The organism is uncultured Agrobacterium sp., assembly GCA_913777615.1.
In the GTDB taxonomy this organism is placed as follows: Bacteria; Pseudomonadota; Alphaproteobacteria; order Rhizobiales; family Rhizobiaceae; genus Agrobacterium.
This window is the reverse complement of record CAJYTK010000022.1, coordinates 56012-112319: the sequence shown is the minus strand read 5'-3', so window position 1 is coordinate 112319 and position 56308 is coordinate 56012. Positions and strand designations below refer to the sequence as shown.

The 56308-nt window shown below is 57.5% G+C and carries 53 protein-coding genes, 2 tRNA genes, 1 pseudogene and 1 riboswitch (1 of these 57 only partly in view); of the genes and pseudogenes, 35 read left to right on the top strand and 21 right to left on the bottom strand.

Annotated features, from left to right (window positions below):
• Positions 1-110: 110 nt before the first annotated feature.
• From QZ862_RS20020 to QZ862_RS19995, 6 genes are all read left to right on the top strand, one after another.
• The gene (locus tag QZ862_RS20020; protein WP_296101525.1) at positions 111-1442 is read left to right on the top strand and encodes an alpha/beta hydrolase; all 1332 of its coding nucleotides are present in this window, start codon (positions 111-113) and stop codon (positions 1440-1442) included.
• A gap of 67 nt (positions 1443-1509) precedes the next feature.
• Positions 1510-2562 carry a 4-hydroxyproline epimerase gene (locus QZ862_RS20015; protein WP_296101524.1) on the top strand — a complete coding sequence of 351 codons (1053 nt, stop codon included), beginning with the start codon at positions 1510-1512 and terminating at the stop codon, positions 2560-2562.
• A 135-nt stretch (positions 2563-2697) separates the two neighbouring features.
• Positions 2698-3738, top strand: a complete 1041-nt coding sequence (pyrC, locus tag QZ862_RS20010) for a dihydroorotase (RefSeq protein WP_296101523.1) — start codon at positions 2698-2700, stop codon at positions 3736-3738.
• A 65-nt stretch (positions 3739-3803) separates the two neighbouring features.
• Positions 3804-4502: an orotate phosphoribosyltransferase gene (locus QZ862_RS20005; protein ID WP_296101522.1), complete on the top strand. Its 699-nt coding sequence runs from the start codon at positions 3804-3806 to the stop codon at positions 4500-4502.
• Positions 4503-4587: 85 nt separating this feature from the next.
• Positions 4588-5514 (top strand): carbohydrate kinase, encoded by a 927-nt coding sequence (locus QZ862_RS20000; RefSeq protein ID WP_296101521.1) that lies wholly within the window; start codon positions 4588-4590, stop codon positions 5512-5514.
• A 24-nt stretch (positions 5515-5538) separates the two neighbouring features.
• Complete coding sequence (locus QZ862_RS19995; protein ID WP_296101519.1) at positions 5539-5994, top strand: GNAT family N-acetyltransferase; 456 nt, start codon at positions 5539-5541, stop codon at positions 5992-5994.
• Positions 5995-6017: 23 nt separating this feature from the next.
• On the opposite strand, the gene QZ862_RS19990 is transcribed toward QZ862_RS19995, so the two are convergent.
• Positions 6018-6470 (bottom strand): Lrp/AsnC family transcriptional regulator, encoded by a 453-nt coding sequence (locus tag QZ862_RS19990; protein ID WP_296101518.1) that lies wholly within the window; start codon positions 6468-6470, stop codon positions 6018-6020.
• 117 nt (positions 6471-6587) lie between these two features.
• On the opposite strand from QZ862_RS19990, the gene QZ862_RS19985 reads away from it, so the two are divergent.
• Together QZ862_RS19985 and QZ862_RS19980 are read left to right on the top strand one after the other, a co-directional pair.
• Positions 6588-7556 carry a nucleoside recognition domain-containing protein gene (locus tag QZ862_RS19985; RefSeq protein ID WP_296101517.1) on the top strand — a complete coding sequence of 323 codons (969 nt, stop codon included), beginning with the start codon at positions 6588-6590 and terminating at the stop codon, positions 7554-7556.
• Positions 7557-7697: 141 nt separating this feature from the next.
• Positions 7698-9053, top strand: coding sequence for a dicarboxylate/amino acid:cation symporter (locus QZ862_RS19980; RefSeq protein ID WP_296101516.1), 1356 nt, complete (start codon positions 7698-7700; stop codon positions 9051-9053).
• Between the two features lie 63 nt (positions 9054-9116).
• Here the strand turns inward: QZ862_RS19980 and QZ862_RS19975 are convergent, their stop codons facing one another.
• Positions 9117-10091, bottom strand: coding sequence for an AraC family transcriptional regulator (locus tag QZ862_RS19975; protein WP_296101515.1), 975 nt, complete (start codon positions 10089-10091; stop codon positions 9117-9119).
• 76 nt (positions 10092-10167) lie between these two features.
• On the opposite strand from QZ862_RS19975, the gene QZ862_RS19970 reads away from it, so the two are divergent.
• Positions 10168-11370, top strand: coding sequence for an MFS transporter (locus QZ862_RS19970; protein ID WP_296101514.1), 1203 nt, complete (start codon positions 10168-10170; stop codon positions 11368-11370).
• 71 nt (positions 11371-11441) lie between these two features.
• On the opposite strand, the gene pgi is transcribed toward QZ862_RS19970, so the two are convergent.
• Both pgi and QZ862_RS19960 read right to left on the bottom strand, forming a co-directional pair.
• Complete coding sequence (gene pgi, locus QZ862_RS19965; protein ID WP_296101513.1) at positions 11442-13070, bottom strand: glucose-6-phosphate isomerase; 1629 nt, start codon at positions 13068-13070, stop codon at positions 11442-11444.
• 107 nt (positions 13071-13177) lie between these two features.
• Positions 13178-14881, bottom strand: coding sequence for a long-chain fatty acid--CoA ligase (locus tag QZ862_RS19960; protein WP_296101661.1), 1704 nt, complete (start codon positions 14879-14881; stop codon positions 13178-13180).
• Between the two features lie 268 nt (positions 14882-15149).
• Between QZ862_RS19960 and QZ862_RS19955 the strand changes: the two genes are divergently transcribed.
• The 4 genes from QZ862_RS19955 (at position 15150) to QZ862_RS19940 (ending at position 19829) form a co-directional block, all read left to right on the top strand.
• A complete protein-coding gene (locus QZ862_RS19955; protein WP_296083159.1) occupies positions 15150-16211 on the top strand; it encodes an ABC transporter ATP-binding protein in 1062 nt (353 codons plus the stop codon).
• A gap of 145 nt (positions 16212-16356) precedes the next feature.
• Entirely contained in the window at positions 16357-17382 is a 1026-nt protein-coding gene (locus QZ862_RS19950; protein ID WP_296101511.1) for a Fe(3+) ABC transporter substrate-binding protein, read from the top strand.
• A gap of 208 nt (positions 17383-17590) precedes the next feature.
• Positions 17591-19246, top strand: coding sequence for an iron ABC transporter permease (locus tag QZ862_RS19945; RefSeq protein ID WP_296101660.1), 1656 nt, complete (start codon positions 17591-17593; stop codon positions 19244-19246).
• 190 nt (positions 19247-19436) lie between these two features.
• Complete coding sequence (locus QZ862_RS19940) at positions 19437-19829, top strand: PRC-barrel domain-containing protein (protein WP_296016954.1); 393 nt, start codon at positions 19437-19439, stop codon at positions 19827-19829.
• 91 nt (positions 19830-19920) lie between these two features.
• Here QZ862_RS19940 and QZ862_RS19935 read toward each other — a convergent pair whose 3' ends face one another.
• The 4 genes from QZ862_RS19935 to QZ862_RS19920 all read right to left on the bottom strand — a co-directional run bounded on the left by QZ862_RS19935 (position 19921) and on the right by QZ862_RS19920 (position 23870).
• Complete coding sequence (locus QZ862_RS19935) at positions 19921-20166, bottom strand: DUF982 domain-containing protein (RefSeq protein WP_296101510.1); 246 nt, start codon at positions 20164-20166, stop codon at positions 19921-19923.
• Between the two features lie 294 nt (positions 20167-20460).
• The gene (locus tag QZ862_RS19930) at positions 20461-21675 is read right to left on the bottom strand and encodes a cyclopropane-fatty-acyl-phospholipid synthase family protein (protein WP_296101509.1); all 1215 of its coding nucleotides are present in this window, start codon (positions 21673-21675) and stop codon (positions 20461-20463) included.
• Positions 21676-21678: 3 nt separating this feature from the next.
• Positions 21679-22488, bottom strand: a complete 810-nt coding sequence (locus tag QZ862_RS19925) for a DUF1365 domain-containing protein (protein WP_296075427.1) — start codon at positions 22486-22488, stop codon at positions 21679-21681.
• Entirely contained in the window at positions 22485-23870 is a 1386-nt protein-coding gene (locus tag QZ862_RS19920; RefSeq protein WP_296101508.1) for an NAD(P)/FAD-dependent oxidoreductase, read from the bottom strand. Before QZ862_RS19920 ends, QZ862_RS19925 begins: the two co-directional genes overlap by 4 nt.
• 216 nt (positions 23871-24086) lie before the next feature.
• Between QZ862_RS19920 and QZ862_RS19915 the strand changes: the two genes are divergently transcribed.
• From QZ862_RS19915 to QZ862_RS19905, 3 genes are read left to right on the top strand one after another with little or no spacing between them, the layout of a single operon-like run.
• Positions 24087-24656: a sigma-70 family RNA polymerase sigma factor gene (locus QZ862_RS19915; protein ID WP_296016964.1), complete on the top strand. Its 570-nt coding sequence runs from the start codon at positions 24087-24089 to the stop codon at positions 24654-24656.
• On the top strand, positions 24653-25315 hold the full coding sequence (locus tag QZ862_RS19910) for a ChrR family anti-sigma-E factor (RefSeq protein ID WP_296016966.1): 663 nt from the start codon (positions 24653-24655) through the stop codon (positions 25313-25315). The genes QZ862_RS19915 and QZ862_RS19910 overlap by 4 nt, the downstream gene beginning before the upstream one ends.
• A 27-nt stretch (positions 25316-25342) precedes the next feature.
• Complete coding sequence (locus tag QZ862_RS19905; protein ID WP_296016968.1) at positions 25343-25741, top strand: DUF2177 family protein; 399 nt, start codon at positions 25343-25345, stop codon at positions 25739-25741.
• 51 nt (positions 25742-25792) lie between these two features.
• Here the strand turns inward: QZ862_RS19905 and QZ862_RS19900 are convergent, their stop codons facing one another.
• The gene (locus tag QZ862_RS19900; RefSeq protein WP_112508387.1) at positions 25793-25951 is read right to left on the bottom strand and encodes a YqaE/Pmp3 family membrane protein; all 159 of its coding nucleotides are present in this window, start codon (positions 25949-25951) and stop codon (positions 25793-25795) included.
• A 273-nt stretch (positions 25952-26224) separates the two neighbouring features.
• On the opposite strand from QZ862_RS19900, the gene QZ862_RS19895 reads away from it, so the two are divergent.
• Positions 26225-26392 (top strand): hypothetical protein, encoded by a 168-nt coding sequence (locus QZ862_RS19895; RefSeq protein WP_296075417.1) that lies wholly within the window; start codon positions 26225-26227, stop codon positions 26390-26392.
• 98 nt (positions 26393-26490) lie between these two features.
• Here QZ862_RS19895 and QZ862_RS19890 read toward each other — a convergent pair whose 3' ends face one another.
• The 4 genes from QZ862_RS19890 to QZ862_RS19875 form a co-directional block, all read right to left on the bottom strand.
• Positions 26491-26799 carry a hypothetical protein gene (locus QZ862_RS19890; protein WP_296101507.1) on the bottom strand — a complete coding sequence of 103 codons (309 nt, stop codon included), beginning with the start codon at positions 26797-26799 and terminating at the stop codon, positions 26491-26493.
• 208 nt (positions 26800-27007) lie between these two features.
• Positions 27008-27604: a hypothetical protein gene (locus QZ862_RS19885; protein WP_296101506.1), complete on the bottom strand. Its 597-nt coding sequence runs from the start codon at positions 27602-27604 to the stop codon at positions 27008-27010.
• Between the two features lie 202 nt (positions 27605-27806).
• Positions 27807-27882 (bottom strand) — tRNA-Thr (locus QZ862_RS19880).
• 123 nt (positions 27883-28005) lie between these two features.
• Positions 28006-28965: a nitronate monooxygenase family protein gene (locus tag QZ862_RS19875; protein WP_296101505.1), complete on the bottom strand. Its 960-nt coding sequence runs from the start codon at positions 28963-28965 to the stop codon at positions 28006-28008.
• A gap of 311 nt (positions 28966-29276) precedes the next feature.
• On the opposite strand from QZ862_RS19875, the gene QZ862_RS19870 reads away from it, so the two are divergent.
• Entirely contained in the window at positions 29277-30491 is a 1215-nt protein-coding gene (locus QZ862_RS19870; protein ID WP_296101504.1) for a hypothetical protein, read from the top strand.
• A 393-nt stretch (positions 30492-30884) separates the two neighbouring features.
• Here the strand turns inward: QZ862_RS19870 and ppk2 are convergent, their stop codons facing one another.
• Positions 30885-31766, bottom strand: coding sequence for a polyphosphate kinase 2 (gene ppk2 / locus QZ862_RS19865; protein ID WP_296083181.1), 882 nt, complete (start codon positions 31764-31766; stop codon positions 30885-30887).
• A 215-nt stretch (positions 31767-31981) separates the two neighbouring features.
• Here ppk2 and phoR point away from each other — a divergent pair, with 215 nt between their 5' ends.
• The 7 genes from phoR to phoB all read left to right on the top strand — a co-directional run bounded on the left by phoR (position 31982) and on the right by phoB (position 39974).
• Positions 31982-33256 (top strand): phosphate regulon sensor histidine kinase PhoR, encoded by a 1275-nt coding sequence (gene phoR, locus QZ862_RS19860; protein WP_296101658.1) that lies wholly within the window; start codon positions 31982-31984, stop codon positions 33254-33256.
• A 217-nt stretch (positions 33257-33473) separates the two neighbouring features.
• Positions 33474-34508, top strand: a complete 1035-nt coding sequence (locus tag QZ862_RS19855) for a substrate-binding domain-containing protein (protein WP_296016985.1) — start codon at positions 33474-33476, stop codon at positions 34506-34508.
• Positions 34509-34771: 263 nt separating this feature from the next.
• Entirely contained in the window at positions 34772-36256 is a 1485-nt protein-coding gene (pstC, locus tag QZ862_RS19850; protein ID WP_296016987.1) for a phosphate ABC transporter permease subunit PstC, read from the top strand.
• On the top strand, positions 36253-37575 hold the full coding sequence (gene pstA, locus QZ862_RS19845) for a phosphate ABC transporter permease PstA (RefSeq protein ID WP_296016989.1): 1323 nt from the start codon (positions 36253-36255) through the stop codon (positions 37573-37575). Before pstC ends, pstA begins: the two co-directional genes overlap by 4 nt.
• A 69-nt stretch (positions 37576-37644) precedes the next feature.
• The gene (pstB, locus tag QZ862_RS19840; RefSeq protein ID WP_296016992.1) at positions 37645-38460 is read left to right on the top strand and encodes a phosphate ABC transporter ATP-binding protein PstB; all 816 of its coding nucleotides are present in this window, start codon (positions 37645-37647) and stop codon (positions 38458-38460) included.
• A 91-nt stretch (positions 38461-38551) separates the two neighbouring features.
• On the top strand, positions 38552-39268 hold the full coding sequence (gene phoU / locus QZ862_RS19835; RefSeq protein WP_174062010.1) for a phosphate signaling complex protein PhoU: 717 nt from the start codon (positions 38552-38554) through the stop codon (positions 39266-39268).
• A 22-nt stretch (positions 39269-39290) separates the two neighbouring features.
• On the top strand, positions 39291-39974 hold the full coding sequence (gene phoB / locus QZ862_RS19830) for a phosphate regulon transcriptional regulator PhoB (protein ID WP_027676016.1): 684 nt from the start codon (positions 39291-39293) through the stop codon (positions 39972-39974).
• Between the two features lie 70 nt (positions 39975-40044).
• Here phoB and QZ862_RS19825 read toward each other — a convergent pair whose 3' ends face one another.
• Both QZ862_RS19825 and QZ862_RS19820 read right to left on the bottom strand, forming a co-directional pair.
• A complete protein-coding gene (locus QZ862_RS19825; RefSeq protein ID WP_296101502.1) occupies positions 40045-40521 on the bottom strand; it encodes a hypothetical protein in 477 nt (158 codons plus the stop codon).
• Between the two features lie 127 nt (positions 40522-40648).
• Positions 40649-41188, bottom strand: a complete 540-nt coding sequence (locus QZ862_RS19820) for a GcrA family cell cycle regulator (RefSeq protein ID WP_296035298.1) — start codon at positions 41186-41188, stop codon at positions 40649-40651.
• Between the two features lie 451 nt (positions 41189-41639).
• Between QZ862_RS19820 and QZ862_RS19815 the strand changes: the two genes are divergently transcribed.
• The 3 genes from QZ862_RS19815 (at position 41640) to QZ862_RS19805 (ending at position 45065) form a co-directional block, all read left to right on the top strand.
• Entirely contained in the window at positions 41640-42848 is a 1209-nt protein-coding gene (locus tag QZ862_RS19815) for an aspartate aminotransferase family protein (RefSeq protein WP_296101501.1), read from the top strand.
• A gap of 58 nt (positions 42849-42906) precedes the next feature.
• The gene (gene argF / locus QZ862_RS19810) at positions 42907-43818 is read left to right on the top strand and encodes an ornithine carbamoyltransferase (protein ID WP_296101500.1); all 912 of its coding nucleotides are present in this window, start codon (positions 42907-42909) and stop codon (positions 43816-43818) included.
• Between the two features lie 260 nt (positions 43819-44078).
• Positions 44079-45065 carry an Hsp33 family molecular chaperone gene (locus tag QZ862_RS19805; RefSeq protein ID WP_296075386.1) on the top strand — a complete coding sequence of 329 codons (987 nt, stop codon included), beginning with the start codon at positions 44079-44081 and terminating at the stop codon, positions 45063-45065.
• A gap of 27 nt (positions 45066-45092) precedes the next feature.
• Here the strand turns inward: QZ862_RS19805 and apaG are convergent, their stop codons facing one another.
• Together apaG and QZ862_RS19795 are read right to left on the bottom strand one after the other, a co-directional pair.
• Positions 45093-45485: a Co2+/Mg2+ efflux protein ApaG gene (gene apaG, locus QZ862_RS19800; protein ID WP_296035424.1), complete on the bottom strand. Its 393-nt coding sequence runs from the start codon at positions 45483-45485 to the stop codon at positions 45093-45095.
• 287 nt (positions 45486-45772) lie between these two features.
• Positions 45773-46957: an O-succinylhomoserine sulfhydrylase gene (locus QZ862_RS19795; protein ID WP_296101499.1), complete on the bottom strand. Its 1185-nt coding sequence runs from the start codon at positions 46955-46957 to the stop codon at positions 45773-45775.
• A gap of 42 nt (positions 46958-46999) precedes the next feature.
• Positions 47000-47078, bottom strand: a riboswitch (SAM riboswitch).
• A gap of 74 nt (positions 47079-47152) precedes the next feature.
• On the opposite strand from QZ862_RS19795, the gene QZ862_RS19790 reads away from it, so the two are divergent.
• The 4 genes from QZ862_RS19790 (at position 47153) to QZ862_RS19775 (ending at position 51083) form a co-directional block, all read left to right on the top strand.
• Positions 47153-48250: a 2'-deoxycytidine 5'-triphosphate deaminase gene (locus tag QZ862_RS19790; protein WP_296101498.1), complete on the top strand. Its 1098-nt coding sequence runs from the start codon at positions 47153-47155 to the stop codon at positions 48248-48250.
• A gap of 67 nt (positions 48251-48317) precedes the next feature.
• Positions 48318-48388 (top strand) — tRNA-Gly (locus QZ862_RS19785).
• Positions 48389-48830: 442 nt separating this feature from the next.
• On the top strand, positions 48831-50075 hold the full coding sequence (locus QZ862_RS19780) for an SIR2 family protein (protein WP_296101497.1): 1245 nt from the start codon (positions 48831-48833) through the stop codon (positions 50073-50075).
• A gap of 6 nt (positions 50076-50081) precedes the next feature.
• Entirely contained in the window at positions 50082-51083 is a 1002-nt protein-coding gene (locus QZ862_RS19775) for a hypothetical protein (RefSeq protein WP_296101496.1), read from the top strand.
• Positions 51084-51115: 32 nt separating this feature from the next.
• Here QZ862_RS19775 and QZ862_RS21390 read toward each other — a convergent pair.
• The 3 genes and pseudogenes from QZ862_RS21390 to QZ862_RS21385 all read right to left on the bottom strand — a co-directional run bounded on the left by QZ862_RS21390 (position 51116) and on the right by QZ862_RS21385 (position 52884).
• Positions 51116-52132 (bottom strand): annotated as a pseudogene (locus QZ862_RS21390) (tyrosine-type recombinase/integrase).
• A gap of 210 nt (positions 52133-52342) precedes the next feature.
• A complete protein-coding gene (locus tag QZ862_RS19765; RefSeq protein WP_296101493.1) occupies positions 52343-52681 on the bottom strand; it encodes an HNH endonuclease signature motif containing protein in 339 nt (112 codons plus the stop codon).
• Complete coding sequence (locus QZ862_RS21385) at positions 52678-52884, bottom strand: hypothetical protein (RefSeq protein ID WP_363315955.1); 207 nt, start codon at positions 52882-52884, stop codon at positions 52678-52680. Before QZ862_RS21385 ends, QZ862_RS19765 begins: the two co-directional genes overlap by 4 nt.
• A gap of 98 nt (positions 52885-52982) precedes the next feature.
• Here QZ862_RS21385 and QZ862_RS19760 point away from each other — a divergent pair, with 98 nt between their 5' ends.
• The 3 genes from QZ862_RS19760 to QZ862_RS19750 all read left to right on the top strand — a co-directional run.
• Positions 52983-54920, top strand: a complete 1938-nt coding sequence (locus QZ862_RS19760; protein ID WP_296101492.1) for a hypothetical protein — start codon at positions 52983-52985, stop codon at positions 54918-54920.
• Positions 54921-54937: 17 nt separating this feature from the next.
• Positions 54938-55222, top strand: coding sequence for a hypothetical protein (locus QZ862_RS19755; protein WP_296101491.1), 285 nt, complete (start codon positions 54938-54940; stop codon positions 55220-55222).
• Positions 55223-55445: 223 nt separating this feature from the next.
• Positions 55446-56308 carry the 5' portion of a hypothetical protein gene (locus tag QZ862_RS19750; protein WP_296101490.1) on the top strand. It continues 445 nt past the right edge of the window, so only the first 863 of its 1308 coding nucleotides appear in the window; it begins with the start codon at positions 55446-55448; its stop codon lies off the right edge, out of view.

The window sequence follows — 56308 nt, the reverse complement described above, 5'->3', positions numbered from 1 at the left end:
AGCATGGCTGGCTTAAGTACGATGCTTCTGTAATAACGTCAGTGGTTGATTGCCGGGGCGTGTCATATGGATTGTGAAACAAAGCCTCTGCCTGTTCCTGGAGTGTCGGAATGGCCGCAAGGCTCGTTACCTTTGTCACCATGCTTGCGATTCTGGCCAGTTGCGGCGGGCGTCCCATCGGTGTGATGACGCCAACGGGCCAGGTGGTGCAAGGCACGACGCCGGTCAGCCTGTTAGTGGCAACCACACGTGCCCCGGCTGAAGACAAGGCGGTCCTGTTCGGTGGCGAGCGCGGAACGGGTCTGAAGGTGGATGCGGTGACGGTCTCCATTCCACCAGCTGCCAACCGCAAGGTCGGTCAGGTGCAGTGGCCGAAGAAGCTGCCGCCAGACCCATTGAAAGACTTCACCACGATTTCGGTTGAACCGGTGACCTCGGCTGCCGATACGCGGAGCTGGATCAAGCGACATAGCCCGAAAGACCGGCGTGTTCTGGTCTTCGTCCACGGCTTCAACAATCGCTATGAGGAATCGGTCTACCGTTTTGCCCAGATCGTCCATGACTCCGGAACGGATGTCGTCCCGGTTGTCTTCACCTGGCCCTCGCGCGCCAGCATCTTTGATTACAATTACGACAAGGAAAGCACCAACTACTCGCGTGATGCGCTGGAGGAGATGCTGACGCGCCTTGCCAAGGACAGCTCCGTCAGTGACGTGACCGTCATGGCCCATTCCATGGGGACTTGGCTTGCAGTTGAGGCGCTGCGCCAGATGGCGATCCGCAACGGTCGTGTTTTGCCGAAGATCAACAACGTCATCCTGGCGGCTCCCGATCTCGACGTGGATGTGTTCGGGCGTCAATATGCAAGCCTTGGCAAGGACAAGCCGAAATTCACGCTCTTCGTCTCTCAGGATGACCGGGCGCTCAGCCTATCGCGCCGCATTTCCGGCAATGTCGACCGACTTGGCCAGATCGATCCCGCTGCCGAGCCCTATCGTAGCGAGTTGGAAAAAGCCGGCATCACGGTTCTCGATTTGACCAAGCTGCAATCGGGAGACAGACTGAACCATGGGAAGTTTGCCGAAAGCCCGGAAGTCGTAAAGCTGATTGGTGACCGCTTGATCGCAGGCCAGACCGTGACCGATTCCGATGTCGGTCTGGGTGAAGCCATCGGTGCTGTCGGCATCGGTGCGGCGCAGACGGTTGGCACAGCGGCGAGTGTGGCCATCAGCGCGCCGATTGCCGTCTTCGATCCGCGCACGCGCGAAAATTACGGTCGTCAGGTCGAACGTCTTGGTCGTTCCGTGGAGAACACCGTGGGCTCTGTGGGCGATACCGCCACCAGCGTTGTCGATCCGCAAGTCCTCGATAGCGGAACGCGAAGCCAGACGGACTGCTCGATCCGCGTCAATCGCGACAATGCTGCCTGCCGCGCACGCTGATCTGCCAATATACAAACAGTATTTTATCGGCTATGACGGGGAAAATTCCCTCTCGGAGTAAGGCCCCATGCGCTGGAAACGCACTCTTCAGCTTCTCGATGTTCATTGCGAAGGGGAGATCGGTCGTGTCGCGACGGGCGGCGTGCCGAAAATTCCCGGGGCAACCGTTGCCGAGCAGCTGCTTTGGCTGAACACCGATCCGAAGGGCGAGGAGCTTCGCCGCTTCCTAACGCTCGAGCCCCGCGGCACGCCGATCGGCTCCGTCAATCTGCTGCTGCCGCCCAAGCACCCGGATGCAGATGCCGCCTTCGTCATTCTCCAGCCCGATCAGGCGCATGCAAGCTCCGGCTCCAACTCCATCTGCGCCACCACTGCTCTGCTGGAAAGCGGCATGGTGGAAATGAAGGAGCCGGAAACCATCGTGATGCTGGAAACCGCCGCTGGTCTCGTCAAGGCAACTGCTACATGCCGGGATGGGCGCTGCGAGAAGGTCAAGCTCACCATGGTGCCGTCCTTCGTTCACGAGTTGGACGTGGAGATCGACACGCCGGACTGGGGCCGCATCCGGATGGATATTTCCTATGGCGGCATTTTCTATGCGCTGGTGGATGTTCGCCAGATCGGGCTGACCATCGACAAGGCCAATGCCGCCAAGCTTGTGGCCGCCGGCATGGTGTTAAAGGATATCGTCAACCGCGACATTCCGGTGGTGCATCCGGAAATCCCCGCCATTTTCGGCGTCGCCTATGTGATGTTCCGCGATACGGAAGAGGATGGCACCATTCGCACCTGCACCACCATGTGGCCGGGCCGGGCGGATCGTTCGCCCTGCGGCACGGGCAACTCGGCCAATCTGGCCACGCTTCACGCGCGCGGCAAGGTGAAGGTGGGCGATACCTACACGTCGCGTTCGATTATCGGAACGGAATTCGAAGTCGGCCTTTCGGCCCTTTCGCAGGTGGCGGGAAAGCAAGCGGTCATCCCCACCATCACCGGGCGCGGCTTTACCTTCGGGCTGCACCAGATCGCACTCGACCCGTTCGATCCGCTGGCCGATGGCTTTGCCATGACCGATGTCTGGGGTCCGCAGGCAGGCTCCATCGGTGAGGCGAAAAAGTAGCCCCAAGTCGTCCAACAGCGCTGTCTTCTTCGGCAGAAAGGTGCTAAGCGGGCCCCACCCCATACATTGTTCTTCGCAAGGTCTTCACGCGCAAACTGCGAGATACTTTGCGCCGACCTGCTTGAGAGGCTCACGATGCAGACGATCACCCTTCGCCGCCCGGATGACTGGCACCTGCACCTGCGCGATGGCGCAATGTTGGAAGGCGTGATTGGCGATACCAGCCGCCATTTTGCCCGTGCCATCATCATGCCCAACCTCGTGCCGCCGGTCGTCACCACGGCGGACGCGCGCGCCTACCGCGAGCGCATCGTCAAGGCCATTCCCGCTGGCGATCGCTTCGAGCCGCTTATGACGCTCTATCTCACCGAGCATACCAGCGCCGACGATGTGGAAGAGGGCAGGAAGAGCGGCCTTATCACCGCCGTGAAGCTATACCCCGCAGGTGCCACCACCAATTCGCACGGCGGCGTGCGCGATATGGACAAGGCCATGCCGGTGCTGGAGCGCATGGCGAAAATCGGCCTGCCGCTTTGCGTCCACGGCGAAGTTACAACGCCAGAGGTCGATATCTTCGACCGCGAGAAAGTCTTTATCGATACGGTTCTTGCACCGCTGCGTCAGCGACTGCCGGAACTGAAAGTGACGATGGAGCACGTGACGACGAGGGACGGCGTGGACTATATTCGCGGCGCGGAGAAAAATCTCGCAGGCTCTATCACCACCCATCACCTTATCATCAACCGCAATGCCATTCTGGTCGGCGGTATCAAGCCGCATTACTACTGCCTGCCGGTGGCAAAGCGCGAGGAGCATCGCTTAGCGCTGCGCGCCGCTGCGACCTCCGGCGACGCTCGTTTCTTCCTCGGTACGGACTCCGCCCCACACGTCGATCCGCTGAAGGAGTGCGCCTGCGGCTGCGCGGGAGTCTACTCGTCAATTAATACCATGAGCTGCCTTGCCCATGTGTTCGAGCAGGACAATGCGCTGGAAAAGCTCGAGGCTTTTGCGTCTTTGAATGGCCCCGCCTGGTATGGCCTTTCGCCCAATGACGAAACGATCACCCTGGTGAGGCGCGATGACCCTGTGGCCTTCCCGGCAAAGATCGAGACGGGCGCTGGACCTGTGACGGTCTTCGATCCGATGTTCCCGCTTCATTGGGATGTAGAAAACTGATGTTCGAACTGCCGGTTAATCCGGCAGTTTTTTTATCGATGGCTGACAAAAAGAGGAAGATGCCGATGGCCCAATTCAATTTCACCGATCGCACGGTGGTTGCCGAGCTCGTTGCGAAGATGCTGTGGGAAATCAAGGCCGTCCACTTCAACTCCGAAGCGCCCTATACCTTCGCATCGGGCATGAAGAGCCCAGTCTATATCGATATGCGCAAGCTGATCTCCTATCCGCGCGTTCGCTCGGCGGTGATGGATTTTGCCGCCGCCAAGATCGTCGCCGATGCCGGTTTTGAGAAGTTCGATTGCGTCGCCGGTGGCGAAACGGCGGGCATACCCTTCGCCGCCTTCCTGGCCGAGCGCCTCGGCCTACCGATGATCTATTGCCGTAAGAAGCCAAAAGGCCATGGCCGCAATGCGCAGATCGAAGGCAATATGCCCGAAGGCGCGCGCGTGCTGGTCATCGAGGATCTGACCACGGCAGGCGGATCCATGTTCACCTTCATCGATGCCATTCGTGCCGCTGGCGGCATTGTCGATCACGGCATCGCGCTGTTTTACTACGGCATATTCCCGGAAGCAGAGGCGCGCTTTACCAACGGTCAAGTGAAGCTGCACTACCTCAGCACCTGGCGCAACGTGCTGGAGGCGGCCCGCTCCGAAAAGCTGTTCGACGATAAGACACTGTCGGAGGTCGAAGCTTTTCTTGATAATCCGCTGCCCTGGTCGGCGCGTCACGGCGGCGTCAGCGAATTGCCGCAATCGTAATTTTGGCTGAGCCTTGCCTTGGATATTGACCCGGGCAAGGTGCTGCCGTTAAGCATCTAATCGATTTAGATTTGGAGGAAATCGGATGATCCTGTGTTGTGGCGAAGCCCTGATCGACATGCTGCCGCGTGAATCGACCAAAGACGAGGCGGCTTTCGCCCCTTATGCAGGCGGCGCGGTTTTCAACACCGCCATCGCGCTCGGACGTCTTGGCGTCCCATCCGCTTTCTTCTCCGGTATCGCCGATGACATGATGGGCGAGATCCTGAAGGAGACGTTGCGCGCCAGCAATGTCGATTACAGCCTCTGCGCCTTCTCCAACCGCCCATCCACCATCGCCTTCGTCAAGCTGGTCGACGGCCACGCGACCTATGCCTTCTATGATGAAGGCACGGCAGGCCGCATGCTGTCAGAAAAGGATCTGCCGAATCTGGGTGGCGAATGCGAAGCGATGCATTTCGGCGCGATCAGCCTGATCCCTGAGCCTTGCGGCAGCACCTATGAGGCGCTCCTGGTGCGCGAGCATGAAAAGCGGGTCATCTCGCTCGATCCCAATATCCGTCCGGGCTTCATTCAGGACAAGCAGAAGCACATGGACCGTATCAATCGCATGGCGGCGATGTCGGATATCGTGAAATTCTCGGATGAGGATCTGGCCTGGTTCGGCCTGAAGGGCGATGAAGACACACTCGCCCGCCACTGGCTGCACCACGGCGCAAAGCTCGTCGTCGTTACCCGTGGCGCGGAGGGCGCTGTCGGCTACACCAAGCAGCTGCGCGTCGAAGTGCCGAGCGAACGCGTCGAGGTGGTCGACACCGTGGGTGCCGGCGACACCTTCGATGCCGGCATCCTGGCCTCCCTGAAACTCCAGGGCCTCCTCACCAAACCACAGGTCGCCTCACTCACCGAAGACCAGATTGCCAAGGCTCTGGCGCTCGGCGCCAAGGCTGCGGCGGTGACGGTATCGCGTGCAGGCGCCAATCCGCCATGGGCCAATGAGATCGGTCTTTAGTCTGGGCGTGAAGGGTTGAACACCATGCTGGTTCGGCCCGCTGAGAAGAGCGATGTGCCAGCGTTGCTCGACCTGTACCAGCATCTGTCACCGGGAGATGCATCTCCGGAGTTGGCGGATGCCGAACGAATTTTCGATCAGCTTTCAGCCTATTCCGGCAGCATGATCGCTCTCTGTGAGGTAGACGGCACAATCGCTGGATCATGTGTACTGGTGGTTGTCCCGAACCTCACGAGAGGTGGGCGGCCCTATGCTTTGATTGAGAACGTCGTGACACATCGCGACTTCAGACGGCGAGGCATCGGTCGACAGATTCTTGATTTTGCGGTGAATGCTGCGTGGCAGGCCGGTTGCTACAAAGTCATGCTGATGACAGGTTCGACGAGGCCGGAAACGCATGCCTTCTATCGAAGCGCCGGGTTCGAGCCATCCAAGACAGGCTTTCAGAAGCGACAGCTTGAAGCGAGACGAGAAGCCTGAAGCCAGTTGTTTGATGGATCGCATCAAACCCGGATCGCCGTTTCCTCTTTCGCCGTTTTGATCACCACCATTGTCACGAAGCGCGCCACGTTCGTCTGATCGCGAAATAGCCTGTCGCATAAGGCGTCGAACTCTTCCATGTCGGTGAGACGTAGCATCAGCATCACATCCATGTCGCCGGTAATCGCGTAGGCATGCGTCACCGCGTCCTCGGTCCGGACGAGGTCGAGAAAGCGCCGCATGTGCTGCTCGCCGTGCAGCTTCAACTCCACCGAAACGAGCGCCTTGATGCCGCGCCCGGCCTTTGCCGGACTGAGAATGGCGACGACCCGGTCGATGATGCCTGTCTTATAAAGACGCTGCACCCGCCGCAGACAACTCGATGGCGAAAGTCCCACCTTATCGGCCATCTCCACATTGGTGAGCGAGGCGTCGCGTTGCATGAGGTTGAGAATGCTGCGGTCGATACGGTCCATGACGCGATCATATGAGACCGATGCGAATTTGCAATAAAATTGCAGGAAGACGCAATCGTTGATCAAAAATGCGAAGTGCTTCGGTTTATTGCATTGGCGGTTCCCGAGGAGTTGCCAATGTCATTCTTTCAATCTCTGTTGCTGAAGTCTCGCGAAACGCTGGCAATCTACTGGCTGCTCGTCAAGATCACGGTGCCGATCTCGCTTCTGACAGAAGTGCTGTCGCGACTGGGCGTCGTCGAGGCCGTGGCACCCGCCTTCGGGCCGGTCATGAATGCCGTCGGCCTACAGCCTGAGCTCGGGCTCGCCTGGTTGACCGCGATGCTGGTCGGAATATGGGGTGCCGTGCCGCTACTCTTCACGCTCGTTCCGATGTCGGAACTCAGCACCGCGGATGTCACAGTGTTTTCTGCGCTTGTCCTCTTTGCTCATGGTCTGCCGCTGGAACAGAAGATCATCCAGAAGGCCGGACCCGGCATGGTGGCAACCACAATGCTGCGTATCCTGGGAGGTTTCATTTACGCCTTTATCCTGCATCGCCTCTTCCAGATGACGGGCTGGCTTTCCTCCTCCGTCGCGCCCGCCTGGGTGCCGGGCGCAGCCACGCCTGACTGGTCCATCTATCTCTGGGGGCTGGCGGAAACGATGATCATGATGCTTGTCGTCCTTCTTCTTCTTTCATGGAGCCTTGAGGTCTTGAAGGTTACAGGCGTTCTCGGCGTAATGATGAAAGGCATAGAGCCATTGCTGCGACTGGCAGGCATTAAAGGAGAGGCGGGGCATCTGACAGCCATCGGTCTCTTCCTCGGAATTTCCTATGGCGCTGGTCTTCTGATCCGCGAAGCGCGATCTGGCATCATCGCACCGCGCCAGATATTCCTCTCCTGCGTTTTCATGGGCTTTGCCCACAGCATTATCGAGGACACGCTTTTGATGGTGTCTCTCGGAGCAGATATCTACAGCACCCTGATCGGGCGGGTAATCTTCGCGATCGGCGCAACGGCAGCGCTGGCATTGGTACTGGCGGCGATATCGGACCGGACTTTCTTCTCACGCTTGTTCAGAAGCCAGCCTGAAGGTGTCTAAAGAGGAACAAAATTCTCCCAATCCTCGACGAAGTGAAATCCGATTTGTTGAATTTCTAAGCATGATGCCGAATATAGGAGCAATTCTTTCCCTCGTGCGTTAGATGCCCACGCATCCCTCGCTTTTACGGATTTCAAAAATATGTCTGCTTCACTTTCCGCAAAACGGTCGCAGAAGCCGTTCTATGCGTCTTTCGGTTTCCAGGTTTTCGCCGCCATGGTGGTCGGTCTCGTTCTCGGTTACATCGCCCGGGAAATGGGCCCGACGGCAGCCGGGCCGAACTGGTTGGTGCAGGCGCTCTCCACCATAGGCTCGATCTTCGTGCAGCTGTTGCGCGCGCTCGTGCCGCTTTTGATCTTCACCGCGATTGTCGCCAGCATCGCCAATCTGCGTGAGTTGAACAATGCAGCACGCCTCGTCTGGCAGACGCTGCTTTGGTTCGCCATCACCGCGCTGATTGCTGTGCTCATCGGCATCACGCTCGGCCTCATCATTCAGCCCGGTCTCAACACGGGCGTGGAAGCGACTGCGGCCGCAGCGCCGTCGACTACGGGTTCGTGGCTGGATTTCTTGAAGGGTCTCATCCCTTCCAACATTCTGGGTTTGCAAGCCTCGACCAAAGTCACGCAGACGGGTGCCACCACCGGCCTGAACTTCAACGTTCTGCAAATTCTAGTCATTTCGATTGCGGTCGGCATTGCAGCCCTTCAGGTGGGTGAGAAGGCAGAGGCTTTCCTGTCCTTCAACCGCTCGCTGCTTGCCATCACCCGCAAGATGCTCTGGTGGGTCATCCGTTTGACACCGATCGGCACAATCGGCCTTCTCGGCAACGCGGTTGCGGTCTATGGCTGGGAGGCGCTCGCTTCGCTCGGCTGGTTCTCGGCGGCAATCTACATTGGGCTCGCCATCGTTCTTTTCATTGTCTATCCGGTGATCCTCGCGGCAAACGGTTTGAACCCGGTGCGCTTCTTCGCAGGCGCATGGCCTGCCATCCAGCTCGCCTTCGTGTCTCGTTCCTCCATCGGCACGTTGCCGGTGACGGAGCAGGTGACGGAGCGCAATCTTGGTGTGCCACGTGAATATTCCGCCTTCGCCGTGCCGCTCGGCGCCACGACAAAGATGGATGGCTGCGCTGCGATCTATCCAGCGATTTCGGCCATCTTTGTTGCGCAGTTCTACGGGGTGCCGCTCGGCATTCAGGAATATGTGCTGATCGTCTTCGTTTCCGTGCTCGGCTCGGCAGCAACGGCTGGACTGACGGGTGCAACGGTGATGCTCACGCTGACCCTCTCCACGCTCGGCCTGCCCCTACAAGGCGTCGGACTTCTGCTGGCGGTCGATCCGATCCTGGATATGGGCCGCACGGCGGTGAATGTGGCGGGGCAGGCGCTGATCCCGACCATCGTCGCCAAGCGACAAGGTATTCTCGATCAAGCAGCCTATGATCGTCAGGAAGGGATCGACGCACTCGATCCGGCGGCAACGCCTGCGGAATAGACCCGCTTCCGATCACGCGACAAGCCCGCCCTGCAATACAGCCGGCGGGCTTTGTTTTGAATGTTAGGCGTGGTGACCGATCGAGGAGGAAAGGGCGCTCGGCGGATGGCCGACGATGCGCTTGAAGGCGCGGCTGAAGGCGGCCTGCGAGCCATAGCCAAGCTTCTCCGCTGCCGTTTCGATCGGCATTCTCTCCTTGCCGATCCACTGCATGGCAAGGCGCATGCGCAGTTCGGTGAGGTAGCGCACCGGCGTCATGCCGGTCACCTCCAGAAACCGCTCAGCAAAGACCGAGCGGGACGCGCCCATGACCCCTGCCAGTTCGGCGAGCGTCCAGTCGTGACCAGGTTTGTTATGGATGGCTAGGATCACCCGCCCGAGACGCGGGTCGCGAAGTGCCGCCACCCAGCCGGAAGAATCGCCGCAGCCGCATTCCACCCAGGCTCTTACGATAAAAGCAGCGACCACATCGGCTAGTCGTGCCAGAATCCCGGCGAAGCCAGCGCGGGCTTGACGGGTTTCACGCTCCATGGCTTCAAGCATCGGCAACAGTTCCGGATAGCGCGATGTCAGGGTGTTGACGAACATGACCTCCGGCATCAGTCCTGTGATAGGGTGCATCGCTCCAAGGTCGAACTCCATGCATCCGCTGAAGACCAGCACGCGCTCCTCGGAAGGTACATCAGGTTCGCAGGTCTTGATTCCACTCACGGAGTTGCAGAGCGGCGCGGCATCCAGAGAGCGGATGTTCTGGCACGCAATGTCGGGGTCTGACAGCAGCGAATGAGCGCCCCCGCGCGGCAAAAGCACGGCATCGCCAGCATTCATCATGTGAAACGCGCCTGAAGGAGTACGAAGATACACCGGTCCGCAAGCCACGAAATGAAACTGCGCACGGCCTTCGACTTCACCGAAAGAAAAGCCGAAAGGGGCTGACGCCTCGATGCGACGATAATCAAGCCCCACGAGCCGCATACCCATCAACAACTCGCTGATGAGATCGGGGGCGGTACCACTTCCGGACTTTTGATCAAGCATAGCGGATTTTGTGGCATGGATCGTCCGAAGAGTCCAGCCTATGTTCTGCCATCCTCTCCTCCCAAAGGACAAACAGATGAACCCGACACCTCTTTCCAATCGCGCGACTGATGGTCCCGAAGCGCCCGCCTGGGGCGCCGTCATCTCCATGGCGCTCGGCGTTTTCGGCCTTGTCACCGCAGAGTTTCTGCCGGCGAGCCTTCTCACACCCATCGCCGCAGACCTCGGCATAACCGAGGGGGCCGCCGGTCAGGCGGTTACCGTCACTGCCGTCGTCGGCATGGTGGCAAGTCTGTTGATCACCTCCGTGGCGCGCAACATTGATCGCCGCCACCTGATGATGATTTTCTCCTCATTTCTTGTCATCTCCAACCTGATGGTGGCGGTAGCGCCAGGCTTGGCGATGCTTCTGATCGGGCGGTTACTGCTCGGCGTGGCGCTCGGCGGCTTCTGGGCCATGTCGACGGCCATCGTCATCCGGCTGGTACCTGCGGCAAGCGTACCGCGCGCGCTCTCTATGATCTTCAGCGGCGTGTCTGGCGCGACCATCGTCGCTGCGCCCGTAGGCAGCTATCTCGGTGATCTCGCCGGCTGGCGCTTTGTCTTCGTGCTCACAGCACTCCTGGGAGTTGCCTCCCTCATCGCCCAGTTTTTGACGCTGCCGAAGCTCGCTCCCACCAGTAACGGTACCCTAAAGACGCTCGGTGTCGTCCTCGCAAGACCTGGTATTGCGCTTGGCCTCGTTGCTGCGACGCTGGTGTTTGGCGGTCACTTTGCCTTCTTCACTTATCTGCGTCCCTATCTGGAGGCCGATATTGGTGCCGGTATTGGTATGGTGTCGGCGCTGCTGCTGGGTTTCGGCCTTGCCAATTTCGTTGGCACGCTGGTTGCGGGATTGCTGATCAGCCGTAGCCTGAAACTGTCGCTTGCAGCTCTTCCGCTCCTTATGGCGCTCATGGCGGTGCTTCTTGTCACCACCGTACCTCCTTTACCGGTCGCCGCCGTGCTGGTCGCCCTCTGGGGCTTCCTCTTCGGTGCGGTACCAGTCTCTTGGTCCACCTGGCTTGCCCGCACTATCCCTGATGAAGCTGAAAGTGCGGGTGGTCTTCTCGTCGCCTCCATCCAGTTTGCCATCGGTATGGGTGCCGCAGTCGGAGGGATCATCTTCGATGTGAGTGGCGCCACCAGCGTCTTCGGCACAAGTGGGCTTGTGCTCGCACTGGCAGCCATCGGCATCATGGTCGGCGTCCGGTCAAGACCGGAGCCGCGCCTGGCATAGGCAAAGTCCAATAGATGACATGGAAAAAGCCGGGATCGACGTCCCGGCTTTTTCGTGACCAATGATGTTGTTTAAGCCGACGCCAGTCCCGCCAGCGCTTTGACCAACCCTTGGGTCGAGCTATCGTGATCGGCGGCGCTCTCCTTGCCCTCCACCACGGGCAGCAGGCCGGTTGCCAGTTCCTTGCCGAGTTCCACGCCCCACTGATCGAAGGAATTGATGCGGAAGAGTACGCCTTCGACGAAGACGCGGTGCTCATAGAGCGCAATCAGGCGTCCGAGTGCAAAGGGCGTCAGTTTGTCAAAGACGAAGGTGATCGACGGGCGGTTGCCGGTGAAGACGCGGTGCGGCGCGATGAAGTCGGCCTTCTTGTCGTCCATGCCCTTGGAAGTCAGCTGCGCCTTAGCTTCTACAAGCGTGCGGCCCTTCATCAGCGCTTCCGACTGCGCAAGGCAATTGGCGATCAGCAACTGATGCTGATGGCGCAGTTCCTTTTCGAAGCCATTGGCGGCGATCATGAATTCGGCGGGAATGATGCTCGTGCCCTGATGGATCAGCTGGTAAAAGGCATGCTGGCCATTGGTGCCGGGTTCGCCCCAGACGACCGGGCCGGACTGGCCGTCGACTGGTGTGCCGTCGATCGTCACGCCCTTGCCGTTCGATTCCATATCCAGCTGCTGCAGGTATGCGGGGAAGCGCGACAGGCGCTGATCGTAGGGCAGGATGGCACGTGTCGAATAATTCAGCACGTTGCGATGATAAAAGCCGATGAGGCCGAGGAGCATGGGCAGGTTCTGGCGCAACGGCGCATCTCGGAAATGCTTGTCCATCGCATGCGCGCCGTCGAGGAACTCGCCGAACTTCTCCGGGCCAATGGCGATCATCAGCGGCAGGCCGATGGCGGACCAGATGGAGTAACGACCACCCACCCAGTCCCAAAAACCGAAAATCCGGTCGCTGTCGATGCCGAAAGCAGCGACCTTGTCGAGGGCGGTGGAAACGGCACAGAAGTGGTGCTTGACGGCATCCTCACCCAGCGCATCGGCGATGAACTTGCGAGCGGTCGCCGCATTCGTCATCGTCTCGATGGTGGTGAAGGTCTTGGAGGCGACGATGAAGAGCGAAGTTTCCGGGTCGATCAGCTTCAGCGTGTCGGCAATATGGGCGCCGTCGATGTTGGAAACGAAGTGGGAGCGCGGACCGTCGTGAAAAGGCGAAAGCGCAAGCGTCGCCATCACCGGGCCAAGGTCCGAGCCGCCGATGCCGATATTGATGACATCGGTGATCTTCTTGCCAGTTGCGCCCTTGAGCGAACCTGAACGAATGGCATCGGCAAACTTGCCCATGGCGGCCAGAACGTCATTCACGTCCGGCATCACATCCTTGCCGTCCACCAGCACTGGTGTGTTTGAACGATTGCGCAGAGCCGTGTGCAGCACGGCGCGACCTTCGGTGAAGTTGATCTCCTTGCCGGAGAACATCTCTTCGCGCTTCTCAGCGACGCCGCCTTCTGCGGCAAGCTTTTCCAGGAGCGTTAGAATGTCGTCATTCACAGCGCATTTGGAGTAGTCCATCAGAAGGTCGTCGAAGCGGGCGCTGAACCGTTCGAAGCGCTCACCATCAGCTGCAAAGGCGGCACGGATGTCCGTCGCGTTGGTGCTGGCGGCTGTGGATTTCAGGGTCTCGACGATGGCGTGCATGGAAAGCTCCTCATGCTCCGTGGAAGGATGAGGAAACTATTCTTTTTCATCGGGCCAAATCAAGGCATCATCGGCTAAATCGATTGAATTATTCCGAACGTCGCCAATCAGTTAGCCAGCTTTCTCAGTTCGCGACGCAGGATCTTGCCAACATTGGTCTTCGGCATTTCCGCAATGAACTCTATATGCTTGGGGCGCTTGTAGTTGGTCAGCCCCTCAGCGCAGAAAGCTTTCAGTTCTGCGGCTGTCAAAGCCTCGTCCTTTTTGACCACATAGAGCTTTACCGCTTCGCCGGAATGTTCGTCCGGCACGCCGACAGCGGCGCATTCCTGTACACCCGGATGGGCAGCAGCAACTTCCTCGATTTCGTTCGGATAGACGTTGAAGCCTGAAACCAGGATCATGTCCTTCTTGCGGTCGACGATCTTGGTAAATCCGCGTTCATCCATCACGCCCATATCGCCGGAGCGGAAGAAGCCGTCTGGCGTCATGACTTTGGCGGTTTCATCCGGGCGCTGCCAGTAACCGGCCATCACCTGCGGGCCGCGGATGCAGATTTCACCGACGTCGCCGATCGGCAAGCTGTTGCCGTCATCGTCGCGGATATCGATATCCGTGGAGGGAACAGGAAGACCAATGGTGCCGCTGAAGCCGTTCTGGTCGAGGCAGTTCACTGTCGCAACAGGTGATGTTTCCGAAAGCCCATAGCCTTCGCTGATCGCCGTGCCGGTAATCGAGAACCAACGCTCGGCGACCGGGCGCTGCACAGCCATGCCGCCGCCGAGCACCAGAACCAGCGAGGAAAAGTCCAGCTTGCGGAAATCCTCATTGTTCATCAGCGCATTGAACAGCGTGTTGATGCCGGGGAAGACATGGGCCTTGTAGCCCGACAATTCCTTGACGAAGCCGGGGATATCGCGCGGATTGGCGATGAGCAGATTGTGGCCGCCAAGCGCAATACCCATCAGCGAGTTCACCGTCAGCGCAAAGATATGATAGAGCGGCAATGCGCAGACGAAGTTCAAGACTTCCGGGCGGTTCTTGCGGGCAAAGACCGGCTCCATCCACAGCGCGATCTGCGCCTTGTTAGCCAGAAGATTGGCGTGAGTGAGAACCGCGCCCTTGGAAATGCCAGTTGTGCCGCCGGTATATTGCAGAAAGGCGATATCGTTGCGAGTCAACTCTACAGGCTTTAGGGAGGTGTTTTGCGCCTGTTTCAATACGCTCTTGTAGGTGATGGCCTGGGGAAGGGCAAAGGCGGGAACGAGCTTCTTGACCTTGCGCACCACGAGATTGACGATATGGCCCTTGAAGCCAAGGAGATCGCCCATCGTGGCGACGATCACGTGCTTCACATCGGTCTTAGGCAGCGCCTGCTGAACGACGTGCGCGAAGTTCTCCAGAACGAACAGTGCTTTCGCGCCGGAATCCTTCAACTGATGTTCAAGCTCACGAGGGGTATAGAGTGGGTTGACGTTCACAACTGTCAGACCCGCGCGCAAGATCGCGTAGGTGGCAACGGGGTTCTGCAGAATATTCGGCATCATCACCGCGACACGGTCACCCTTTTGCAGGCCGATGCTTTGCAGCCAGCCCCCAATGGCGCGCGTTTGCTCCTCAAGTTCGCGATAGGTGATGGATTTTCCCATGCTGGAAAAAGCCTTGCGATCTGCAAACTGCGTGCAGCTTCTCTCCAGGAGTTCGGCAAGTGAGGCGTAGCCCAGATCAGGCAGTTCCGCAGGTACGCCCTTCGGATAGGATTCAAGCCAAGGGCGCTGCACAGCACGCGGCTCCTGACGAATCGCACTCATATCGCTCATTGCTTTCCTCCCATGCTGCTTCCAGCAACCGTCCTCGGCATCCTGATCTTTCTGAGGGTCCTCATCCACCAGAAGGTCCGCCGACTTGCGTCGCAAGAGTAGATGACGCTCCCGAGATCATCCACTCACATCAGCGTATTTAACTTTAACGTAAACGTCAACCGTTGCGCGGGATGGATTGCGTGCCCCAAAACTTGCTTTTTGAGTTTAATCCTGATTTGAACAATCAACAAACCGGCAGCGATGATGGATGTTTTGAATGAAAGAGGTTGCAGCGCTACAGTTGAACGGAATCGGCAAGACCTTTGGTGGACTTGCGGTTCTCGCTGGCATCGATCTTTCAGTTTCCAAGGGAGAGATCATCTGCCTCGTGGGCCGCTCCGGTTGCGGGAAGTCAACGCTGCTTCGCATTATCGCCGGGGTCGAAACGCCCGATGCGGGGACTGTGCGGATGAACGGAACAGAGATCGCTGGTCCTGCCGTTTTCGTCGAGCCGGAGAAGCGCCGCATCGGTTTCGTATTTCAGGATTATGCGCTCTTTCCACATCTGACTGTCGAGCAGAATGTCGTCTTCGGGCTGAAGGGTTGGGCGCGGCAGGAAGCGCGCGCGCGCACTGCGGAAATGCTTGAGCACGTCCGGCTTTCCCACCTCGCGGATCGCTATCCGCACACCCTGTCCGGAGGCGAGCAGCAACGCGTGGCTCTCGCTCGCGCCTTGGCTCCCAAGCCAGACATTCTGCTGATGGACGAGCCATTTTCCAACCTCGATCGCGGCCTGCGCGACAGCGTGCGTGAAGAAACGATCGATCTCCTGCGCGCGCTTCGGACAACCGCAATCATGGTTACGCATGACCCGGAGGAGGCTCTGTCGGCCGGAGACAGGGTCGTCCTGATGCAGTCGGGCCACATTGTGCAGTCAGGAACCGGTTACGATCTGCATGATCGCCCCACCAGCCGTTATGCGGCAGATTTCTTCTGTGCTTTCAACAAGGTGGAGGGCAAGGTCAGGAACGGCCACGTGGAAACGCCGATCGGCAATTTTGCCCATGGAGGGACGCTTGAGGAAGGGGCCGCGGCCTTGGTCTATATTCGTCCGGGAGAAATAGAACTTGATCCTGCCAGTGGCCCAACCGCCGGCACATCGTTGCGTGGTGAAGTGTCCGGTCGCATGTTCATGGGCGAGATCGAGCAATTGTCTGTCAGCGTTGCAGGTCTGTCTGCCGATCTTCGGGTCCGCAGCATGAAGCGGACGCCGATCGATGTGAAAGACGTGCATCTCTCGATTGACCCCGGGCGCGTACTGATATTTACCAAAGGTTGAATTATCTGAAAAACACCTTCGAATTACGCCCATTTTCAACTCGAGGTGATTGTTTTGCTCAGTTTGGCACTCGAAATAACTTGATTTTAATTGTCATGTATGGTCAATCCCATTCCGACATCATTGGAGTCTGAAGGGGATTAATATGACCTATTTCAATACCAAAAAGATTGCACTGCTGGCGGGCGTAGCCGGAGCGGTTTTCGCGGGCGCTGCCAACGCAGCAGAGATCAACATCTACACCACGCGCGAGCCGGCGCTGGTTCAGCCATTGCTGGATGCCTTCACCAAGGAGAGCGGCGTGAAGGTCAATACCGTGTTCATGAAGGACGGTCTGGCGGAACGCGTCTTGAGCGAAGGCGCAAGCTCTCCAGCTGATATCCTGATGACCGTCGATGCCGGCAACCTCGTCGATCTCGTGGAAAAGGGCGTAACCCAGCCGGTCGAATCGGACGTGCTGACGAAGTCCGTCCCGGCCGAACTGCGCGATGCCAACGGCAACTGGTTCGCACTCTCCATGCGCGCGCGCGTTCTCTACGCCGCCAAAGATCTTGATCTGAAGAGCTTCAACTATGAAGATCTGGCTGATTCCAAATGGAAGGGCAAAGTCTGCATTCGCTCCGGTCAACACCCGTACAACACCGCCCTCTTTGCAGATTACATCGCCCATCACGGCGCTGAGAAGACCGAAGCTTGGCTGAAGGGCGTCAAGGACAACCTCGCTCGCAAGGCTGGTGGCGGCGATCGTGATGTGGCCAAGGACATTCTCGGCGGCATTTGCGATATCGGTCTGGCAAACTCCTACTATGTCGGCCTGATGCGTTCGGGCAAAGGCGGTGAGGAGCAGGTCAAGTGGGGTGAGGCTATCAAGGTCATTCTGCCAACCTTCAAGGATGGCGGCACGCAGGTTAACATCTCCGGTGCTGCGGTTGCCAAGAATGCTCCGAATAAGACCGAAGCCGTGAAACTTCTCGAGTACCTTGTCTCTGACGAAGCCCAGAAGATCTACGCCGAAGCCAACTTCGAATATCCGGTCAAGCCGGGCGCCGCATTGAACGATGTCGTCGCATCGTTCGGCACATTGAAAATCGATAACAAGCCGCTAGCGGAAATCGTGTCGTATCGTAAACAGGCGAGCGAACTGGTCGATAAGGTTGGCTTCGACAACTAAGCCTTGGGAATTGCGTCCCCGCTTTAACGACGATCACCGGACCTCGTCGTCGCCATAGTCGGGCTTGACCGGGGATTGGCGAGAGGAACGTGCAAAAGCTCAGGCGCCCGCTTCATGCGGGCGCCTTCACCGTTTCCAGCATTACAGCGTTTCTGTACGACAAGGCTTGGACATACGCATGGTTTCTGAGACAGCCAGCCACATACCGATGAAAGCGAGGCCGCGGTTCCATGCGAATGTCTGGTGGCTGATTGCATCGGCCTTCGTCGCATGCCTTGCCCTTCTGCCGGTTGCCGCTCTGCTGCTGGAGGCGGTGCAAGGATCGAGCGGTGTCTTCATGCATCTTCGCGATACCGTACTGGCAACAGCGCTTCCGGAAACGCTGATCCTGCTTCTTGGCGTCGGCATTCTGGCCGGTTTACTCGGCACGGCATCGGCCTGGCTCGTGGCGGCGCATGATTTTCCTGGACGCGGCATTCTCGAATGGGCTCTCCTCCTGCCGCTTGCCATGCCGACCTACATCATGGCCTATGCCTATCTGGATCTTCTGCACCCGCTCGGGCCGGTACAGGGCGCGCTACGTTGGTTGCTCGGCTATTCCAGCCCGCGCGAATTTCGTCTTCCCGACATCCGCTCCATGCCGGGCTGTATCCTTCTCCTCGGTTTCGTACTCTATCCCTATGTCTATATTCCCGTGCGGGCCATGTTTCTCACCCAGGCCGGCAATCTGCTCGAGGCAGCCAGGCTCCTCGGCACCTCTCGCAGGTCGCTCTTCCTGCGTGTGGCCGTGCCCATGTCGCGCCCCGCCATTGCTGTCGGTGTCAGCCTGACGCTGATGGAGGCGCTGAACGATATAGGGGCGTCGGAATTTCTGGGGGTCCGCACCCTGACGGTATCGATCTACACGACCTGGGTGACGAAATCCGATCTGCCGGGTGCGGCTCAAATCGCGCTCTCAATGCTGGTACTGGTGGTGGCGCTGGTGGCGCTGGAGCGCTGGGCGCGGCGCAGGCAACGCTATTCTCTCTCCGCTCAGAAAAGTCGCGTCTTGGAGCCGTTGCGCATCAAGGGTGCCTGGGGCTGGGTCGCTTTCGCTCTTGGCAGCCTTCCGATTCTCATCGGGTTTGCTGGCCCAGCGATTTATCTCGTCACTGAGGCCTGGAAGCGTTACCAGTTCAGCGGCCTGTCGGCGCGCTTCATCTCCGAGGCTGTAAACACCGTTGTCTTCTCAAGTTTCGCAACCATGGTCACTCTCCTCCTGGGGCTTGTGGTCGCTTACGCGATGCGCATTATCCCAGGCCGAACATCACTTTGGTGCTTCAGGCTTGCGACTGTCGGCTACGCCGCACCCGGGACTGTGATCGCCATTGGCGTGCTGATTGCCCTTGGCGGCTTCGACAAGTTTGTTGACCAGACAATGCGGAACTGGTTCGGCTTTTCCACCGGCCTTCTTCTGATCGGAAGCGGCGCGGCTTTGATCTTTGCCTATAGCGCCAGGTTTTTGACGATTGCGGCAGGCGGCATCGATGCCGGTCTGAGCCGTATACCGCTCACCTTCGATCACGCGGCCCGGACGCTCGGTCGCCCACCGGGCGCGACCTTCCGCCATGTGCATCTGCCTTTGTCGAAGGCGGCACTGGCGGCAGCGGGGCTGCTTGTCTTCGTCGATTGCGTCAAGGAATTGCCGGCAACGCTGCTTCTGCGCCCCTTGAACTTCGAAACCTTTTCCACCCAGCTTTATGGCGAGGCGGCAAGAGGGACCTATGAGGAGGCATCGATTGCCGCCTTGGCCATCGTGGTTATCGGCATCCTGCCAGTCATCCTGCTGGCGCGCGTGGGTAAGCAGAGAGCAACACCGCGCTAAAGCATGGTCCACGCAAAACTCACAAAATGCGGCATATCGGGGACAAAAGGGTAGGAAGTGGCCCTGAAAGATCGCGATGCGCTGTGTGTATTCTCCTCCATCCGCTTCTTCATCCTTCCGTGAAGGACGGAACGATTTGTGCGTTAGTGCGGTTAGATCACCATGACGCAGCAAAGAGAGGAGATGCATCATGCTACACAACGAACCCCGCGCCGGACAGGACCCTTACGTCAAGGATACGCCAGCTTTTATCGCCAGCGATAAAGTGGAAGGTACGAACGTCTACGGCGCAGACGGCAAGAAGATCGGTTCCATCGAGCGTATCATCCTGGAGAAACGTGGAGGCCGCGTTGCATATGCCGTTCTGAGTTTCGGCGGTTTCCTCGGCATTGGTGACGAGTACTATCCACTTCCATGGGAAAAGCTGCATTACGACGAAGAACTGGATGGCTACCGCGTCGATCTCACCAAGGAGCAGATCGAAAATGCGCCGCGTTTCGCCGAGCGCGAGGACGACAGCTGGTATGGTCGCGACGATCGCAAGGTCTACGACTATTATGGTGTACCGCCATATTGGATGTAAAACTTCCATACTGAATTCGGCCCCGCGAGGGGCCGTTTTCTTATGGGCTCAAGTTTTCTCGTCGTATCCAGAAGGCATAAAAAAAGGCCGCTTAGTGCGGCCTTCCCTTCTTGGCTTCGGACACAGCGTCCTCAAAACAACGACGCGCTTCCTCGGGTGTCTTTCGTCCATCTAGCGCTGCCCGGCACGCACTTCGCGCCCGGACGAAATTCAATCCTCTGGCATGCGGCCAATTCTCGGTCAGCAATGTCAGTGCATCGAAGGGGCCGGATATCACATTCCGGCTATTCGTGTCGAAGATTACCTCGACAGGCTCCGTCCATACGGTCTGCTTCATTGAACACCTCCCTAACAATCAAGGCAGATGCGTCATGCATCGCCTCGCTCCCGTTAATGAGATTATTCCCAACCACGGAACATTTCAATCGTGCTGTCGATCTTACCGGAGGCCGAAAAAGGACAGGATTGCCAGGACGATGACGACCAGGCCGACGATGTAGATAATCTGATTCATGCTTACGCCTCCACTGGTAGCCGGGGCAACCCGGCTATTGAACTCTCTCACCATAACGTGAGGGGCGACTTCAGGTTCCCAGCAAAGGCCTATTTTCGGTTGTGCGACGCTGGAACTCTATCGCTGAAGCGTGAACTGGACGACGTCGATACGGCCGCTTCTGAAACCGGCAGCACAGTAGTGCAGGTAATATTGCCACATGCGGCGGAAACGCTCGTCGAACCCCATTGGCTCGATCCGCTCCCAGTTGCCGATAAAGGCGCGGTCCCAGAGCATCAGCGTCCGGTCGTAATCCTGCCCGAAGCGGAATTCATCGGTAACGGCGATGCTCTCATGTGCTGCTGCGTCCCGGAATGCGGTAATGGATGGCAGCATGCCGCCAGGGAAGATGTAGGTCTGGATGAAATCGGCATTGCGCCGGTATTGCTCGAAATAGGCTTCATCGATGGTGATGACCTGGACCACCGCCTTGCCCCCCGGGGCTAGCAACTCTCGAACACGCTTGAAATAGACAGGCCAGTTTTCTTCGCCCACCGCCTCAAACATCTCGATGGAGACGATCTTGGAATAGCGGCCCTGGCAGTCTCGGTAATCTTCCAGGCGAATGTCGCTGCGCTCGGACAGACCTGCCGTCGCGAGGCGGCTGCGGGCGTAGCTCGCCTGCTCTTGAGACAGCGTCAGGCCGGTAACGCGGCAGCCGGTTTTGGCCATAGCATATTCGGCGAACCCGCCCCAGCCGCAGCCGATTTCCAAGACGTGATCGTCGGGACCGATTTGCAGTTCTTCTACAATGCGATCGTATTTAGCATTTTGCGCCTCGGCCAGCGTCTGAGCAGGGTTGTTGAACAGCGCAGAGGAGTAGGTCATCGTTTCGTCAAGCCATGTGCGGTAGAAACGATTGCCGAGGTCATAGTGGAAAGCAATGTTGCGGCGGCTCCCCGACTTTGAGTTGCGGCGCAGACGATGACGCAGATAGTCTATCGTTGCTGAGAGCCGCGTTGGCTCGGAAAGCGAGAGCCAGTTGTGCTCGTTGGCAAGCGCGAGCTCCAGCAACGAGGAAATGTCCGGGCTGTCCCAGTCGCCATCCATGTAGGCGCGTGCAAAGCCCATATTTCCGCCTGTCAGAAGGCGGCGGAAAAGCCGTCCTCGGTTCAGCGAAATGACGCCATGAGGCCCCGGCTCCTTACCTTTCAGCACGTATTCATGACCGCCGGGAAAAACCAGCGTCAGACGTCCGTGCGTCAGCCCGCTGAGTTTACGGCAGATCATTCTTTGCCACAGTGGGGCTGCGTGAGGGTGAAACGGGCGCGTTTCCTGCTCAGCGTGGCTCATCGTTCATGCCTCCCATGATTGCGACGTTTTGGCAGGAACCGAGCTTGCAATGCGGCTCGTTGCTGCCGTGTGGCGATAGAGCGGATTGCCCTTGATCCATAGGACAAGGGCTTCCCAATGAATGGCGCCCATGATTTTCAACGTCATAAGCGGATGGGATAAAAAACATTTGGCGAGCGCGCCATCGGTCAGCGGCCGGCGTTTTCCAGTGAAGGTGGCAAACAGCAAGTCGCCCTCGGTATCGCGTTCATTGATGGCAATACGCACGTCGTCGTTCGGCGGATTGATGCGGAAGTCGTAGGTGCAGTCCATCGGAACGAAGGGGGAGACATACATTTCCTTGTCGCAGGAATGCCGGATTGTTTCAGCATCTGCGCCGGGTGTCGGAATGATGTAGGTATGACGTTCGTGGAAGGTATTGCAGACCTCGTAAAGGATGGCGACCAGCCGATCACCGTCTGCCCTGTCATGGCAGAAATAGACGGTGAGAGGGTTGAAGACATAGCCGAAGATGCGCGGATAGCAGAGCATTTCCACACGCAACGCGTCTGGCGCAATATCGATATTTGCTTCGAAAAGACGCTCGCCGCACCACGCCTTCAGGCGGCCTCTCTCACCAATTCCGTGATCCTTGTCATGAAAGCTGAAGACCGAAAATCGATTGTGAGCAAAGAGCCGCATGGTGGAATCGATCAGGGGAAGCTCGTCGAGATCCAGAAGCAGTGAAAACACTCTGTAGCGCAGGCTGTGTTTGCGCGGGCGGTGGCGCGCATGCACGACATTTCCTGCGTATATGGCGGAGCGCAACGTCATCCGACGTGTTCCTCGACCGAAGAGAGGAAGATGCGACCGGATTCGTTTTCGACCTTCCAGGGCCGTTTGACACCGCCGAGCGCTTCCGCCACGGCAAGGCCGGACTGTATGCCGTCTTCATGGAAACCGCTGCCAAAATGCGCGCCGCAGAACCAGGTATTACGGCGACCTTGTAGCGACCAAAGACTTTTTTGCGCCGCCATTGCCTTGGTGTCGAAGAGCGGGTGGGCGTAGTCGAAAGTCCGGATAACCTTCGACGGTTCGACCGCTCGGGAGGGATTCAGTGTTACGAAAAGCTGCATCGTGGGGTCGATCGGTTGCAGCTTGTTCATCCAATAGGTTACGCAAAGCGATTCCGTGCTGGTAGACCCAGGCTCGCTCAGATAGTTCCAGCTTGACCAGACGGCCCGGCGTTTGGGCATCAGGCGCTCGTCGCTATGCAGTACGGCGGTATTGCGGGTATAGTCGAACGCGCCGAGAAGGATCTGCTCTTCCTCGTCCGCATCGGGAAGCAGCGAAAGCGCGTCGTCTGCATGGGTAGCAATCACAACGTCGTCGAAGATGGAAATTTCACCTGAACGGTCGATGATCTCAACGCCTTCCGGCGTGCGGCGAATGGCCGAGACCGGGCTTGTCAAGCGAACCGTGCCGCGAAACTCCTCTAGAAGGCGGGAGACATATTCCCGGCTCCCGCCCTTTACGGTGCGCCATTGAGGGCGACCGGAGATTTGCACGAGGCCATGATTGACAAAAAACCGAATGAAGGCCTGCAGAGGATAGTCGCGCATGTCCTTGGCCGTCATCGACCAGATGGCAGCCCCCATTGGCAGGAGATGGTCGTCGACGAAACCCGCTGAGTATTTGTTCCGATCAAGATAGTCGCCAAGGCTCAACCCCTTCAGATTCGGGTCGTCCAAAAGACTTGGCGCAACCTTGTAGAAGCGCGCGATGTCCCGCACCATCTTCCAAAAACGGGGTTTGAGCAGATTGGATTTTTGGCCGATAAGGCCAGCCAGATCTGAGCCCGAATATTCGAGCCTGCCGCCTCCCAGCGATGCAGCAAACGACATGTCGGACGCCACTGTCGGAACGCCGAGATAGGCAAACAGCGCCACCAGATTGGGGTAGTTCTTCTCGTTATAGACGATGAAGCCCGTGTCGACGGCAATCTGGGACTGGCCCTGCCGGTTCACATCGACCGTATTGGCGTGGCCACCGGGCCGACCTTCACTTTCGTAAAGTGTTACGTCGCAGGACTTGTCAAGCAGCCATGCCGCCGAGAGACCCGATATACCAGAACCGACGACGGCAACCCTGCGCCGTAGCTGTCCGTCTCTTACGCGTGAGGATATATTCATGACATCCGGGTCTATCTTCTTCATGTCAAACGTTACGCAAAACGGGACTGAGTGGATTTCCCGACTTTGAAAATTTGTCTTCTATCTTACGCTGAGGTGATCCACCGAAATAAGTGCGCCGTAGTCGCCTGCATGACGATAAATGTTTCCATAGCGTCGGCACCATGCCACTATATGAGCAACAATAGGAAGAAGCCTGTTGCTCAGAAAACGCGTGGGAGCGAGGTAAAACCTATTCGCATGGGTGAAACAGTCCAGAGAAATATAGAGGATGAGCTTCCCGATCTGCTGAAGGCAATTGCCTCCGAACGGAGCGTAGAAGCCTTCGAAGCCGTTTTTCGACATTTCGGACCGCGTGTGCGGGTCTACATGCTACGGCAAGTGCGCGATGCGCAGGCCGCTGAGGAACTGATGCAGGAAACGATGATGACGGTCTGGAACAAGGCCGCCCTTTTCGATCCGGCGAGAGGCAACGTCTCCGCCTGGATATTCAGAATAGCCCGAAACCTGAGGATAGACGCGCATCGCCGCGACCGTCGCCCGGAGTTCGATATGAACGACCCGGCCTTCGTCGCCGACGATGCGCCCGCCGCCGATGCGCAGATGGAGCAATGGCAGGATGCCGAACGCTTGCATCGTGCTCTGGCCGACTTGCCGCAGGAGCAGCGCGACCTGTTGAAGAGATCCTTCTTCGAAGAGATGTCCCATAGCGTCATTGCCCAGCAACTGAACCTGCCGATTGGAACAGTGAAATCCCGCATCAGGCTTGCTTTCGCCAAATTGCGCGCGGCGTTGGAGGCGCGCATATGAGCGTCAACCATCACATCAGCGACGAGTTGCTGCTCGATTATGCCTCTGGCAGCCTTGCGGAAAGCTGGAGTATCGCGGTAGCGACCCATCTGGCACTCTGCCCTAAGTGCCGCAAGCGACTTGACGCCATGGAAATGGCAGCGGGCGCGCTCTTGCGTGATGCCGAATCCGCGGGGGAGATTTCCGACGACCAGTGGCGATCGATGAAACACCGGCTACATGCCGGGCAGGCCGCGACCGCTAACAAAGCTACAGCGTCACGGTCGTCTGGAACTGCTATTCTCCCCGAACCGCTGCGCTCTTATGCAGGCGGCGATATAGACACGTTAAAATGGAAGCCGCTTGGGCCTGGCGCCTATCACTTCCCCATTCCGACGCGCGACGGTGAGGCGCAGGTTCGTCTGCTCAGAATACCTGCTGGCAAGCCGGTACCGGAGCACACGCATGGCGGACGGGAACTGACCGTGGTGCTGTCCGGTTGCTTCCGCGATGGCCAGGACGTTTTTTACCGCGGCGATTTAGAAGAAGCAGACGAGGAACTGACCCATCAGCCGATCGCGGGTGAGGGCGAAGACTGCATCTGCCTAGCTGTTACCGATGCGCCGCTGAAATTCAAAAGTTGGATGGTCAGGCTGGTTCAGCCGGTTCTGGGAATCTGAATCCCATTCGCAAAGAAAGGCCTCCGCATGCAAGTGATCGTAGCCTATATCGCAACGGCCATCGTTTTCTTCGGTTTAGATTTCATTTGGCTGTCTAAGCTTGCCGTGGCCTTTTATAAGCGCGAAATCGGCGATCTGATGTTGGCGAAGCCGAATTTCGTCGCGGCGGGCATCTTCTATCTCTTCTATATTGCGGGAATCGTCTATTTCGCCGTTGTACCGTCTTTCAATGGCGGCTCGGTCGCCGCAGCGACACTGTCCGGCGCTATCTTCGGTTTCTTGGCCTATGGCACCTACGACATGACGAACCTGTCCACTCTCAAGGGCTGGACATGGCGTCTTTGCGCGGTGGATATAGTTTGGGGAACATTGCTCACCGGCCTCGCGGCCGCAGCTGGGGCTTGGGCGACACAGATATTCGTCTGATGCCGCCGAAAAGAATGACGGCCCGCGTGGCGCGCCGTCAGATTTGCGACCTTATTTGCGTAGGATCACCCAGATTGCATGGATGATCCCGGGGATGTAACCGCACAAAGTCAGCAGAATGTTCAGCCAGAAATGAAGGCCGAGGCCGACCTGCAGAAAAACGCCGACGGGCGGCAGGATAATGGCGAGCAGAATGCGAATGACGTCCACGATCTAAATCCCATGTCTATTGTTGTCCGGCCACTAACGTCGTTGGGAGACGAATAGTTTCAACCTCATCTTCCGGCCACCCTGCTTACACTGTTCACCCTTTTTGAAATTCATCTGCTATCCGCGGTTGCTGCCGACTATGCGCCTAAAATAGTTTTGCGATGAAATGGATATCATATTGTCATTTTACGATTTGATAACCAAATGTATCGGACGGTAAGAAAGGGTGTTTATCGCCTCACCATATTCACATTAGCGCCTATGGTAGGATCAATGAAAAAGCCGATAGACAAAGCCGGACTGATCTTCGTCGCTCTCCTGTGCGTTCTGGTAGGTCTCGTCCTCAGCATCGTCCTCTTCGATGACAAGATCCAGATCGCTCCACAGGTCCAGGACGGGTCATTGATTCCGCGTACGTCTCCTCAGCCAACAGTGAATTGAAGCTGATGTTATCCGCAACGCGCGAGCAGACCGTCGTTCTGGAACGTCAGTCGAGAAAAAGATGATGGCATGAGCCGCACGCCTATTGGATCCGTTGCTCAGATCCCATCGAGCGCAACCTCAGGCGAAGCCTGATCGACGCGCTTCTGGAGTGCAACGACCATTGCATGCAGGAATTCCTGGCGACGCGGCTCTTTGGTTGCTGCCAGCACCATCTTCAACCGCACAATGATCTTGTTCATGAACCCGACGTGGTTGAAGCTATCGGCAGCGATATTCACCTCGACCTCGTCCATATAGTGCGACAGGTACGGCTCCAGCTCCAGGTTTTCATCCATCTGGTAACGATTGGACATCTGCTCTCCAAGCGTCGCCATTTGCGCGTGAGGGCCATATTCGTCGATCATTCAGTCTCCTCTTGTGTTGAGAGACTAAGATAGGCGAAGTCCAGTTGAAGGACGAGAGGCGAGGGATTCACATCGCGAAAACGTGAAATCAGGTTGATCGTCTGAGCAATCAAACGAGCGATGCAAGAACATCTGGTGTGGATCAGGGTTCAAGGGGTTCCAAAGGGGCAAATTACCTTGCTGGTTAGGCGGCGCATCGCGTTGAACTCTAGTGCACAATCGCGGGGTGAGTGATGTTAATATTTTCTAGGCCAAACTCAGCAGCAGCCACCGAGACAATTAAAGACATGTCCTTGTCCCATTCGTCCAGGTTGTTGGGATGCGGGTCGTCGAGTTGGTCCTCTAAATCAAAAAGGTCGACTAGAGCGCCTCGCAGAACATGGCGGCAGTCGTCGTCATAATCGCACAATGACTGGACAAGATAACAACCAAGTTCATCGTCTTTGTAATTGCGAAAATATTCTCCGGTGAGAAAGATGGCGCTCATCCGTCGCACATCGTCGCTCTTATCTTGCATCCACTCGCGCACTAGCGCTCGGTAAGGGTCAATGAGGCCCAGGTACCGACAAATCGCTTTAAGAGCGTCTTCGGCGTACTCCGTGTTTTCCTCACCTTTCAAATACAAAGACAGAAGAGGGGCGTCGTCTTGAGTTCCGCAAAGGCCAATAACCCAAATCGCTTCAAAGATGCCGCCGTCGCGGTTTCGAAGGATTTCACGAGCGAATTCTACCTCCACTGGGGAAACTTCTCCCAGCTTGAGACCTTTAGCGCGACGTGCCACGTCTTCGATGTCAATTGTGTTCAAATCATTACTCCGACTGAACAGGAACAACAGTAAGGCAACGGCTATCTCATTAACTTCCAAAACTCGAAGCACCACAACCAAACTACCCTTCAGGGCTTTGTGAAGGGCTTCCTACCGAAACGCAAAAGGGGGGCAGAAAGGTGGGTAGAGACGTATCAGATTACCGTATGAGATTGAAGTATAAACGTTTTAGTCCGAGAAATGGTGCCGCTTACGTGACTCGAACACGTGACCCCGTCATTACGAATGACGTGCTCTACCAACTGAGCTAAAGCGGCCTGCGCAGGCGCCGAATAAATCTTCGGCGCGGCGTATGGCGGGCTGATACAGCGATTGAGGTAGGATTTCAAGCGCCGAATGTCAGCTTGTTGAAAATTTCCCAACCGGCTGGTCGTCTCGGCTCAGGATGCGCAGACCCGCTGCTTGGCGGCGGCGTACTCAGCTGCCAAGCGGTCGACCAGCGAAGAAACCGGTTCGACGGCCTTCACAGCACCGACGCCCTGTCCTGCACCCCAGATGTCCTTCCAGGCTTTCGCGCCCGTGGCAGCGGAGGCGAAGTCCATCTTGGAAGGGTCGGCAACCGGCAGATTGTCGGGGTCGAGCCCGGAGGCGATGATTGAGGCCTTCAGATAGTTGCCGTGGACGCCGGTGAAGTAATTGGAATAGACGATGTCGTTGGCGTAGGCCTCGACGATTGCTTGCTTGTAGGCGTCCGTCGCACGCGCCTCGCGTGTCGCAATAAAGGGGGATCCGATATAGGCCATATCGGCACCCATGGCCTGGGCTGCCAGAATGGAGCCGCCATTGGCAATTGCGCCTGCCAGAAGCAGCGGACCATCGAACCATTCGCGGATTTCTTGCACCAGTGCGAATGGCGAGAGCGTGCCTGCGTGCCCGCCAGCGCCGGTCGCCACCGCGATCAGACCATCGGCGCCCTTGCGGATTGCCGAATTGGCGTGGCGATTGTTGATCACGTCATGCAACACGATGCCGCCATAGGAATGAATTGCGGCATTCACCTCCGGCACGGCGCCAAGCGATGAGATGACGATCGGCACCTTGTATTTGACGCAAAGGCTAAGGTCATGCTCAAGCCGCTTGTTGGACAGATGCACGATTTGGTTGACCGCAAAAGGTGCCGCCGGGCGGTCTGGGTTTGCGGCATTGTGGGCGGCAAGTTCTTCCGTCAGCATCGCGAGCCACTCGTCCAACTGGCTTTCGGGGCGCGCGTTCAGGGCGGGAAATGCACCGACGACTCCCGCCTTGCATTGCGCCAGAGTCAACTCCGGATGAGATATAATGAAGAGCGGCGAGGCAATCACCGGCAGGCGGAGATTGTCCTTGAGAATGGACGGCAGCATGGTTCCTCCCAACGAACGACGATTGCTGATTTACGTTTACGCGCACGTAAGATTTAGCGAAGCGGGAGGCGGTTGAAAAGCGAAAAGAGTGATCGCCAAGGCGAAAGCCATCAAGCCCAACCAGTTGCCGCGGCACGGCGTGCTTTTTCAAAACCTATGCCTTGGCCGCCACAGTGGTGACGTTTTCCCCAAGCCAATTTCTGCTTTGCAGGGCAGGTGGCTTGCGGTTGCGCCTTCTAGTCGTTACCGAATCGTAAACATGGTGGCCGAGGCGTTGATCTTTCGCGATTGGCGAGGAAAAAGGACCGAGAGTGAGCGGACTGGAAACGGCAATCAGAAATGCCCTGCAAAAATCGGATCGGTCGAATGCCGAGGTGCGCGCACGCATCTATCAATCGTCGCGACAGGCGCTCGAAGCAGGCCTGCGCAAGCAGGGCATTGACGACGAGACAGTGGTCGCGCAGCAGCGCCAGCGGCTTGAAACACTCATCCACACCATTGAGACGGAAGAACGCAACCGCCTGTTGGACGTGGTGGAGGATCACGTCCGCAGGGAGGCTCAGCGCTCAGCGCTGCCTCCTGTCGCATCCCCTTCAGTCACTCAACCGGCGTCTGATGGTGCCGCTCCCTCCGTTTCGCCTGCGCGGCAAGACGAGGATGAAAATGAAGGCTATGCCGAGCCCGTAGAGCCACCTGTTCGCGCTGCGCCCCGTCACGCAGCCGCACCTGTACATGACGAGATGAGTGAGTTGCGCGCCGAGCGTTCGGACGAGGCCTCGGATCGCATCACCTCGTCTGCCGGTCCATCTTTCGAAGCGTCTTCGCTTGCCTTCAAACCGGAGCGTGCGGCCAAGGGTCGCCGCAAGAAGGGCATCATCACCCGCCTTTTCATCTGGTTCACGCTCCTCGCTTTCATCGGTTTCGGCGGCTGGTGGGTCTATAGCTCTGGCCTATTGCTGAGCCCGGCCGAGAGGGATACCAGCGTTCCGAACCCGCCGCCGTCGGTGGAGGCTGAAGATTTCGATGGGCAGACAAGCCCGCAGGAGCCGACACTGTCGGCAGGGCGCGGTTTCTCGGACGCCTGGCAGGAAGTCTATAATGCAGAACGCGGCAATACCGGCCTTCAGCCGGGATCGCTCTCCAAGGTGGCAGATGTCGCGACTGCCGGTGGAAAGGCGGTCCGCGTCACCTCACAGACGGGCGATGCCGATGGCAATATCGCCATCACCGTTCCAGTCGATGTGCTGCGGGAAATGGCAGGCAAGTCTTCGACGATTTCCATTACCCTGCAGTCGGGCAGCAATGGCCAGAGCCAGGTGTCGGTATCGTGCAATTTCGGCACGCTCGGCGATTGCGCGCGCCACCGCTTCACAGCGACGCAGGAGCGTGCGGACATGCTGATCAATGTGAACTTCGATCGGACCATGGCACCCAATTCGCCTGGTCAGATTTTCATCAACAGCGATATCGATGGCAGCGCCCGACCGATCAACCTTTATTCGGTGCGCATCCTTCCGGGTCAGTAAAGCGCTGGCACGCCCGTGGATGGATCGCCTCGATAGCGAAGTGAGCGGCCATTGCGGGTACCCCGGCGGGAATGAGGGTATGAAGCCGTCGCTTTTTAAGAGGCGATACTATGCTTGTGCCGAAATTGTCGAAAATCGAATTGATGAAGCGCGTCAAAGTGCGGACCAGATCGACGATCGACATGTAGACCCTATCGCGATCAAACCGCATGTCGAAGTCCGTCAGATCGGTCAAGGCCGATGCAGGTTCATCATGTCGGCAAGGCTGGGGAAACGATCTTTGTCATACCCATCGTGAAAAAAGGCGGAGCAGCGTTTTCCGCTCAACCTTTCTTCATCCGCCAGCGCTTTCGCGTTTATCAATCCACTCCCAGTCACATGCCGGGTGCCGGGCTATTTCAGAAACTTAGGTCCGCTTCCCAAAATCTTGTTGTCGATCTTGCCGATAGCCTGCTCATCCTTTCCGTCATAATCGAGCGAAGTCAGGATATGGCGGATGAGGTTCAGCCGCAGTCTGCGCTTGTCATTGGCGCGGATCACCGTCCACGGCGCATCATCGATATGCGTTTTCTCCAGCATTTCGTCGCGCGCTGCAGTGTAGTCGTCCCACTTGCCCAGGGCGGCAATGTCCATGTCCGATAGCTTCCAGGATTTCAGTGGGCTATGGCGCCTGTCATGGAAGCGGTCCAACTGCGTTTCACGGCCGATATCCAGATAGAACTTGAAGAGATGGATGCCCTCATGGACCAGCATCTTTTCCAGCCGAGGGACCTCTTTTAAAAATCGCTTATGTTCCTCGGGTGTGCAGAAGCCCATGACCGGTTCGACGCCGGCACGATTGTACCAAGAGCGGTCAAACAGCACGAACTCACCGGCTGTCGGGAAATGAGCTATGTAGCGCTGGAAGTACCATTGGCCACGCTCGGTCTCGGTCGGCTTGGTCAGCGCAACCACGCGTGCATAGCGCGGGTTTAGATATTCCCGCACCGCCCCGATGGAGCCGCCTTTACCGGCAGCGTCGCGTCCTTCGAAAAGTGCCATGATGCGCTGTCCGGTCGCCTGCTGCCAGAACTGCACCTTGACCAGTTCGATCTGGAGCGCCTCGATCTGGTCATCATACTCTTTCTGGTCGAGCTTCTTCTCGTAGGGATAGTCGCCCGCCGTCAACTTCTTGGACTGGATCCAATCGGGAAGGATCGGATCGTCGATATTGAAAACCCGTTCCTTGCCGTCGATCGTCAATGTCACGGACCGGTCCTTGACGGTTTCGCTCATGCTCTCTCCCTTTCGCGCACGCATGTTTTGTCTTCACAACTTCAGACTCGTGTCCAACGAATTCAAGAGGGAAGAGATTTTGTCGATGCGTTGCTGTCCACATAAATTTTGCCGGCTACCTCTTGTACGAGGACAGGCCGAAGAATCTCTGTCATGAAAGACGATTATCACCATCGGATCGAAAGCGAGACAAGTGGCGAAAACAGTCGATGGCAATGGCGGCGTTGGATGGGGAGGGTGCTTTGCTTAAACGGATGCGCGGCATGCGAAGAAACTGGCTTTCTCTGGTCGTCGTCACATTGCTGGCGGCGCTGGCGCTTGCCGAATGGCGCTCTCCCTATGTCGTCGTCGCGCTGTGGTTCGCCGCAGTCCTTGCCATCCTTGTCGTCGCTCCGTCCGTTGCAACCAGGAAGGACGAGAAGCAGCGCACGGAGGAAGGTGAACTACGATCCCAGGAGACGATCGACCAAGGTTTGATTGCCGGCGTGCGGGCAGGCCTTGCGGCGCTGGATACACCTGTTTTCATCCTCGATCAGAATGCCGGTGTGCTCTTCGAGAATGCCGCTGCCGAACGCGCTTTTGGATTGCTGCCCGTCGGTTCCCACATTTCGGGTCGGTTGCGCTCGCCGGGCCTGCTGGATGTCATTCGCGAAACCATCTCCACCGGACAGCCGAACCAGGTGGAGCATTCCGAAAGGCTGCCCTCCGAGCGCGTCTTCGTCGTGCGCATTGCGCCTGCGGACATGCCGCAGACGGCAGATGCCCCCTTTTACATCCTTTCCTTCCGCGATATCTCGGATCTGCGACGCATCGATCGAATGCGCAGCGATTTTGTCGCCAATGCGAGCCACGAGCTGAGAACGCCGCTTGCCTCGCTGCGTGGCTTCATCGAAACCATGCAGGGGCCCGCTCGCAACGATCCGAAAGCGCAGGAGCGCTTTCTCGGTATCATGCTGGATCAAGCCACTCGCATGAGCCGTCTGGTCGACGACCTGATGTCCCTCTCGAGGCTTGAGCTTCGCGCCAATATCGCGCCGGATCAGAGGGTCGATCTCGTTCCCCTTCTTGGTCACGTCCGGGATTCGCTTCTGCCGCTCGCCGGTGAACTGGACGTCGAGATCGAACTACATATGCCAGAACATGCGGTGGAAGTGAACGGTGACCGCGATGAGTTGGTTCAGGTCTTTCAGAACCTAGTCGAGAATGCCTGCAAATATGGTCAGGACGGTAAGGTGGTGGACGTTTTCTTGCGCTACGAGCCGAACAAGCCGGTGGAGGTGAGCGTGGTGGATAAGGGCCCTGGCATCCCGGCCGAACATGTTCCGCGTCTTACCGAGCGTTTTTACCGGGTCAGCGTTGCGGACAGCCGCTCGAAAAAAGGCACGGGCCTAGGCCTCGCCATCGTCAAACATATTCTCACACGTCACCGGGCCCGCCTTATCGTGCGCTCGGAAATTGGCGCCGGCACGGACTTCACTGTGCGTTTTTGACATGTAAACGACGCCTGCTCCAGAAGTCGTGAAGAATAGTGTTTAAAACCAAACACTTGATATGTCATAAATCTTTCACCGAAGTGACATAAAAGCGTGTGGCAAGGCTGGTTATGAAGAGGCCGCCGGGACAGCCCACACGGACTTAAAGGGTCTAGCCTCTTGCCGGCGCAGTTCACGAAAGCCCGAACATGGGCCCCACGACGGGAGAGTCATAATGAACGTCTTTAAATTGTCTGCAGCAGCTCTGGTGGCCTCCGTTGCCTTCGCAGGCGCCGCTTCTGCTCGCGACCAGATCCAGGTTGCTGGTTCCTCCACGGTTCTGCCTTACGCAAAGATCGTTGCTGAAAGCTTCGCCGAAGCTTTCCCGAACTTCAAGGCACCGGTTGTTGAGTCCGGCGGCACTGGCGGTGGTCTCAAGGCTTTCTGCTCCGGCGTGGGCGAGGGCACGATCGACATTGCCAATGCTTCGCGCAAGATCAAGGCCGACGAACTTGCAGCCTGCAAGTCCGCTGGCGTCGCTGACGTTCAGGAAGTGAAGATCGGTTACGATGGTATCGTCTTCGCCATGGACAAGTCCAACAAGGACGTCAAGTTCGAGCCGAAGGACCTGTACCTTGCTCTGGCCGCTGAAGTCGTCAAGGACGGCAAGCTCGTTGCCAACCCCTACACCAAGTGGTCCGAAATCAACAAGGAACTGCCTGACGTAGAGATCGCCGCCTACATCCCTGGCTCCAAGCACGGCACGCGCGAAGTCTTCGAAGAGAAGATCATGGCTGACGGCTGCAAGGAAGCTGGCGCGACGGACGCGATCAAGGGTCTGATCTCCGACGCCAAGCAGGCTGCTGCCAAGTGCGTAGCCATCCGTAAGGACGGCAAGGCTGTCGATATCGATGGCGACTACACCGAGACGCTTGCTCGTATCGATGCCAACAAGTCCGGCGTCGGCGTCTTCGGCCTCGCTTTCTACGACAACAACAAGGACAAGCTGAAGGTTGCGACCGTTGGTGGCGTTGTTCCTTCCACGGAATCCGTTGCTTCCGGCAAGTACCCGGTCTCGCGTCCACTGTTCTTCTACGTCAAGAAGGCTCACCTCGGCGTCATCCCTGGTCTGAAGGAATATGTTGAGTTCTTCACCTCTGACGAGATGATCGGCCCTGACTCTCCGCTGGCCAACTACGGCCTGGTTTCTGCCCCTGAAGCCGAGCGCAAGGAAATCCGCGCTCAGTTCGAATCCGGCAAGACCATGTAATAGTTCTTGGAAAGCGCAGCGCATGAGCGTTGCGCTTTCCAACTCTTTCTGTTGGCAAGGTCGGTTTGCTGGCCGTCGCTCAGTCCAGAAGGGTTGACAGTTTCTATTTATCGTAAGACCAAGCCGCCGATAAATATGATGTATCAACCCGGAATGCGTGAACTGAATACAGATCCGGCATGGTGCGGTGATCAGCCGCCGGTGCTGCGCTCTTGGTAAAATGATGCCGCATCGTGCCGCGTGGTGCGCCGAGGAAACTCTCCATGAACACATCCATCCTTCTGCTCGTATTGGCGCTGATCGGCATTTCCAGTTATGTGCTGGGCAAGCGCCGTGCCGCGGTGTTGGCGGGCGCACGTTCGTCCAACATGCATTCCCGTTCGGGTTATCACGGCTCCTATGTTTTGATCTGGGCTCTGATCCCTTCTGCGCTGATCCTGGCGCTTTGGCTGGTCGTAAGCCCCCTCGTCATCAATTCGGCAGTCCATGCTAGCTTCCCGGAAGACATCAAGGCACAACCGGAAGCGCAGCAGAGCCTGACCTACGGCATGGTGACGTCGATCGCGCGTGGCTTGAACCAACTCTCGTCATCTGAGTACGACGCAGTAAAGGCAGATCCGGCCACGGCGCGCACGGTCTTGGCGTCCAAGGGTGTCGCCATCGCCGGCGATCCGCAGCCCTACATGATTGAGGCTGCGGAAAAGCTGAACACGCTGACATCCACCAGCCGTATCGCCATGGCGCTGGTCGTGCTGGTCGTGGCACTCGGCGGCGCATTCCATGCCCTTCGCGCCATCGCACCGCGCTTTCGTGCCCGCAACCGGGTCGAGCGGGTCATTCTCGGCGCGTTGCTGGTGGCCTCTTCAATCGCGATCCTGACGACCATCGGCATCGTCATGTCGATGCTGACGGAAGCGATCCAGTTCTTTCAGATGGTGCCTGCCCACCAGTTCTTCTTCGGCACGGTATGGGACCCACGCTTCGCCGCAGCTGGTTCTACCGATAGCTCCGGTCAGTTCGGCCTTATTCCGCTGCTCGCCGGTACGCTCTATATCGGCTTCGTGGCCATGCTGGTCGCGGTTCCGGTCGGTCTGTTTTCGGCAATCTACATGGCCGAATATGCAAGCCCGCGTTTGCGCTCTATCGCCAAGCCGCTCCTGGAAGTGCTCGCCGGCATCCCGACGATTGTCTACGGCTTCTTTGCGCTGACGACTGTCGGTCCGTTCCTGCGTGACATCTCTGCTCAAATCAACGGTCTGGCAACCGGCAACTATGCCAGCTTCATCCAGGCACAGAGCGTCATCACTGCCGGCTTCGTCATGGGTATCATGCTGATCCCTTACGTTTCCTCGCTGTCGGATGACATCATCACCGCCGTGCCTCGCTCGCTTCGCGATGGATCGCTGGGCCTTGGTGCCACCCGCTCCGAAACGGTCAAGAAGGTCATTCTGCCGGCCGCTCTTCCAGGCATCGTCGGCGCGATCCTGATGACCGCCTCGCGCGCCATCGGTGAAACCATGATCGTGGTTCTGGCCGCCGGTGTTGCCGCCCGCCTGCAACTTAACCCCTTCGAGCCTATGACAACCGTGACCGTCAAGATCGTCAGCCAGCTGACGGGCGACCTTGAGTTCACCTCGCCGCAGACGCTGGTTGCCTTCGCGCTTGGCATTACGCTGTTTGCGATCACGCTTTGCCTCAATATCTACGCGCTCTACATCGTGCGCAAATACCGGGAGCAGTACGAATGACCGACGTCGTTACTCAGGGCGTTTCCGCCCCCGCCGCAACGAAGAAGGTCCGTCGCGATATCGGCATCAAGCGCCGTTATGCCGCAGAGCGCCGCTTCCGCACCTATGGTGTGGCTGCGATCTCCTTCGGCCTGTTGTTTCTCTTCCTGCTTCTCTGGTCCGTCATCGGTAAGGGCTACACCGCCTTTCAGCAGACGATGATCACGATCCCGGTCGAATTCTCGCAACAGATCATCGATCCGGACAATGTGCGTGCTCAGAACCCGACCAAGCTGATGACGGCAAATTACCCGGTTGTGGCCCGCAACTCGCTTGCCAAGGTACTCGGCGTTTCGCTGGAAGACCGTACGGCGTTGCGCGCCGTCAACGCGCTCATCTCTGACAGCGTCCGTACCCAGCTTCGCGATATCGTCACCTCCGACCCGAACGTGATCGGCACGACGCGCACCGTTTCTCTTCTGGCATCGGGTGATGTCGACAGTGCCTTCAAGGGCCAGGTCGATATGACTGGCGAGGAGCAGAACCGCCGCATCTCCGACCAGCAGGTCGACTGGATGAACCAGTTGGTGGAAAAGGGCGCGTTGGAAAAGAAGTTCAACACCGGTATCTTCTTCAACGGCGCGTCCAGCCGCCCTGAGGCATCTGGTGTCGGCGTTGCACTCATCGGCTCCTTCTACATGATGTTGATCGTTCTGGTGCTGTCGCTGCCGATTGGCGTTGCAGCCTCCATCTACCTGGAAGAGTTTGCGCCGAAGAACCGCCTGACGGACCTTATCGAGGTCAACATCAACAATCTGGCGGCGGTACCCTCTATCGTTTACGGTCTGCTCGGTCTTTCGGTGTTCATTAACTTCATGGGCTTCCCGCGCTCGGCTTCGCTCGTCGGCGGTCTGGTGCTCACATTGATGACGCTGCCCACGATCATTATCGCGACGCGTGCAGCCTTGAAGGCCGTGCCGCCGTCTATCCGCGCAGCCGCACTCGGTCTTGGCGCATCGAAGATGCAGACCATCTTCCACCACGTGCTGCCTCTCGCCATGCCCGGCATCCTGACCGGTACCATCATCGGTCTCGCACACGCCCTTGGCGAAACAGCTCCACTGCTTCTCATCGGCATGGTGGCCTTCGTCGCCAACTACCCGACGACGCCGCTCGATCCTGCAACAGCGCTGCCGGTTCAGATCTACATGTGGGCAAACGAAGCCGAACGCGCCTTTGTCGAGAGAACGTCTGGCGCTATCATCATCCTGCTTATGTTCCTCCTTGTGATGAATGTGGGCGCAATCCTCCTGCGTCGCCGCTTCGAGCGTCGCTGGTAAAAGCATTTTGAGAAAAGTGGATACCGGGTTTCCGTCTGAAAATGCGAAGAACCAAGGGAGAACGGAACAATGAACATGTTGTCGGAAGCAGCAGTTGAAAAGGCGCTGGACAAGAAAATGAATGAAGTTTCCTATAAGATGATCGGCAAGGACGTCTCCGTCTACTACGGCGAGAAGCGCGCCCTTTACGATGTGAACCTCAATGTTCGCGAAAACACCGTAACGGCGCTCATCGGCCCATCCGGTTGTGGCAAGTCCACCTTCCTGCGCACATTGAACCGCATGAACGACACCATCGACGGTTGCCGCGTGACCGGCCAGATCACGCTCGACGGTGAAGACATCTACGATCCTGCAATCGATGTCGTCGAGCTTCGCGCGCGTGTCGGCATGGTGTTCCAGAAGCCGAACCCGTTCCCGAAGTCGATCTACGAAAACATCGCCTACGGCCCGCGCATCCATGGTCTTGCCCGCAACAAGGCGGATATGGATCAGATCGTCGAGTCGAGCTTGCAGAAGGCAGGTCTCTGGAACGAAGCCAAGGACCGCTTGCATGAGTCCGGTACCGGACTTTCCGGTGGTCAGCAGCAGCGCCTGTGCATCGCGCGTGCTGTTGCCGTTTCGCCTGAAGTCATTCTGATGGATGAGCCCTGCTCGGCGCTCGACCCGATCGCGACTGCCAAGGTGGAAGAGTTGATCCACGAGCTTCGCGCCAACTACACCATCGTCATCGTGACCCACTCGATGCAGCAGGCCGCTCGCGTGTCCCAGCGCACCGCCATGTTCCATCTCGGTCATCTGGTCGAGGAGAACGATACGGACAAGATGTTCACCAACCCGGATGACCAGCGTACCCAGGACTATATCATGGGTCGTTTCGGCTGATCCTGCTGTTGCCCGCGCATCCCACCGCGCCTTTCGCTTGAGCCAAAAAAAAGGCTTGCGACAGGGCGTTTCGAAACTGGAGATTACGACTATGCCGACACATTCCCACATCATGTCAGCCTATGACGAGGAGCTGAAGTTCCTCAGCCGCCGGATCGCCGAAATGGGCGGACTGGCCGAGCAGATGTGCGCCGACGCCGTGCGCGCGCTCGTCAATTCCGATGCGGCCTTGGCGCAGAAGGTCATCTCCGACGATACGATCCTCGATCACGCCGAGCGTGAAATTGGCGACAAGGCGATCGTGACGATCGCCAAGCGTCAGCCGATGGCGGCGGACCTGCGCGAAATCATCGGTTCGCTGCGCATCGCCGCAGACCTCGAGCGCGTCGGCGATCTGGGCAAGAACACCGCCAAGCGCGTCATTGCAGTGGCAGGCACCGGCGTTCCGCGTAAACTGGCGCGTGGCCTGGAGCACCTTTCGGAACTGGCGCTGGTTCAGCTGAAGGAAGTGCTGGACGTCTACTCCACGCGTTCGGCGGAAAAGGCCCAGGCCATCCGCGAGCGCGATGAAGAGATCGACGCCATGTACACCTCGCTCTTCCGCGAGCTTCTGACCTACATGATGGAAGATCCGCGCAACATCACCACCTGCACGCATCTTCTGTTCTGCGCCAAGAACATCGAGCGTGTTGGCGATCACGCGACCAACATTGCCGAGACCATCTACTACATGACCACCGGCAGCCAGCCGGCAGGTGAGCGTCCGAAGGACGATAGTTCCAACACGCTCGGCGCTGTGACCGAGTAAGCGACAGATAGGATCTGGAGCCATGGTGCCGAAAATCGCCGTTGTCGAAGATGAGGAGGCGCTGAGCGTCCTCCTGCGTTACAATCTCGAATCCGAAGGCTATGACGTCGACACTATTCCGCGTGGCGACGAGGCGGAAATCCGCCTCCAGGAGCGCACGCCGGATCTTCTCATCCTTGACTGGATGTTGCCAGGCGTCTCCGGCATCGAGCTTTGCCGTCGCCTGCGTATGCGCCCCGAAACCGAACGTCTGCCGATCATCATGCTGACGGCGCGCGGCGAGGAAAGCGAACGGGTTCGCGGTCTGGCTACGGGCGCCGACGACTATGTCGTCAAACCCTTTTCCACGCCGGAGCTGATGGCACGTGTCAAGGCGATGCTGCGTCGCGCCAAACCCGAGGTTTTGTCCTCGGTGCTGAAATGCGGTGATATCGAACTCGACCGTGAGACGCATCGCGTTCACCGCAAAAGCCGCGAAGTCCGCCTTGGGCCGACCGAGTTCCGTCTGTTGGAATTCCTCATGACGTCGCCGGGACGCGTCTTCTCCAGATCTCAGCTTCTCGATGGCGTCTGGGGACATGACATCTACGTGGATGAACGCACGGTGGACGTCCATGTTGGTCGCCTGCGCAAGGCACTGAACTTCTCGAGCATGCAGGATGTGATCCGTACCGTTCGCGGTGCCGGATATTCCATGGAAGCCTGATTGCCTTAGGGAGCGCTTTCTATCATGGCTAGCGCTCCGATTTTCTGACGCAGCAGCCTCCAGCATATGGCTACGAGGCGTCAGATCTTGAGGTAGGAAGGGGATAGCGCGCGGCGTCTATTTCGTCCTGCGATAGCGGGCTGCGTTGCAGCACCTCCTCATAGTGGGCTCTGGTTCGAGCGCCATAACTCTCCTTGATGTCGTTCATCAGCTCGATTTCCTGATACATCCAGTTCCAGCGCGAGTAGCGGTCAGGATCGCCAGAGCGACCGGCTTGCTTTTGCCGAAACTCAAGCTCTCGATCGCGCACCAACGCGCTCGAGACGATCGACATCAGTTGGAACGCGGCATCGTCCATGTCGTTCGCCTCGCGCCGCCAATACTCCTTGCCACGCTCTTCGCAGATCAGCCAGTAGCGACCCCGTCGCCATTCGACATATACCGTCCCGTCGCCGCGTGCGCGGCGCGGGATCGGAGGGAAGGGCGTTTTGACCACCTTCGTCCATAGGACCGAGATATAGTCGTAGAGCGTGTCGATCGCGTTCATGGTGGTAGTCTGCGCATGATCGCTGCTGCAGGCAAGTCTGGACCAATTGGATCGAGGAAACGCTTGAAGGAACGCACAAAAAAAGCGGGCCGAAGCCCGCTTTTCGAAATGGTCTTGAAACTGAGCCTTACGCCTTACGGCGTTCGCTCACCGGCTGGTAAGCCATTTTCGCGTGGAACTTGCAATAAGGCGACGCTTCAGCTGCTTCGCAGCCACAGAAGTGGAAGTCGTCCTTGAGCGGGTCACCGACGGGCCACTTGCAGGTACGTTCGGTTAGCTCCGTCAGTGTCAGGCGACGCGAGATCGGGATGACGACATTGTTGGAAGAGCGGACATATTCCATGGGCTCGACCGCGTCGATCTCCATGTCTTCCTTGAACGCGAGAGCGCCAGTGGTGCGTGCAGGTGCAGGACGGCTCGTTGCGACACGGGCCGGAGCAGCCGTGTAGCTTGCTGGGCGCGGCGCTGCTGCAGGACGCTTAGGCGCAGGGCGCGACGTGGCGACCGTGCCGCCAGCCTTGGCGCGACCTGGCAGGTTCAGGCGGTGAACCTTGCCGATGACGGCATTGCGGCTCACACCGCCCAGTTGTGCTGCGATCTGGCTTGCGCTAAGCCCTTCGGACCATAATCTCTTGAGTTTTTCTACTCGTTCGTCCGTCCAGTTCATGCCGCTTCTCCGCTCGTCGCGTTGTTTCGGGCAGAATCCACCTACGATGCCGTGGAGTGAACCACGCGCAGGCCATTTGCCAGATTGTAGGTGACTAGTTCCGCCGCATTGCAGTCTAGTAATTGACGGTTAACCTAATCGTCGGTTGACTCCGTGACAAGAGTCGCAGGAATCATCTGGAATCGATTTTCCGGTTTTCCCCAACTTGCTTCCCGTGTGAGTCAGAAAGGCAACAGTTGGTGGTTGCTGGAAGCTTGCCTACCAAGGCTTGTAAATGCCCGAAAGTGCCGAGATTTGTTGACATTAGGTGGGGAAGTGACAATAGTGACCTCGCAATGAAGACAGCATGCAAGCCGCCGCGAGGCGGCATTTTTGATTTTCAGGGCAGGGATAACCCGCTAGCCCTATTGACAGTCGTCTGTCCCGACTTGACGTAAGGAGTGATGTCGCCATGGCCGAAACTGCCCCCAAATCCGGGCCGTTGTTCGATACGTTTTCCAGAGCCCCCTTACGCTTCGAACGAGGCGAGGGCGTTTGGCTGATCACGGAAAGCGGCGAGCGATATCTCGATTTCGGTGCGGGCGTCGCCGTGACCTCCGTCGGCCACAGCCATCCCCATATGGTTGAATCTCTGAAGGCGCAGGTAGAGAAGGTCTGGCACCTGTCCAACCTTTATGAGGTTGCAGGTCAGGAAGTGCTGGCCAAGCGGCTGACCGATGCGACTTTTGCCGACAAGGTGTTCTTCACCAACTCAGGCGCCGAAGCGCTGGAATGCGCCATCAAGACCGCACGCCGTTATCAATACACCCACGGCCACCCGGAAAAATTCCGCATCATCACCTTTGAAGGCGCGTTTCATGGCCGCACGCTTGCCACCATCGCGGCTGGCGGCCAGGCCAAATATCTGGAGGGTTTCGGCCCCAAGGTCGAGGGTTTCGATCAGGTGCCGTTCGGTGATCTCGACGCGCTCAAAGCTGCTATCGTGCCGGAAACGGCAGCCCTTTTGATCGAGCCGATCCAGGGTGAGGGCGGTATCCGCGTCGTCGCGCCTGAGTTCCTGCGTACGCTGCGGGCGCTTTGCGAAGAGCACGGCCTTCTGTTGATCTTCGACGAAGTGCAGACTGGCGTTGGCCGTACCGGCAAGTTTTTTGCGCATGAATGGTCCGGCGTCACGCCCGACATCATGGCGGTTGCCAAGGGCATCGGCGGCGGCTTCCCTTTCGGCGCTTGCCTGGCAACGGCAGACGCCGCATCCGGCATGACCGCCGGCTCGCACGGGACGACCTATGGCGGCAACCCGCTGGCCATGGCCGCTGGCAATGCCGTGCTTGATATCGTTCTGGCTGAAGGCTTTATCCAGCACGTGCGCGACGTGGCGCTCGTCTTCCGCCAAGGATTGGCTTCGTTGAAGGATCGCTATCCGGATGTCATCGAGGAAATCCGTGGCGAAGGTCTTCTGCTTGGTATCAAGGCGCGGATTCCTTCCGGCGATCTGCTTCAGGCAATGCGCGCAGAACATCTTCTTGGTGTGCCGGCAGGCGATAACGTCATCCGCCTGTTGCCGCCGCTGGTCGTCACCGCTGAAGAAGCGCGTGACGGGCTTGCGCGCATCGAGAAGGCCGCTGAAGCACTTACCACCAAACTGGCAAAGAGCGCTTGACACAAGGCGCATCGAGGGCCGGCGTAAAGGGTGGCCCGCATTGATGGGACTAAATTAAATGGCAAAGCATTTTCTCGACCTTTCGGCCGTCGGCTCGCAAGACCTGCGGCTCATTCTCGAAGACGCAAAGAGCCGCAAGATCGCGACCAAGAACGGAACGGCGGACAAGCCGCTCGCCGGTAAGATGCTGGCGATGATTTTCGAAAAGCCGTCGACGCGGACCCGCGTGTCCTTCGATGTCGGCATGCGCCAGCTGGGTGGCGAAACGCTATTTCTCTCCGGCACTGAAATGCAGCTTGGCCGCGCCGAAACCATCGGCGACACGGCAAAGGTTCTGTCGCGCTATGTGGACGCTATCATGATCCGCACGACCGATCATAACCGTCTGCTGGAGCTTGCCGAACATGCCACGGTTCCTGTCATCAACGGCCTGACCGACGAGACGCATCCCTGCCAGATCATGGCCGACATCATGACCTTCGAAGAGCATCGCGGCCCTGTGATGGGCAAGACCCTTGCCTGGACGGGCGACGGCAACAATGTACTGCATTCGCTGGTCGAGGGCTCTGCCCGCTTCGGCTATAAGATGAACATGGCTGTGCCCATGGGCTCTGAACCCTTGGACAAGTATCTAAACTGGGCGCGCAACAATGGCGGCGAGATTATGTTGTGCCACGATGCCGAGCGCGCCGTCGCCGGTTCCGACTGCATCGTCACCGATACCTGGGTTTCCATGAACCAGGAGCACAAGGCGCGCGGCCATAACATCTTCCAGCCGTATCAGGTCAATGAAGCCCTGATGAAGAAGGCCAATAGCGAGGCGCTCTTCATGCATTGCCTGCCCGCACACCGCGGCGAGGAAGTGACCAATGCGGTGATCGACGGCCCGCAATCGGTGGTCTTCGATGAGGCGGAAAACCGTCTACACGCGCAGAAGGCCGTGATTGCCTGGTGCATGGGCGTCATCTGATCTGGAGTTAGGGTAAAAGCGAGGGGCGCCGCCGGAAACTTGAATTTCCAGCGCGACGCCCCATCTTTACGCCAACCAGTGCTGCCGGTTCACGGCGGCGTTTCATCAATCGTTTATCGCGACATTTGGGCAGGGGATGGTTTCGTTTTGCCATTCCCCGCTTTATCTTTGCGAGAACCGCACAAAAGACCTGCTGATCGCGACCGAAAACGTGGCGATCGCATCCGCATTTCGGACGGCAGGTGAGAAGGAGCAGGACCATGGCGGCCGTGACCGTAGAACTGGATGATATGAACTTTGCTGGCGACGATAAGGTCGTCCCCTTCCAGGTGGAAGGGCTAGACGTTCGCGGACGCGCAGTGCAGGTCGGTCCGCTCTTGAACGCGATCTTGCAGCGCCATGATTATCCGCCCGTTGTCGCCCGGCTTCTGGCGGAAGCCTTGGTGCTGACGGCGCTGATCGGCACGTCGCTGAAATTCTCCGGCAAGCTCACGGTGCAGACCAAGGGCGATGGTCCCGTCGATCTTCTGGTCGCAGATTTTACCGCGCCGGAAAACATGCGCGCCTATGCCCGCTTCGATGAAGATCGTTTGGCAGAAGCGACGGCGGCTGGACAAACATCGCCCGAGCAGCTTCTTGGCACCGGCATTCTCGCCTTCACCATCGATCAGGGCGTGGGCATGCAGCCCTATCAGGGCATCGTGCCTCTGGACGGTTCATCGCTGGAGGAAATCGCAAGCGTTTACTTCCGTCAGTCTGAACAGTTGCCGACGCGGGTGCGCTTGGGCGTTGCCGAGTTTTTCGACCGCGACAGCGAGGGCAAGCCACGTCGTGGCTGGCGTGCCGGTGGCATCATCGCGCAGTTCCTGCCACAGGCGCCGGAGCGTTTGCGCACCCGCGATCTTCATGGTGGCGACGGTGATGAGAGCACGTTCGCGGAAGCCGACGACGACGCATGGACCGAAGCGGTAGCGCTCATCGACACGGTAGACACCGACGAGTTGACCGATCCACAGGTGCAGGTGGAGCGGCTGCTGTTCCGGCTCTTCCACGAGCAGGGCGTGCGCATCTACGAGCCGCAGTCGATCATCGACAAATGCAGCTGCTCACGCGAGAAGATCAAGAGCGTGCTGTCTGGATTTTCGGCAGAAGAAATCGAGGACAGCCAGGAAGATGGCGTCGTTTCGGTTAGCTGCGAGTTCTGCTCGACGACCTATCGTTATCCTGTCGAAGAGCTGCAGGCTTGAAATTCAAGAGCGGGGTGAAAGCCCCGCTCAGTTCAGCACCCGTGCAAGTCCCGGGCTGTCCAGCGAGAAGGCTGGGATATCCACGGTGAAGACCTCACCTGTGTCCGTCTCCATTTCATAATGGCCGAACATCATGCCCGACGGCGTGTCCAGCGGGCAGCCGGAGGAGTACTCGTAGCTATCGCCTGGCCGCAGGTATGGCTGTTCACCCACGACGCCGGGTCCGGTAACTTCGTCCACCACTCCAGTCTGATCGGTGATGTGCCAATAACGATTGACCAGCGTCACAGCCTGGTCGGAATTGTTCGTGATCACGACCGTGTATCCCCAGACGTAGCGGCTATCGTCCGGGTCCGATTGTTCTTCGAGATAATATGGATCGACGGTGACCTCTATCTCTCTTGTCGATGCACGATACATGTTCGCGACCTTGGCTGTCTCTGGCTCTAGCATTTTAGTCTACTACACCGAATGAAGGACGGGAATGTCCGTTGACTGGGACTTTCGTAGTTTCAATGCGTTACGAGGCAAAAGCGTTGCGTATCAGGAGTGTTTCTCCAGTCAATACGCACAAAATCATGAAAAGAGAGTAGAGAAACCATGGTTTCTCTAAAATAATGCGAGGCTTAGTGCCGCCCTCGCGTGACGAGCAGAAGCTTGGAAAATTGAAGAATAAGGCCCGATGATCGATCACCGGGCACTCTATGTCACGCAGAAACCTTAGCCAACGCCGCTGCAAAGTCTTCCAGCAGATCGTCGGTGTCCTCGATTCCGCAAGACAGACGCAGCGTGCCACCGGAAATGCCGAGTTCCGCACGCGCCTCATCCGTCAAGTTCTTATGCGTCGTGGTCGCCGGATGGGTGATCAGGCTCTTGGCATCACCGAGATTGTTGGAAATCTTGACGACTTCCAGAGCATTCTGCAGCTTGAAAGCCGCTTCCTTGCCGCCCTTCAACTCGAAGCAGACGAGCGTCGAGCCGCCAGACATCTGCCGTGCGATGATATCGGCCTGCGGATGGTCGGCCCGACCCGGATAGATGACCTTGGCAATCTTGTTCTGGTCGGCCAGGAAGTCGGCAATCTTGCCGGCATTTTCCGTCTGCTGCTTGACGCGCAGTGGCATCGTTTCGATACCCTTCAGCAGCGTCCAGGCGTTGAAGGGAGAAAGTGCTGGGCCAGTGTGGCGGAAGTAATCCTGAAGCTCTTCCTCGATCCACTTCTTGTCCGACAGCACCACGCCGCCGAGGCAGCGTCCCTGACCATCGATATGCTTGGTGGCGGAATAAACGACGATATGCGCGCCTAGCTCCAGAGGCTTCTGGAAGAGCGGCGTCGCAAACACGTTGTCGACAACGACCTTTGCGCTGATCTGGTTGGCAAGCTTGGCAACGCCAGCAATATCCACCACTTCCAGCGTCGGGTTGGTTGGGCTTTCGAGGAAGAACAGCTTGGTGTTGGGCTTGATCGCCTTTTCCCAGTTGGCAAGATCGCGGCCATCGACCAGCGTGCATTCGATGCCGTATTTCGGCGCAAGCGTTTCTACCACCCAGCGGCAGGAACCGAAAAGCGCGCGGGCCGCAACGATGTGATCGCCGGCCTTCAGCTGGCAGAGAATGGCAGCGCTGACAGCGGCCATGCCGGATGCCGTGGCGCGGGCATCTTCGGCACCTTCCAGCAGGCACATGCGCTTTTCGAACATGTCGTTGGTCGGGCTTGCATAGCGCGCGTAGATGAATCCATCTGTCTCGCCCTTGAAGCGCGCTTCGGCGGCTTCCGAGTTTTCGTAGACAAAGCCCTGGGTCAGGTAGAGGGCTTCGGACGTTTCACCGTAGGGGGAGCGCAGCGTACCGCCATGTACGAGTTGCGTTGCCGGGCGCCATTTCTTGCTCATTTGATCACCTTCAAACAAAAAAACCGGTCGCAAAAGCAGACCGGTTGCAAGCACCCGGTCTTTTTAGCCACTTGTTTAACGTGGCTGCAAGCCGACCGGCCAAATCACCACGGGATAAGATTGCCTTACTGCCGTTAACAACTTGCGTCAATGGCTTGCTTTTGATTTTGTCGGCGCGGAACAGGGGTAATGACGATGACGAGAACCACGGGTATTCTGGCCGATGGCGCGATACGGGCGCTGTTTTCTTCCGGCCACCTGAAGAGCGAGCGGGCGCTGGATGCGGATCAGATCCAGCCGGCAAGCCTCGACCTGCGTCTCGGGGCCAAGGCTTACCGCGTACGTGCAAGCTTCATGCCCGGCCCGGGCACCAAGGTCATTGAAAAGCTGGACCGCCTGCGTCTGCATGAGATCGATCTGAGCGAAGGCGCCGTGCTGGAAACCGGCTGCGTCTATATCGTGCCCCTGATGGAAACGCTGGCGCTGCCCGCCGATATGTCCGCTTCGGCAAACCCGAAAAGCTCCACCGGCCGCCTCGATATCTTCACCCGCGTCATCACTGACCAGGCGCAGGAATTCGACAAGATCCCGGCAGGCTACCAAGGTCCGCTTTATCTCGAAGTCAGCCCGCGCACCTTCCCCATCGTCGTGCGCCAAGGCTCGCGCCTGTCGCAGATCCGCTTCCGGATCGGCCACTCGCTGCTGAACGAGAGTGAGTTGCAGACCCTTCACGACAACGAAATTCTGGTCGCCAGCGACACGCCGAACGTTTCAGGCGGCGGCATCGCACTGTCCATCGATCTGCAAGGGTTTGGCGAAAACAATTTGATCGGCTATCGCGGCAAGCACCACACCGCAGTCGTCGATGTGGACAAGAAAGCAGCCCATGACGTGCTGGATTTCTGGGAGCCGCTCTACTCACGCGGCCGTGCCGAACTGATCCTCGATCCGGATGAATTCTACATCCTCGTCTCGCGTGAAGCCGTGCATGTACCACCGCTCTACGCGGCGGAGATGACACCCTTTGATCCGCTGGTCGGCGAATTCCGCGTGCATTATGCTGGCTTCTTCGACCCCGGCTTCGGCCACGCCAACGCCGGTGGCACCGGCAGCCGCGCCGTCCTCGAGGTCAGAAGCCACGAGGTACCCTTCATCCTGGAACACGGCCAGATCGTCGGACGTCTTGTGTACGAGCATATGCTGACCAAACCCGATGGCCTCTACGGCACCGGTCTTGGCTCCAACTACCAGGCCCAAGGCCTGAAGCTCTCCAAGCATTTCCGCGCCGAGTGATCGGTCGAGGGCAAAGACGTGCGTTTGGCTTGACAGCCGCTTCGTTCTGTCGGAAATTTTGAGATATGCGGGTGTAGCTCAATGGTAGAGCAGCAGCTTCCCAAGCTGAATACGAGGGTTCGATTCCCTTCACCCGCTCCGCCTTATTTTTCCGGATTTTGCGCGATTGAGTGCGCGGTGTTAGCCGAACTGTTTTACACCATGTTTTACAAAACGCGTTCTTAATTTGATCGAATTTCTTGTTGAGCAAAAGCTAAAAAGTTTAATTTAAGTTGTTCTTAAACTTGACCGACGTCCCCGAAGTTGCAAACTGACCTGCAATAAAAAGGGGGCTGAATTTGTCTACGTTACTTTCACAAATGATCGGAGAGCTAGATCCAAGTCGCACAGTTCTGCTGTTTGGGTCCGGCTCATCTATTCCCTAAGGGGGCCTTCAGTTGGGACGCTAATCAAGGCGTTCGCGGACGGGTTCGATCTTCCTGAAGAGGGATTTAGTCTCAGTGAAATTACGCAGCTTGCCGAAACTAAAAGCAAGTCGCGCAGGAAGGTTATAGAGCTTCTCCGCCAGCATTGCCAAAAATTGAAGCCCACGGGCGGCCTTCGCAATTTGCCCCTCTATAATTGGAGGAGCATATATACCACCAACTACGACAACCTCATCGAGCAGTGTTATGATCTGCGTCAGAAATCGCTGAAGATTTATAGTTCCGACTTCGACTTCACATCGGAATCCAGAGCCTTCGATAATCACCTTTTCAAAGTCCACGGAACGATAGAAAAAGACGAGTGCGACGGGAGCCAAAGCCGCATCATACTGACTGACTCGGACTACACCAAAACAGCGAGCTATCGCGAGCAGATCTGGGACCGACTAAGGAACGATCTGAACGGTTCACATTTGGTGATAATCGGGCATTCGTTGGCTGATCTGCACATCAAAGAGATTATCACTCGTGCACTAAACCTAAACACGAAGGCAGGCGGTGCGGGTCGGGTTTGGCTCTTGATATATACGGAGGACGAAAACCGTGCGGCACTGTACGAGCAACAAGGCTTAGCAGTCTGTTTCGGCGGCATTGATCAGTTTTTCGGCGCTCTAGCAAAAAGCGGCATTTCATCTTCGATTCCATCAAAAGATAGTCCCGATCCACTGGATTCCGTGTCCGCTCTTAGGCCGCTCGTTACCGAAGTTGACCATGCGGTAAAGGCGACGCCCGCTGATTTCAGTGCAATGTTCTCTGGCTGGCCAGCCAGCTATCCCGATATTAGCGCTGGCTACACGTTTAGAAGGTCAGTTTCTGATGAGGTGATTGCCTACTTCGATGAGGACCACTCTCTATCTGCAACGGTGATAGGAGCTAGCGGGGTAGGCAAAACTACAGCTTGCAAGCATATACTAGTGTCTTCCATCGTAAAGGGCTGGAAGTGTTGGGAGCACATCGGAACTGAGTCACTAGATGCAGATCTGTGGGAAAAGGTTGCGGATCATCTTCGAGAGCACGGCGAGGTTGGAGTTCTTTTTGTTGATGACGCCCATCTTCATCTGCAAGGTTTGAACGACCTGATTGACGCATTGGCCATAGGCAATAACGGGCATCTTAAAATCCTGTTGGCAACTTCGCGCAACCACTGGATGCCTAGAGTTAAGACAAGCAACTTCTTTAGGCATGGAAGGTCTTACACGCTCTCTAGTCTGTCAGATGCTGAAATTGAGCGGCTGCTAGACTTGGTCGATAAAGTCCCGGCAGTAAAGCGCTTAGTCGAGCGAGATTTTATTGGATTTGATCGTACCGCGAGAAGGCGTCGTTTGGTGGTCCGCAGTTAGAAGGACATGTTCGTTTGCCTCAAGAACATTTTTGCTTCTGACGCCTTCGACACTATCATACTTCGCGATTACGCCACCTTATCCCCACAGGCCCAAGAAGTCTTTCGGCATGTCGCGGCGATGGAGGCCTCGGGTATCCATGTTCATCGACAACTTGTCATCCGCATATTGAATATACCTGCCCAATCGATTGGCGGCTTGTTGGATGGCTTAACTGACATCGTGCACGAGTGGGAGCACAGTTCAAAGCTCGGTATATTTAGCTGGCGTTGTCGACATCACGTCATCGCTAACATCATATCAAAATACAAGTTCAAGGATTCGGGTCGGCTCATACGTTTGTTTGAGGACGTGATCGACAACATTAATCCCACTTATGACTTGGAAATCCGGTCCTTAAGGCAGCTTTGTAACACGGACGGAGGCATCCCCCGCATTCCTGACCTCACCGTGCAAAATCGCCTTCTAGCTAAAATGATCTCGCGCGCACCGGGAGAACGAGTTCCTAGGCATCGTCTAATCCGTAATCTGATCGAGATGCGATCTTTTGGCACCGCTCAGACCGAGATACGTCTCTTCGAGAAAGACTTCGGTAAAGAAGGTCCCGTGCACCGTTATAGCATAAAACTGATGATTGCGCGCGCCATATATACAGAAGGTATCATGACCGATGATCGGGTTGCGATGCTTGAAGAGGCGCACGACCTGGCAGTCACTGGCGCTGCGCGTTTTTCTTCGAATAAACACATATTGAAAGCATATGGAGAATTAGGGATCGAGTACTACAAACTAACAGGCTCGTTAGAGTATTTTGATGAAGCAATGGTGCTGCTCAAAGACGCAGAAGGTCGGCTGGGTGACCCACAGATTACGCAGATAATTGGAAACTTTACCCGACGGTTAGCTGGAAACTGGTCCGATTTGGCTGATGATGGTATAGACGACGAATTCACGCTTGAAAAAGATGACACTGCTAGTGACATTGATGATGAACTCATCTCTGGCTAAGCGTCGCGCAGCGGATGTCTCGACATTCGCTGTCACTTCTTCGATGCATTCAAACTCCGAATTGCTTCCTTAGTCGCTGAGTTCCGTCCAACATATCTCCGAATGATTTTCTCCACGGTTTCTTCTTCCCATGCCATGATCTCGGAAATTACCCTTATCGACAGTCCAGCTATATAAAACTTCGTCGCTGCCGTGCCGCGTAGATCATGAAAATGTAGATCGCGCTCCAGCATATCGGTTCTCTGTTTGGCTCTCCAGAACATCGTATTGAAGCCGTCCTGCCGCCAAGGCTTCCTCTTCGTGCTGGTGAGAACTACGGGCGACCGCTTCGGGATACGCGTAAGCACCTCATCTAAGGCGTCGTATCGTGGGATGATCGCCTCTCGTTTGTGTCTACTCTTCCCGGTGGAAATGATTATGGCGTCAGGTCCAACGTGTGACCATGAAAGCCGCAGCAAATCAGCAACGCGGAGGCCAGTATGAGCGGCAAGATCGATAACCCACTTCACCTCTTCGGAGCATCCTGCTTTCACTTGCGCAATATCAGCGTCCGTCCAAATGATTTCAGAACGATCGGAACTGTACAGATGCTTGATGCCCTCTGCAGGGTTCGAGCTTAGCTTTCCCATGGGGTCTACGCCGTGGGATAGAATGCGAGATAGAACCTGCATACCTGTGTCGGCTGCGCGTGGCGTATCGCTATACTGTCCGCGCCATTGCCGAATTCGGGGACGGATTCTGTCCGGGCGGTTGAATTGCGCGATGCTCAGATCGCCAAAGTGATCTGCGATGCGATCAAGCCAGGGTGACCAGGTGCGCTTGGTGGAATCTGCGAGCTTCTTAAACTGCGTTGCTTTGTAATTGATGATGATGGAGCGAAAGCGTCCGCTTTCCGGTTCTGCGCGGTTAGCGACAGCTTCGTTATATTAAGCTATGAACTCAGCGCTTCCGGGCTTACCCCTAAGCCGAGGGCCTCCACGCCATGCGTAATAGTAGAGATTACCCTTTGCCTTTACGGTGTGGATACCCTTAAGCTCAACTGTAACCATTCTTCTTATCAAACTCCGCCAGTTCGCGATCCAGATCGTCTTCGTCACTCTGTGCTGTTGGCGTAAAATGCCATCGAAACGTGCCGTCTGGCAATGTGTCCAATGCGGTTGGAGTCATGCCACTCTAGCGCAAGGCCTCCAAGGTCATATTCACGTCGCGGATGCGCAGGGCAGGGCGCCGGTGGCGTTTTGAGTTGGGTGCTGAGACCGTCATATCAACACCTCAATGCAGCGCAGCCGCTTCGCTTCCTCGCGCCGGATCGCATTACGTTTGCGCGTGACCATCTCTAGATGGTCAGGGTTTGGGTTGACGCAGAGCCGGTTGCGGCATTTGTGGTCAAGTTCCTTCTTGCCGGGAATATAGCCGTGCTCATTCGTCCACATGGCGATGTGCACCGCGACAGTTTGACCGCCAAGGGACATTCGCGGATAGCCGGCTCCACGGCCCGTAGTGCCTGACGTTGGGCCGGTCCAAATCCAGCAACCCGTTTCGGGGTCGATCTGAACGCGGCTCATGATCTTGTCGAAGATGGTTTGGCGGCGAGTCATGACGGCATGCGCTCAAGCTCCGTTTCCGGGTAAATCTGGACAGGGCCATATACGTTCTCAAGCTGGACCGCATAGCCGCGCGAGCTTTGCGTGGTCGAATAGAAGCCCACCACTATTCCTTCCCACCAAGCGCCAGACTTCTTTCGGACCTTCTCACCTCTGCGAAAGGCCCACTCTTCCGCCTGCTCAGGCCGGTCGCACACCGGAGAACAGGGCCGGCCTGTCTAGTGCGATTGCGACAACAGCGCTTAGTATTGGCATTCAAGCGCTAATGGCTCCGAAGCCGCCTAAGCCCGAGCAGATGAAAATACCGCTACAGCAGCCCATACCCTACAGGATATGGGGTGTGGGCCGCGTGCGGCTGGCTGGCTCGATGATGTTGTGGGAGAGCACAGGCGTCAACCTGCACTGCGTGCAAGCCATAGCGGGCCATCGGATTAAGTCGGTCAACCGTTACTGGCTCCATGATGATGAGGTGACGCTTAGGAGCAACTCTGTCGTCTATCATCCAAGCGGTCGGTATGAGGTCAATGTCGGCATCTACCATCGGTTAGGATTGCCGGTCGAAACGCCATATCCTGCGCCAGTCGGAGAACTGAGCGCGAGCGGTCTGTGGACGAATGACCACAGGGGCGACGGTCAAGCCTCCGTTTCTTTTTGGGCTTCGGCTGGTCCAGCAAAGTATCAGCGGTCATGGTTTCCCTACGGCCCACCAATGCTGTCAGTCGAAGCGGACTTGGCGCTGTGCTGGGACTTTCGCGATCCATCACAGAACCCGAACGATCCGACGACATGGAAATGGACGCGCAATAGCGCCATCATTATTGCCTGGCATTTGTGCTTTAACGAATTCGGCTACGGGCTGGACTACCGAAAAGCATTGCTGCCGGTGCTCGATCTCTGGAAAGAGGAAGCCGATATCTGCAACGAGGCGGTGCCTCTCGCGGCTGGCGGCACGGAACCGCGTTACCAGTGTAACGGGACGGACACGACAGAGAACGGCCCGAAAGCAGGTCTGAACGCCATGTTGGCAACGTGCGACGGCCATCTTGTCCAGCGTGGCGATGGTGCGCGCATCCTGACTGTCGGGAAATTTCGGGAAAGCCGATGCGCTGTTCTAACCGACAAAGACATCGTCGGACACAGTATTCAATACGATGTCCTATTTGAAGAAGAGTGTAATCGGCTCGTCCCGAAATTCACATATCCTGCTACCGCCTACGCGACTGCGGATACCGACTTTTTCGAGGATGCCGAAGCGCAGCTCGACGCCGGGCGGGTTCTTTCGGAGGAGGCAAATTATCGGTGGTGTCATAGATGGCGACAGGCTAGGCGGCTTGGCAAGCGGGATTGGCTACGCCTGCGTGAGCGGGTGAAAGGGACGCTCGATGTTCGCTTGAGTGGCATCAACTCCGTCTACGCGCGTTGGGTTCGGCTGGAAACTCCGCAACGCCTCCCGCGTCTGAGCGGTCAGTTGCTGGAAAACCGCCGATCCGTGATCGCGCTCGCGCGTGGGGGATTTACGATGGACGTGATCCGGCATCCTGCAAATATCGACGCTTGGGTTCCCGAAGTGGACGAGGGTCAGCAGCCGCCCGTTCCTCTCGCTCCAGCAATCTCACGCGTCGTTACGCCAGTTCTCAACCTCGTGCAGGCGCAATCAAGCAACGGTTCCGTGCTCGTTCGTGTCGTTGTCGTCGATCCACAGGATGCCAGCCTGACGCCTGTTATTCGTTATCGCGTAGCGGATGGTGGCGGCGGGGTCCCTGGCTCTTGGATCGAACAGCAGTATCAGGACGCGGTACGGTCGGGCGGATACATCAACCTGACAACGGGAACCGTGCCAGCGGACACGCTGCTTCAAGTCGGCGTTGCCTTTATATCGTCGGCTGGAACCTATTCGGACTTCTCGCCCACGGAAGATATTCGGTCTACAGCCGATACCGTCGCGCCTGATGCCGCTTCAAGCGTGAGCGTTACGACCGCTTCGGGGGCTGCCACATTCAATTGGGTTGCGCCAAATAGCGGTAATTATGCCGGTGCGAAAATCTACTGGAACACGGTCAATAACTTTGCAACCGCCAGCTACCTAGGTCCGCCTAAGTATGGCTCGGCGGGATCTTCAAACGCAGTCACAAAATCCATTTCAGCCGGGATTCGTTACGGCTGGATCGTATCAATCAATGGTTTAGGCATGGAAGGCGCTCCGGTGGCAACCGGCGCGTTCACGGTCTCCTGACGCCTGACGGAGCAATCATGGTAGAAAAAGCCAGCATCATCTTTGCGGACGGCCCTAGTGCCAGTCCGTCACAACCGAAGAAGTCAGATCTGCGCGCTTGGGGAACATGGCTTGAAAGCTTTTTAACGTCTATCGGCGCAAATAGCGGTTCTGTTTATCCCACCCGCGCCGCGCTGTTTGCCGATCTCGCCCATGTCGCCAATTCTATGGCGTGGGTCATGACCGACGAAACAGTTTCCTACAATGGGGTTTTACCGGAAAACCGGTGCGTCCGGCGCGGGCGCTTGGGTGCGTATCGGTGACCTCCCTTACAGTTTCATTGTGGCGAATGATAGCGGAAGCGGTTCCGCAAACGCCATCAAGGCCGATAGCGCTATTCCGGTTTCAGATTCCGCGCTTGTCGTTCTGCCGATTTCCGCAACGAATACCGCCTCGCCTGCCTCGGTTGCTTTCAATGGAGGCGCGGCACTGACAATCAAGACGGTCGCCGGAAGCGATGTCGCGGCAGGTGGCTTGGTTGCTGGCATGAGACTGATAGAGGTGGTTTCCGGTGGCACGTTCCGGCTCGTTTCCGACCAAGTATCTAGTGCTGTCCTTGCGGCGGCCGAAGAAGCTGCATCGGCGGCAAATTCGTCCAAGGGTGCGGCCCAAGCGTCAGCGTCCAATGCCGCAAATAGTGCATCGGCGGCGCAGAAATGGGCAAGCGAAGCTGAAAACGTCGAAGTTCTTCCGGGCCTGTTCTCGGCGTTCCATTGGGCAAAGAAAGCGGCCTCTGTTGTAACGGGGGAAATCGCGGATGCTTTGAAGTCCGCGCCTGTGAAAGCATCACCGGTCTCGGCTGATAAGATTGCCTTGCTGGATGATGATGGTTTAAAAACCGCTTCTCTGGCGTCACTGCAAAAGCTCTTTGGTTTGCCGATTGGCACCACGATCATGATGCAGGGAAATGGCAACAGCCCGCCGCCCGGATACCTTTTGCATAACGGCGCGGCCGTCACATCGGCATATCCCGACCTACGGGCGTGGCTGCTAAACAACGGCGCCACCGTGAATGGCAATGGCGATCCGATCATTGAAGATATGGGCGGATATTTCCCGCGCGGCTGGCGCTCTGGTCAGGTGGTGGATAGTGGTCGTGTATTTGGCTCTGCGCAGCAGGACGCGATGCAGGGGCATAAGCATCGCACCCCCGGTGCTGTGGCTAACCGAGGCGATGCATGGGCCGCAGTGGATGGGACAGAAAGCGTCTCTACCGCCGACAGCGTTTATTATCCAGGCACAACATCGGCGTTCAGAACACTGACAGGCAGTCCCGTATTTCCTGATGGCGTGAACGGCACGCCCCGAATTGCAGCCGAAACCCGCCCCGTCAACAAAACTTTCACTTA

What these genes read in the sequence shown, in the direction of transcription:
- QZ862_RS20020 (WP_296101525.1), top strand. Translation starts at nt 111, where the DNA reads ATGGCCGCAAGGCTCGTTACCTTTGTCACCATGCTTGCGATTCTGGCC.
- QZ862_RS20015 (WP_296101524.1), top strand. Translation starts at nt 1,510, where the DNA reads ATGCGCTGGAAACGCACTCTTCAGCTTCTCGATGTTCATTGCGAAGGG.
- pyrC (WP_296101523.1), top strand. Translation starts at nt 2,698, where the DNA reads ATGCAGACGATCACCCTTCGCCGCCCGGATGACTGGCACCTGCACCTG.
- QZ862_RS20005 (WP_296101522.1), top strand. Translation starts at nt 3,804, where the DNA reads ATGGCCCAATTCAATTTCACCGATCGCACGGTGGTTGCCGAGCTCGTT.
- QZ862_RS20000 (WP_296101521.1), top strand. Translation starts at nt 4,588, where the DNA reads ATGATCCTGTGTTGTGGCGAAGCCCTGATCGACATGCTGCCGCGTGAA.
- QZ862_RS19995 (WP_296101519.1), top strand. Translation starts at nt 5,539, where the DNA reads ATGCTGGTTCGGCCCGCTGAGAAGAGCGATGTGCCAGCGTTGCTCGAC.
- QZ862_RS19990 (WP_296101518.1), bottom strand. Translation starts at nt 6,470, where the DNA reads ATGGACCGTATCGACCGCAGCATTCTCAACCTCATGCAACGCGACGCC.
- QZ862_RS19985 (WP_296101517.1), top strand. Translation starts at nt 6,588, where the DNA reads ATGTCATTCTTTCAATCTCTGTTGCTGAAGTCTCGCGAAACGCTGGCA.
- QZ862_RS19980 (WP_296101516.1), top strand. Translation starts at nt 7,698, where the DNA reads ATGTCTGCTTCACTTTCCGCAAAACGGTCGCAGAAGCCGTTCTATGCG.
- QZ862_RS19975 (WP_296101515.1), bottom strand. Translation starts at nt 10,091, where the DNA reads ATGCTTGATCAAAAGTCCGGAAGTGGTACCGCCCCCGATCTCATCAGC.
- QZ862_RS19970 (WP_296101514.1), top strand. Translation starts at nt 10,168, where the DNA reads ATGAACCCGACACCTCTTTCCAATCGCGCGACTGATGGTCCCGAAGCG.
- pgi (WP_296101513.1), bottom strand. Translation starts at nt 13,070, where the DNA reads ATGCACGCCATCGTCGAGACCCTGAAATCCACAGCCGCCAGCACCAAC.
- QZ862_RS19960 (WP_296101661.1), bottom strand. Translation starts at nt 14,881, where the DNA reads ATGAGTGCGATTCGTCAGGAGCCGCGTGCTGTGCAGCGCCCTTGGCTT.
- QZ862_RS19955 (WP_296083159.1), top strand. Translation starts at nt 15,150, where the DNA reads ATGAAAGAGGTTGCAGCGCTACAGTTGAACGGAATCGGCAAGACCTTT.
- QZ862_RS19950 (WP_296101511.1), top strand. Translation starts at nt 16,357, where the DNA reads ATGACCTATTTCAATACCAAAAAGATTGCACTGCTGGCGGGCGTAGCC.
- QZ862_RS19945 (WP_296101660.1), top strand. Translation starts at nt 17,591, where the DNA reads ATGAAAGCGAGGCCGCGGTTCCATGCGAATGTCTGGTGGCTGATTGCA.
- QZ862_RS19940 (WP_296016954.1), top strand. Translation starts at nt 19,437, where the DNA reads ATGCTACACAACGAACCCCGCGCCGGACAGGACCCTTACGTCAAGGAT.
- QZ862_RS19935 (WP_296101510.1), bottom strand. Translation starts at nt 20,166, where the DNA reads ATGAAGCAGACCGTATGGACGGAGCCTGTCGAGGTAATCTTCGACACG.
- QZ862_RS19930 (WP_296101509.1), bottom strand. Translation starts at nt 21,675, where the DNA reads ATGAGCCACGCTGAGCAGGAAACGCGCCCGTTTCACCCTCACGCAGCC.
- QZ862_RS19925 (WP_296075427.1), bottom strand. Translation starts at nt 22,488, where the DNA reads ATGACGTTGCGCTCCGCCATATACGCAGGAAATGTCGTGCATGCGCGC.
- QZ862_RS19920 (WP_296101508.1), bottom strand. Translation starts at nt 23,870, where the DNA reads ATGAAGAAGATAGACCCGGATGTCATGAATATATCCTCACGCGTAAGA.
- QZ862_RS19915 (WP_296016964.1), top strand. Translation starts at nt 24,087, where the DNA reads ATGGGTGAAACAGTCCAGAGAAATATAGAGGATGAGCTTCCCGATCTG.
- QZ862_RS19910 (WP_296016966.1), top strand. Translation starts at nt 24,653, where the DNA reads ATGAGCGTCAACCATCACATCAGCGACGAGTTGCTGCTCGATTATGCC.
- QZ862_RS19905 (WP_296016968.1), top strand. Translation starts at nt 25,343, where the DNA reads ATGCAAGTGATCGTAGCCTATATCGCAACGGCCATCGTTTTCTTCGGT.
- QZ862_RS19895 (WP_296075417.1), top strand. Translation starts at nt 26,225, where the DNA reads ATGAAAAAGCCGATAGACAAAGCCGGACTGATCTTCGTCGCTCTCCTG.
- QZ862_RS19890 (WP_296101507.1), bottom strand. Translation starts at nt 26,799, where the DNA reads ATGATCGACGAATATGGCCCTCACGCGCAAATGGCGACGCTTGGAGAG.
- QZ862_RS19875 (WP_296101505.1), bottom strand. Translation starts at nt 28,965, where the DNA reads ATGCTGCCGTCCATTCTCAAGGACAATCTCCGCCTGCCGGTGATTGCC.
- ppk2 (WP_296083181.1), bottom strand. Translation starts at nt 31,766, where the DNA reads ATGAGCGAAACCGTCAAGGACCGGTCCGTGACATTGACGATCGACGGC.
- phoR (WP_296101658.1), top strand. Translation starts at nt 31,982, where the DNA reads ATGGCGGCGTTGGATGGGGAGGGTGCTTTGCTTAAACGGATGCGCGGC.
- QZ862_RS19855 (WP_296016985.1), top strand. Translation starts at nt 33,474, where the DNA reads ATGAACGTCTTTAAATTGTCTGCAGCAGCTCTGGTGGCCTCCGTTGCC.
- pstC (WP_296016987.1), top strand. Translation starts at nt 34,772, where the DNA reads ATGAACACATCCATCCTTCTGCTCGTATTGGCGCTGATCGGCATTTCC.
- pstA (WP_296016989.1), top strand. Translation starts at nt 36,253, where the DNA reads ATGACCGACGTCGTTACTCAGGGCGTTTCCGCCCCCGCCGCAACGAAG.
- pstB (WP_296016992.1), top strand. Translation starts at nt 37,645, where the DNA reads ATGAACATGTTGTCGGAAGCAGCAGTTGAAAAGGCGCTGGACAAGAAA.
- phoU (WP_174062010.1), top strand. Translation starts at nt 38,552, where the DNA reads ATGCCGACACATTCCCACATCATGTCAGCCTATGACGAGGAGCTGAAG.
- phoB (WP_027676016.1), top strand. Translation starts at nt 39,291, where the DNA reads ATGGTGCCGAAAATCGCCGTTGTCGAAGATGAGGAGGCGCTGAGCGTC.
- QZ862_RS19825 (WP_296101502.1), bottom strand. Translation starts at nt 40,521, where the DNA reads ATGAACGCGATCGACACGCTCTACGACTATATCTCGGTCCTATGGACG.
- QZ862_RS19820 (WP_296035298.1), bottom strand. Translation starts at nt 41,188, where the DNA reads ATGAACTGGACGGACGAACGAGTAGAAAAACTCAAGAGATTATGGTCC.
- QZ862_RS19815 (WP_296101501.1), top strand. Translation starts at nt 41,640, where the DNA reads ATGGCCGAAACTGCCCCCAAATCCGGGCCGTTGTTCGATACGTTTTCC.
- argF (WP_296101500.1), top strand. Translation starts at nt 42,907, where the DNA reads ATGGCAAAGCATTTTCTCGACCTTTCGGCCGTCGGCTCGCAAGACCTG.
- QZ862_RS19805 (WP_296075386.1), top strand. Translation starts at nt 44,079, where the DNA reads ATGGCGGCCGTGACCGTAGAACTGGATGATATGAACTTTGCTGGCGAC.
- apaG (WP_296035424.1), bottom strand. Translation starts at nt 45,485, where the DNA reads ATGTATCGTGCATCGACAAGAGAGATAGAGGTCACCGTCGATCCATAT.
- QZ862_RS19795 (WP_296101499.1), bottom strand. Translation starts at nt 46,957, where the DNA reads ATGAGCAAGAAATGGCGCCCGGCAACGCAACTCGTACATGGCGGTACG.
- QZ862_RS19790 (WP_296101498.1), top strand. Translation starts at nt 47,153, where the DNA reads ATGACGAGAACCACGGGTATTCTGGCCGATGGCGCGATACGGGCGCTG.
- QZ862_RS19775 (WP_296101496.1), top strand. Translation starts at nt 50,082, where the DNA reads ATGTTCGTTTGCCTCAAGAACATTTTTGCTTCTGACGCCTTCGACACT.
- QZ862_RS19765 (WP_296101493.1), bottom strand. Translation starts at nt 52,681, where the DNA reads ATGACTCGCCGCCAAACCATCTTCGACAAGATCATGAGCCGCGTTCAG.
- QZ862_RS19760 (WP_296101492.1), top strand. Translation starts at nt 52,983, where the DNA reads ATGAAAATACCGCTACAGCAGCCCATACCCTACAGGATATGGGGTGTG.
- QZ862_RS19755 (WP_296101491.1), top strand. Translation starts at nt 54,938, where the DNA reads ATGGTAGAAAAAGCCAGCATCATCTTTGCGGACGGCCCTAGTGCCAGT.